Origin of the sequence: Shewanella sp. Iso12, assembly GCF_012030025.1 — a bacterium.
Lineage (GTDB): Bacteria > Pseudomonadota > Gammaproteobacteria > Enterobacterales > Shewanellaceae > Shewanella > Shewanella algae.
Map to the genome: position 1 here is coordinate 57,672 of NZ_JAAUHW010000013.1, position 57,671 is coordinate 115,342.

Sequence of the window (57,671 nt, forward strand, 5' to 3'; positions counted from 1 at the left end):
TGGCATTGGCAACACCGGGAGTCAACCCTGACAGTGAGGAAAGCACGGCTGTGGCGCTGGCCCCCTGTAGAAATGTGCGTCTGTTGATTTTCATAGTCATCACTCACCATAATTTGGACCCTGGGTCCGTTATGATTGTTGGCCCATGGGCCTTTATAGTGCCGGTTTCCCGGCGTTACCCCGGGGGTTACCCCCCCGGAGCTAAGGTGCGTTACATTACAAAGGTTTGCAGTTGGTTACGGCCATTCACCAGGCTGACAGTCAGCAGTTGACCATCGCGAACCAGCAAGCCCTGTGGGTTGTTTGTGCCAGGTAGTTTCACACCTGAGTGAACTTCACCTGTGAGCAGGTTGAGTTGCACGGCTTCACTCGCGTCATTGTTGAGCAGCCAGGCTTGCTCGCCATCGACGCTGATACCCGTCAGTTGTGGCAGTGCCTTGCCTTCAAGCCCCTTGAGATTGGCTTCGGCAGACAGTGTCATGTCACCCTTGTCGAAACGGGATACCACCAAGGCATCGCTGAGTTCGTTGCGGGTGGTGACAGTGACGTATTGATCCAGCGCTTTGCTGTAACCCAGTGCCAGGCTATAACTGGTCTTGGCTCTGACAGTGCTGAACTGACCACGGGCCGTTTCGCCTATACCGTCGCTGCTCTGATTGAAGCGGCGATAGTTCATTTCCCAATTTTGCTCAGGATCCACTACCAGTTCGGCCCAGGCCTTGTTGAACCCCATCACCAACAGGCTGTTGGCCGAGGTAAAGCTGACGCCGCTCAAGGTTTCAATGTGCAGCATATACATGCCGTCGATTTGCGCCTGAGTGAGCAGCTTGAACTGACGGTCGAGTATGTAGACCCAGTTGTCTGAAGTGGTCAGGGCGTAGAGCTGGCTTTCAGGCTGGTAGTCGATGGCAGTTACCCGGCCGGAAATCGCTTCCGGCAATGCCGTTTGACTCAGTAGTCTGGCTTCCGGAGCCGAGGTAAACAGTGCAGCTGTCTTGTTCCAACTTTCTATATCCGGGTTGCTGATGGCATAGGCGCCGCGGGCATCCGGGGCATAGGTTGGCCAGTGGTCCAGTTCCCAGCTCATGAACTTGGGATTGAAGGATACGCGGCCTGGACTGTCCTGGCCGACGAAGGGAATCGGGCCGGTTTGGGTAAAGGCCTGTACTATGTTGCCGGCTATTACCACCAGGAATACGCCGCAGGCCAATTTTGGTAGGGTGTCCAGCGGCTGTTTGCCATAGGCGTTGCCGGGAAATTTATTGCCCAGGGTCAGCATCAGCAGAGCAACAACCACAAGGACCACGATAAAGACCAGCAGTGCCCAGGTGTAGGTATGGGCGCCCATGATCTTCAATGAGAAGCCCTGGCCTATGTCGCTGCCGAGGTTGATGGAAGTATGCACGGATGCCATAAAGGCACCATAAATACCCAGCCAAACCAGCGCGGCAATATATTTCGGCTTGAGGCCAAAGCGCACAATATACAGAGCGGTCAGCGCCACCAGAATCATTGCCGTACGTTCTTGCCAGCAAAATGCACAAGGGTTATCCAGGAGAATAAATCCGAAAAAGAAACAGGCAATACCTACGGGTAAGGCCATGATGACAATAGCGGCGAAGGATGCCAACTTGTTGAATATATGCTCTTTCATAACGACTCTTTAGTAATTTCCGACTGGAAGTAAAATGCCCCAGGACATCATGATCCAAATAAAGAAACTCATTCCGATACAACCGAAAAGAAGTTTATCTGCCAGTTTTTCTTTTTCTGGTTTCTTATAAACCAGATAAGCGGCATAGGCCGTAATGCAAAATAGTGTGAACTCCATTGGATACCTCTTGTTTCACTTGTGATTTATCTCTATGTGGCCGCAGCCAAACGCCATTCCCGTTCCAATCCATAAACGAGTTTTGATTTCACCCAGTTGAATGCCGGGGAATTATTAATATTTCCATAAAGAATGTAATTGCCGACAGTACGATGTTCGCTACGGATTTCTTTTATATTTTCAATCATGTTGTCAGATAATCTTCGATAACTGACCGCCGGCAACATGTCGACAAACTTGCGGGTAAATTGATTGCAGCTGAGGGTTATATTGTCCGACTCGGCAAGGATCTGCATCGCGGTGGCAACACTGTCTGTATAACCGGCGACATCCATCTGCAGGCCGTTGTCACGACACAGATTGACCAGCAAAGGGCAGGTCAGGTCGTTGTAGTTGTCGATTTCCAGCAAGGGATAGTGGGATAGCTGCTCCAATGACATGGATTCGGACAGAATTGGATGATCTTTTCTGGCCAGAATGTAGATATCACCTGTCTCAGAGAAGATTTCATAGTTGAGCCGGGTGTCATCAAAACCTTCGTAGACCACCACGAAATCGACGCCGCCACCAATGAGTTCATTGCTGCAGTCATGGCTTAGTGTACGAATGTCGAAACGCAAGTTGGGGGCTTCGGGAAGAATATAGTTATCTATGACTTTATGAACCGCATAGACAAATTCATCATAGGCTCTGATAACAAAATGACCGCCGGATTGGCTGGGGGAAAAGACAGAATGTTGCCGCTCAAGCAGTTGATATTGTTCTACCAATAATTTGGCGTGTGGGATTAACTCTTCGGTCTTTTGTGTAGGAATTAATCCATTTGATTTACGGACAAATAAAGAGTCCATAAAAACATCACGTAGTGCATTTAGTGTACGGGTGACGGCACAACTGGATATACCTAATTCGGCTGCGGCCAAGCTTCCTTGACCATGTTTATATACAGCGAGTAAAACTTTTAATTGGTTGTAATTAAGGCTGTCAATTTTCATGTAATCGCTCCCCACACTGCTGAGACATTACTATGAATTCATTGTTGGCCTATTGCCAAGATTAAGATCACATTGAGAAATAGTTAATTATTTGAAACATGAATTGCTTCCTATTTTTAACTAAGCGAAAAAACCTTATTTCCGCAGACGAAATTAACATAGGGTTATTTTTATTCTCAGGGTGTGAATTTACTCAAGTAATACAGTGAAAGTATTTTCGAGATACTCACTTGTGACTTTGCTACTTGCGCATGGCAAAAACTTGTTATAGGGATTCAGTTTGGTTTCAAACTGCGCCGTTATAGTCGTTCATTTAATGGAGAAGGAACAAGAATAATGAAACGATTGGGACTGATGGCATCCTTGCTGTTGGCAACGACGGTACAGGGGCAGGAGTTGACTGCTGCCGAGCAGTTTTTTAACCACTTATCCGGTTTGTGTGGCAAGGCCTACAGTGGTGAGTTGATCAAGGGGGGCAGCAGCGGCGATGGTTTTACGGGCCAGCCGTTGGTAATGCATGTGCGCCAATGCTCAAAAACCGAGATCCGTATTCCGCTGCATGTGGGAGAGGACAGATCCCGCACCTGGGTGATCAGCAAGACGGCCGATGGCCTCAGGCTCAAGCATGATCATCGTCATCAGGATGGCAGCGAAGATGCCGTAACCCAGTATGGCGGTGACAGTCGCAATCCGGGAACCGAGTCCTGGCAGTCATTCCCGGTGGATGAATTTTCAATTGCCAATTTCAAACAGCATGGTCTGGCCCAGTCGGTAACCAATGTTTGGCATCTGGGGCTGGATCAGCAGAATTTCAGTTATCGCCTGACCCGGGAGAAGCGCGATTTTCTGTTGCAGTTCAAATTAAGCAATGAAGTAACGCCACCTCCGGCGCCATGGGGACATTGATAAAACGGGCAAATGGGTGAGGCGACTCAGGATCACCTCACCCATGAGCTTATTGCGCTTCGAAGGTAAATGATTGTCCGGCAAGTGCGGCTTCAACCATGAGGCCACCCTTGGCAGCGGTAAACACCGCCATGCCGTTGATATAGGAGGCCTTGGCAGCCTGACTGCCGCCGGATTGGCCGGCTCCGGCCGAATTGCCTGTAGTACCGGCCTGAGCGTTGGCACCGGCGTTGATGGCTACGGCGGAAGCCTGGGCGCCGAATTCAAAGCTGCCGCTGGTAAAGTCGCGGTAGGCCTGTTCATCCTTAAAGAAAATAATCTCACTGTAGGCCTGACCACCGATTTGAAAACCGATGGAAACCTGAGTCATGCTCGACTCACCGGTATAAACGCCGCCGCGATAGACACGTCCTTTACCATAGGCCGCCCCTATGCCCAGACCTCCCTTGCCGACAGTGGGGAATATGGCGTAACCATAGGCAGAGTCGAAGAATTTATGGGTTTCACTGGCTTGTTTGAAGGTAGCTATGGCACTGCTGTAGCTGTCATTGGCACTGGCCGTCGGGATCAGCAGCAGGCTGCTCGCCAGGGCTAATAAGGCAAACAAGGTACTTGAAATGGCTTTCATGATGAACCTCCAAATTGAGAGTCTTAAGCTCCCCGTCAATGAGAGACTGGGTACCTGTAGGTACTCTTGAGCTTACTTGTCCGGCAGCAAAAATACAGAGGGGGAGACTAAAAAAGCGCCGATAACGGCGCTTTTTGGAGTGAATGTCAGCCAAAGTTCAGTTAACTAGAGTTCAGTTAACCCGGCTGCTAAGACTGCGCCGCCAGGGCTATGGCAAAGGTTTGCCGAGAACATAATGTTCAAACCAGGCCTGATCCCAGTCCATCTTGGCTTGTTTGTGCTTGTAGCGGCTCAAACCATGACCTTCACCCGGGTAAGTAATCAGTTCCACCGGTACATTCAGGTAATGCTTGAGGGCGCGATATAGCCCCTGGGCGTGGCCCAAAGGTACCCTGGCGTCTTTCTCTCCGATATGGATAAGTGTCGGGGTCTTTATTCTGTCTGCATGCGTCAGCGACGAACCATGGGTATAAGCCTCGGGTTTTTCCCATGGCAAGCCCTGCATAAAATTGACCACATGTCCGGGCGTATCTTCCAGCATCCATTGTAGACGCTGATCGAATACCCCGGCCCCTGAACTGGCGGCCTTGAATCTGTCGCTGCTGGCGATAAGCGCATTGGTCAGATAGCCGCCGTTGCTCCAGCCCATGACGGCCAGCTTGTCGGCATCGACCAGGCCCTCGGCAATCAGCTTGTCCACACCGGCCATGATGTCGTTTACCTCAATCTCGTGTTCATGGCCCACCAGATCAGTGAGGAACTTGTCGCCATAACCGGTAGATCCGCGGTAGTTGGGCGACAACAAGGCCCAGCCGTTGGCGGCGAAAGTGGCACGGCCATAGGATCTGTGTTGCAGTGCAAACGGGGTAGCAGCAGTGGGGCCTCCGTGAATTTGCACAACAAGTGGCAGGGGGCCATCGGCTTTGCGGTAGCCGGATGGTAATTCCAGTATGCCTTCAACCTGAGTGCCATCGGCGGCTTGCCACTTGACTATGCTCAGTTGTGGCAGCAACCAGGAATCGGTTTGCGGATTGATATTGGTCAGGTGTTTGGCCGGTGCTTTGCGCTTCTCGGCGTTGGCGATGAACAGATCGTAGAAGTGATCCAGGCCGTTATGGCTGAACGCCAGTTGCTTGCCGTTGTGACTGAAACTGTAACTGCCGATGACGGTATCATCCTGCAGCAGAGTCCGGGTGTCACCCTGTTCCAGGTCATTGATTTCAGTGCAGTAGAGGCGTACCAGCGCATGATCGGCACCGCGATAGCAGATTTCTTCACTGCCCGGACGCCAATGGATGTCGCCGCCGCTGAGTGTCATATCACCCTGGCGTTTAACACTCAAAGGTGCCTGTTCGGGTTTACTGGTATCACTGATAAACAGCCTGCCGGGATGGCCGTCGAAATCGATTCTGAAGGCGAGACGGCGGTTATCCTCGGCCCAACTCAGCCCCAGCAGCCAGCCGTAAGGAGAGGGCGCCTGTTCACGCCAACGCTTGTCGGCCAGAACCTGGTTGCCGGCGTTTTTGATATCGAAGATTTCTACCTTGGACCAACCTTCCAGATTGACCAACTCGTTGTCTTCTGTGGTGATCCGCGCCAGTTTATTGCCATCATGGCTGACGCTGAACTCCCAAACCACTTTGTCATCATCCAGCAGCAACTGCTTGCGAAAATGGTTCAGATCCAGGCGGTACAGGGGATTGGTATCGCGATTGCCGTGAGCATACTCAGGGCCTTGGTGAGCGGCGCGCATACCGGCCCAGGGATCTTTGTCTGTCAGGGTCTTATGGGTCAGGAAATAGAGCTGGCTGCCATCGTCACTCAACTGGTAACTCTTGACGCCACCGGCCTCTTGGGTAACGGGAACAGCTTCACCACCTTGGATAGAGAGACGATAAATTTGTGGTTTGGCGTTGAAGGGCGCCGGCTGCTCGGCATTGCCGCGGCTGCTGAGAAAGTAGATATATTGGCCATCAGGGCTCCAGCTGATAGCGCTTTCACTCTCGTTGCTGAAGGTCAGTCGTTTGCTCTGGCGGCTCTTGCTGTCGACCAGCCAGATGTCTTTCTGGGCCTTATCCAGATTTTTGTCCCAGCGCGATTCCAACCAGGCGGCCATTTTGGCATCCGGGCTGAGCACTACCTGCCCCATGTTGGCTATCTCGAAAAAGTCCTGGTTGGTTATTTTATGCTGCCGCTCTGCGGCCAATACCTGGGTTCCCATACCGATAAGGCACAGGGCCAGCAGGCTGTAGCTGTTAGGCAATCCCATCTCTGTTCCTTTGTTTTTGTTATTAAAAGCCGCATTAGATTAACGTAAAGGTCACAGCCTGGGCGATGTTACTTATCTTTTTTTTCGTGCAGTATCTCATTGAGAAAATCCAGCTCTTCCTTATCGAGAGGCTGTTTGGGTACAGAGGCGGCTTGAGCACGGGATTCGCGTCCACGCAGATAGGCGGCGCGGGTGAGCTGATTGAGGCCGTAGATGGCCAGCAGATAGAGGGTCAGCAGCAGTGCCAGTCTCGGGATTGCCTGCGCCACAGCCGAAAACTGATCGCCGAGAAACAGAGTCAAGAGCACGGCAATGTTACGAACCAACCAGTTCAGTATCAGTGCCAGGGTCAATACCAGCAGCCAGTTACTGCGCAGCTGTTGCAACCTGTTGTCCTGCTGAGCCGATGCATGAAAGTGGCGCTTCATCAGCTGCAGCACCAATACCAGGTACAGGGTGGTTTGCAGTAACAGCAACAGTGGCAACAGCAGGGAACCCCAACTCAGGCTGGGCTGGTAGCCCAGTAGAGCCACACCTGTGACCAGGCTGGGATTGAATTGCCACAGCAACACCACCAGAAACATGGCAAGTATGGACGGCAACAGATGCTTGAGTGGCAACCTTGCATCTACAGTCGGCCTGAGTTGTTGCTTCAGGTATTGATACAGTGCCGGCATCAACAGGAAGTACAGCGGCAGTAATAACAGAAACAGCAAATGGATAGGCGCCGGGGTATTGTCACTATTGAACAGGCCGGTAAAGAAATAGAGTGCCATCAAGGCAAAGATGCCGGCGAGCAGTCGACGTTGGCTATGGCTGTCCTGATAGACAAAGCGGGCGTAGATGGACAACGCCAGGCAATGCAGGCCTCCAAGCAGCGACAGCCACCAGTAAGCTTGGGTAAAAATGTCGCTGAATGCAGTCATCTGGCCCCCTTAACGACATTCTTATCTCAGCCGCTTGAGGGGTGCAACAAAAAATAGTCAGTTTTTGGCGCACTGCATGCGCTTATGGCGGTTGGAGGCGTCCTTCGGAGGCTTGCCCGGTGCGGCTTTGCGCTCGCACCAGAGGTGACGCAGTGCCAGTATCGGGTGGCTCAACAGCATTCTGGGACCGGCATAACGCATCACCTGACGCATCTGTTCTTTGGGTTCAGGTTTGTAGCAGTGTACCGGGCATTTGTTGCAGGTGGGCTTGCTTTCACCGTAGGGGCAGCGGTCGAGGCGGGTGTGAGCGTACTCCATCAAGGCCTGACAGTCGGGGCAGAGGCTGCCATCTTCAGTTCTGGGGTGATGGTCACGGCAGTAGATCCACACCATGGCAGAAACAGTGCGGAATTCGGTCAGTAGTTTTCCTTGCAGCAGTTCCATAGCCTTACCTTAGTAAATAACTCAACTATGGTCATCTTAGTCCTGAGGTGGGGCAGGGTTCAAAGTCAGTGGCAGGAATTATGAAGGTGCGCACAAAATGAAGCTTTATGCGCACCCAAGGTCAAATGACAAGTTAACCCTAGATATGGATAACCTTGTCGGCTTCCAGGGTCCAGCGGCTCAAATCGCCGAGTGTGCCAATGGCGGCACCGTCCAGCAGCATGTCGGCCACTACGCCGCGGGCTTCAACACAGGTCTTGCACAGCAGCAAGGGCACACCCTGAGCAGTAAGGATTTCAAACATCTGCTGCAGGTTGTAGCTGAGATCAGGGGTATTCTGACCTTTTACTGCGCCAAAGACAGCATCTGACATCAGGAATAACTTGAGCTCCACTTCGGTCTGCTCCTGGTCTTTCAGCGCCAGGGCGATACGCAGAGTGTTGAATAATTTTTCTGTGCCATAAGGGCTGGCGTGAGCCACTATCAGTAATTTTTGCATCTGAATCCTTGTTTGCCATTCTTGGGATCAAAACCTTAGGAGTGTACCAGCTTGTATCTGTCGATGGCGCAACAGGCTTCACAGACTGAGTTTCAATTGCAAAAAGCGCCTAAAAGCGAGCAGAAAAAGCATAAATACTTGATTTATACTAAGACGATACTCTATTAATATCGGTTAAACTCTGTGCAGAGCGGGGTGGCTTTGGCGGATTGCCAATACCACAAAACAGGGCCGCCAGTTGGCCCGGCACTCAAGAAATGGTGGACGAAGATGTTTAAAATCCTGGTCGTAGTACTGTTGGTCGCAGCGGGTATTTTCCTCTATAACCGGGCGCAGCGGCTGGCAAAAGAGGAGCGTGATGAGGCGCTTAAGCTCAAAGACAGAGCTTCGGCCATGCCTCAGTCGCCACAGGCCGAGACGGAAAACGAGACTCAGGAGGAGCATCAGAGTGTCGATCTGGACTTTGCCGAATCGAAAGAGCAAGCCGAACCCAAGCCTCAGCCATCGGCTGAGCAAGCGGTCGCAGAGTCGCCTGAGCTTGAACCTCAAACCGAAAATATCGCCCCAGAGGTGGAAGTTGGCCGTGCCGAGGTCGAGACTGTTCTGCCAGAGCCAGAGCCAGAGCCAGAGCCAGAGCCAGAGCCAGAGCCAGAGCCAGAGCCAGAGCCAGAGCCAGAGCCAGAGCCAGAGCCAGAGCCAGAGCCAGAGCCAGAGCCAGAGCCAGAGCCAGAGCCAGTCAAGGCGGCTGCGCCGGATATCAGTTGGGGCAATATTACCCTCAAGCGGGCGATGGAACAGTATCAGGCCTCTGAAGGCGCTATCGAAGCGCATGATGCTTTACTGGCCGTGATAAGTGAATGCTACAAGCAGCGGAAAAACAGCAAGTATCTGCAGTTGGGGCAAGAGTACGATACCGCATATAGCGCCCTGTTTGCCGCCAGTCGGGAGAAAGTACTCAGCAAATCACCCAAGGCCGAGTTCAAGGGCACAGGATTTATGCAGCTTTCTACCCTGTGCAGCGATGCAGGCCGTTTCGATGCCGCCATAGCTCTGTGCAACAAGGCGATTGAATATGGGCTGGAAGATGGCACAGTTACGGGCTTTGAAGGTCGTATCAAGCGGATAGAAAAGGCCAGGGATAAAGCCTCAGCCTGAGTACAAAAGCCGATTCAATGTGTAGAATCAAGCAAGGAGTGAAGGGCAAAGTGCTTTTTCACTCCTTCCCAAGCGAGCCTGCGGGTTCGCTTTTTTATTGATGGAGAGCCGCAATGAAACCAGCGACTTTATGGGTTGCCCTCACTTCGCTGTTGCTGCTGGCAGCCTGCAGCAAGCAGCCGCAATGGACCCTGTTTTACTATCCGGATACGGATATACAGCAGCCGAATAGAGATAAGTCGGACGTCGAGCCGCAAACGGCCGAGACGTTGGATCGTTACCACGCCATTGCCGGTTATTATCAAACCCTGCAGCAGTGCCAGGACAAGGGCAGAGGCATGCAGCGCCTCAATGAGGGCAAGGGCAGCTTCGAGTGTGGTCACAACTGCCGTCTCGACGACAGGGATATGATAATCTGTGACCAATGGCACAATAACGGCCCCTAAGGGACATGAAATTTAAACAGGATTACTTCACCCGCCTGGCGGGATTTTACCAGCAGGTGCTGCCCGCCGGGCTACCTTCGCCCCATTGGTTAGCCTGGAGTGATGATGCGGCGGTGCTTTTGGGCTTGGCTGGCCCCAATGAAACCCTGCTGCAGCAACTCGCCGGCAACCAGAGAATTCCGGGCGCCGAATATTACGCCCAAGTCTACAGTGGACATCAGTTTGGCGGTTACAGCCCCAGGTTGGGCGATGGCCGTTCGATCATTCTCGGAGAGGCGCAGGGGCCTGACGGTGCCTGGGATTTGGCCTTGAAGGGCGCGGGACCCACGCCTTACTCGCGTCACGGTGATGGCCGTGCAGTGATGCGTTCTGCGGTGCGCGAGTTTCTGGTTTCCGAGGCGCTGTATCATTTGGGCGTGCCCACCACCAGGGCGCTGGCGGTGATCGGCTCTGAGCTGCCGGTGTGGCGCGAGTCGCTGGAAAAAGGCGCCATTACCGTGCGCCTGGCCCGTAGCCATATACGTTTTGGTCACTTCGAGTATTTCTGTTACAGCGAGAAGGGTCAGGCCGACAAGCTCAAGCAGCTGCTCGATTTCACCCTGAGCCAACATTATCCCCAGCTCAGCCTGGACTATGAGGGCTACAAGGCCTGGTTTGCTCTGGTGGTACGTGATACCGCGCGTATGATAGCCCACTGGCAAGCGGTGGGCTTTGCCCACGGGGTGATGAATACCGACAATATGTCGATTCTCGGTGACAGCTTCGACTTTGGCCCCTTCGCCTTCCTCAATACCTTCAAGGAAGACTTTATCTGTAACCATTCTGATCCCGAGGGACGCTACGCCTTCGGTCAGCAACCCGGCGTCGGCTTGTGGAACCTGCAACGTTTGGCGCAGGCGTTGACGCCAGTGCTGGCTTCCGATGATTTGATAGCCGCGCTCAATAGCTATCAGCATGAGTTAGTGCAGCAATATCTTGGTTTGATGCGCGCCAAGTTGGGGCTGGCACCTTTGGCCGAAGATTTAAGCCTTGATGCCCGGCTGGAGCAGGACAACAAGGACCTGGCGCTTATCGGCGCCTTTACCGGCTTGTTGGAACAAAACGCCTTGGACTACACCCAGAGCCTGCGCCGCTTTGGCGAGCTGGATCCCAAGGCAGAAAACAGCAGTCTGAGGGATGATTTTATCAATCGTCAGGGCTGGGATGATTGGCTGCCCGAGTACCGGTGCCGTATCGATACTCGCCAGGGACTTGAGCAGTGGCAGGCCGAGCGCCGGGCCCACAACCCCAAATATATCTTGCGCAACTATTTGGCTCAGGAAGCGATCATTGCCATCGAAGAGGAGGGCAATACCCAGCCGCTTGAGCAGTTGCACCAGCTCCTCAGACGCCCGTTCGATGAACAGCCTGAGATGCAGGAGTATGCCAAGCGACCACCGGATTGGGGTAAGGGGTTGATCATGTCCTGCAGTAGTTAAGAAATAGGATTAAAAAATGCAGTATCAAAATCTTAGCTTGGATCCCGAGCATAAAACCCTGTCGATGACGGCCGGGGTCGAGTTCGAAGCCTTCGACAGCTTTGCCGAGCCCCTGTGCCGGGCGCTCGATGCCAAGGTGCTGGAGCGGCAATGGGGGGCTGATCGTCACCAATGGTTGCTGGATTTTGAAGGCAGTCTCTTGTGGCTCAACTATGAGTTCTACGGTGATGTATGCTGGTTGAGCTGCCAGAGTGAACAAGACTGGGATGTGTTGGTATACCTGAAGCATTTACTGGAGTCACAGGCATGACAGAAAAGCAGGCCACGGCGGCGTTTCATTATCGGGATCTTTCCCCTGAACTGATTTTGGATGCCATCGAAAGTCTGGCGATTTACCCCGAGACGGGGCTAACGCCACTCAACAGCTATGAGAACCGGGTCTATCAGTTTCGTTGCGATCGCGGCCAGAGGTACGTGGTTAAGTTCTATCGCCCCGAGCGTTGGACCGATGCCCAGATTTTGGAAGAGCATGAATTTACGTTCGAGCTGGCCGAAGCCGAGATCCCCATTGCCGCCCCAGTGGTGCTCGACGGCTGCAGTCTGCATCACTTCAAAGAGTGGCGTTTTGCGCTGTTTCCTTCCATAGGAGGTCGCAGCTTTGAGGTGGACAACCTGGATCAGATAGAGGGCGCCGGCCAGTTTATCGGCCGTTTGCACCAGTATTCCCGTGGCAGCCTGTTCAAGCAGCGTTTGAACCTGACGCCGACAACTCTGGGGACTCCGGCGCTGGAACAATTGCAGCGCACAGAGCTGATCCCGAACGCTTTGCGGGAACATCTGCTCGAGGCGGCGTTAAGCCTCTTCTCTGAGCTGCAGCGGCGTTGGCAAGGTATCGAATACCAGAGTATGCGTCTGCATGGCGATCTGCATCCCGGCAATATTCTCTGGACCCCCAATGGCCCCGGTTTTGTCGATCTCGACGATGCCTGCAACGGCCCTGCGGTGCAGGATCTGTGGATGATGCTGTCCGGCGACAGGCAGCAACAGACGTTGCAGTTGGAAGTCTTGCTGGAGGCCTACGAGGCCTTCTCCAACTTCGATACCAAAGAGCTGCAGTTGATAGAGCCACTCAGAGCTCTGCGAATGCTGCATTACAACGCCTGGCTGGCCAAGCGCTGGGACGACCCCGCGTTTCCGCGCCACTTCCCCTGGTTTGCGACCGAAGAATACTGGCTACAGCAGTTGCAAGCCTTTAAAGAACAGCAACAGCGCCTGGATGAAGCGCCACTGAGTCTTATTCTTTATTGAGGCTGCATCGAACGAGTGCCGGGTGTTGAGGATATGGCCGCCCGGCATTTGGATTTAACAAAAAGGGAACTCAGAGCTTGAGTTCGACTCAAAAAGAAGATTATGTTATTCAGCAACTCCAGCAGTGTTGGCTGAAATTTTAATAAACAAGGAACTCCAATGAAGAAAATCCTGATGTTGGCGGCGGCATTTTTGCTGCTTCCCCTGGCGGCCACAGCGGCCCAGTACAAAGAAGGCGTGCATTATACTGTGGTTAGTGAAGGCCCCGCCTCCGCCAAGCCTGAAATCACAGAGTTTTTCTCTTTCTACTGTCCTCATTGCTATAACTTTGAAAAGAACGTGATCCCCAAGCTGAAGGCCCGTCTGCCCGAAGGTGTGGCTTTTGAGCAAAACCATGTCGACTTTATCGGCCGCGAGATGGGTGTTGAGATGTCCCGTGCTTTCGCCACTGCCGAAGTACTGAAGGTGTCTGATAAGGTCAATCATGCCATGTTCAGCGCGATTCAGGACAAGAAGCAGCACTTCACCAATCGTGACGACATCAAGGCTATCTTTGTTGCCAATGGTGTGGATCCCAAGCAGTTTGATTCTGCGGCCAACTCTTTTATGGTCAACAGCATGGTGGCCAACATGAAGCGCAACACAGAAAACGCCAAGATCTCAGGTGTTCCTGCGCTGGTGGTGAATGGTAAGTATCGGGTTGAAACCGGTGCCATCAAGTCTTATGACGAGATGTTGGATATTGCTATCTATCTGACTCAGCTGAAATAATTTAGCATCTAAATACAAAAAAGGGCCTTAACGGCCCTTTTTTGTTACCCGGAAAACAGCTGGGCATAAAGCAAAAAAAAACCGTACTCCCTGGTCGCAAGAAGCACGGATTAGAGCCATAGGGCTCAGTTTTTACCCTGAGTAACGGCTTTACTCTAGCAGTGCGTCAAAAAATTGGCAAGTGTTGCTTTGTTGACTAATTCACCTGGGCGAGAGGTATAACAGCAAGATTTTTAGAACAAAGGCGCATATTTGCGAATTTTGACTCATTTTCCCGGATTGAAATGAAACCTTCCACCGGGTTGGGGGGTCAAAACTTCGGGATCGGAAATCAACTAAAGGAGGTTTCTCGTGCGTGTATTTCCTGTCTATGCTCCCAAGCTGATTGTCAAACACGTAAGGATATTCTTGACCGGCGCCGTCTGGGTGAAAGATCTGGGAAGATTAGAGTTTGATAAAGGGCGCTTTTTGCTGCCGAGAAAAAGCCTGCCAAAGGTAAAGCAGGCTATCATGGAATTGAACGAACTCATTGAAACTCAGAATAGCCAAGCTAAAACCGTTTAGATTCAGTTGACTTCGTCGTTGAGCAGACCAACAAGGCCGGTGACTTTCTCGTTCCACGAGTTGAGATCTTGCTGAAGTTGTTGGTTTTGCTCTATCAGATGGGCATTCTTCTGCTTTTCTTCTTCCAGCTCCATTTTCAGAAGCTCAATATTTTCGAGCGCGGCCTGGATCTTGGTCTCCAGTTTGGACAGTAATTCTAGGCTCATACAGGAGTCCTTAAATAGTTGGGCGAATGAGATATTGATTCTATCAGTGCCGCTGGCTTAAGGAATAGCTCTTATCTCCAAGTGTCCAAAAAATATGCGATAAAATTGGCTGTTTGGCAGTTTTTTTCACTTATCTGAACCACAACTGTCCCAAGCCGACTTTTGCCGGATAAAATAACGGTTTTCACCTGGAACCAAGCCGATGACAATTCAACGTATCGATACCAATCCGCGCATGAGCAGCATAGTGATCCACAACAACACGGTTTATCTCTGTGGTCAGGTTGCCAAGGATAAGTTTGCCGATATTCAGCAGCAGACCCGTACCATGCTCGAAGAGGTGGATGAACTGCTCGAGCGGGCTGGCAGTAGTCGTGAGCGGATCCTCTCTGCGACTATCTACCTGAAACAGATGAGCGATTATGATGCCATGAATGCTATTTGGGATGCTTGGCTACCGGCGGGGCATGCACCGGCCAGAGCCTGTGTGGAGGCGGCTATTGCCGAACCCGAGTATCTGGTGGAAGTCTCGGTTATTGCGGCGATTTAAATCTCACAGCCTGCCGAGGCAATCAGCACTCGGCCAAACTCGGCGCCTTCCTGCTCAGGTGTGATAGCCAACAGTTGATCCATTCGAATGGCGCGGTTGCTGGTGGCCGTTTGCACCAGCAGCCACTCGCTCTTGTCGGGACGGGTCTCGGTGATCAGCGCCTTGCCATGCAGTATCTCTCCTTGCAACAGCTCTATTTTCAGCGGATAACCGCGAATACAGGCCAACTCCAGGTAATCATAGCGGCCGCAATCTATGGCTTGGTAAGGTTTCATATCTTGGTCTTTTAGTTTGAAGTTAAATAATGCGCTTCCAGATGGAAGCTTGAGCTATCCAAAGTTGCACCTGCTTCCATGCAGAATGGTATAAAAGTAGTTCGAATTTTCACTTATACCAAAATAACTTGCAGTAAATTGTGAGACATGAACCTGGTGGGGGAGTGGCTTGCTAAAGTCGCTGTATCGTCGTGGCTGTTAACCATGCCACTCGATTCAAGAAGAGATATTAAACAAAAAGCCCCATAAATGGGGCTTTTTAGAGGCTGGAGTTTGGCTAGAATCGATAGTCGACACTCAGGTACAGTTGCTGGGTGTTATCCAGTGCATATTTGCCTGAGTCTATCTTGTTGTCATAGTCCTGCTTCAGATAGCGATAACCTATCTCGGTATTGAGATTGTCGCTCAGCTTATACACCAGACCTGTCTGACCACCCCAGACAAAATTATTGTCTGATTCCAGGGCACCGCTGTCCGGTGCCGTGTGGTTGATACCGGCGCTGGCACCGACAAACCAGTTCAGTTTGTTGGCCTGATCCAAACCTATCAGGTAGTCATAGGAAACCAGTCCCATCTGCTGCTTGGCAAAGTCATCGCTGTTGTAGCTGTACGTCGCGTAGAGACGCTGGTTGGGGGTCAGGAAGGCACCACCACGCAGCATGTAGACGGCATTGCGATCATCATCGCTGAACTTGCCGCCATCAGTGGGTTTATGAGAGTAGTCATTTTGCTGCGCACCAACACCGCCGCCAACAAACCAGTCAGCTGCAAAAGAAGGGGCTGAGAAAGCGAGAGCCGCAGCGGAAGCCAGTACTAGAGATTGAATTTTCATAATTTACTCCTGGATCCGGGAAAGTCCGGATGGCTGTTTTTAAGCCGGGTCAACTTGTGTTCATCGGCAGGTTAGGACCGCTTTACTGAACTCCACCTGAATGAGAGCTGGATCGGGTTTTTAATCGTATGTATTGGCTTTTTGTGTTAAAAAACCTGATGTTAGAAATTCCAATTGTTGTGGGTCAGTGATGGGTTTGTGGTCGAAAAATAGACTGTTAACCTGAGGGAAAAGGGATGAGACTGGTATTTGTACACGGCTGGAGTGTGACGTCCACAGAGACCTATGGTTATTTGCCGCAGGCATTGGCCAAGCTGGCAGACACTGAGCTTGAGGTGAGTCATCTGCACCTGGGACGCTATATCAGTTTTCAGGACCAGGTGAAGTTGGAGGACGTTGCGCTGGCCTTCGAGGCTGCCAGACGTGAAGTGCTGGGGGATGAACCTTTCGCGGTGATCACCCACAGCACTGGAGCAGCCGTGATACGTTGCTGGTTGGAGACCTTCTTCGGAGCCCAAAAATTGGCGGCTTGTCCCGTGACTCATATGATCATGCTGGCACCGGCCAACCACGGCTCCGCCCTGGCACAGCTTGGCAAGTCGCGCCTCGCCAGGATTAAGGCTTGGTTCGATGGATTGGAGCCGGGGCAGAAGATCCTCGACTGGTTGGAGCTGGGCAGCCTGGGGCAGGCTGCTTTAAGTAAAGCCTGGTTGAACTATGATTTTGAGGCCGCTCGGCTTTGGCCCTTGGTGCTGACCGGCGAAAGTATAGATGCGTCCCTCTATGATTATCTCAACTCCTATACCGCCGAGCCGGGCTCGGATGGTGTCGTGCGGGTCGCCGCGGCAAATATGAATTATGCTCGGTTGCAATTGGTGGAGCAGGCACAGGAATGTGACAGCTTTGATGGTGCCTGCGTGGCCAAGCTGGCGCCGGAAAGTTTCATTCAGGCCCCTGTCAGTGGCTTCGGCATTATTCCCAAGGCCAGCCACAGCAAAGAGAAAATGGGGATCATGCGTTCCGTCAGCCGTAGAAACGCTGCCAACAAGCCGGTAGTGCTGGCGATTCTGAATTGGTTGAAGGTCGACTCGGTAGAGGCTTACCGCCGTGCCTGTCAGGAGCTTACGCGGCAAACCCAAAGCCGGACCACCAAGAAGCGTTACACCATGCTGGTGATTCGGGTGTGGGATGATACCGGCGCCGCCATAGAGGATTTCGATTTTTATCTGCTCAGTGGCGAGCAGTATCTGCCGGGTATTCTGCCAAGAGGCTTTATGCAGGATAAGCAGCGCAACCAGCAGAGCCTCAACTGCCTGACCCTGTATCTGGATGCCGCCAAGATGCAGACCCTGCCTCAAGGGAAAATCGGCTTTAAGTTGGTACCGCGCCCCGATGATGGCGCCTGTTATTATCGTGCGGTTGAGTTCCAGTCTGATGCCGGCGCGGTATCCAGGCTGTTAAAGGAGGACGCCACTTTAGAAGTGGATCTCTTGCTTAAGCGGCACAGGGATGCAGGGCTGTTTACTCTGGTCAGCCCTGAAGAGGGCGGCGACTTTTCCCGCTTAGCTCCCCAGGGGGAACTTACCGATATTTGATGACTAAATTTTTTACAGTACTCCTGCTGGACACAGGCCTTGGTCCTCTTGACATTATTCCGGGCGCTCCCTAGTCTGCTTGAACAATAGTCAAGGTGGTAAGCAATGGAAATCAAGTATCAGTTAAAGCCCGCCGCAGAGCGTCGCTCAGAGCAGTTTTGCCCTGAAGGTAATGTTGGCTTTGGTCGTCTGCGCACCGACCATATGTTCATGATGGATTATTATGATGGCGAGTGGCGGGATCCCCGCATCGTCCCCTACGGTCCGTTTGAGATGGCTCCCGGCGCGATGGCGCTGCATTATGGTCAGAGTATTTTTGAGGGCGCCAAGGCCTTTATGCATGAAGACGGTGAGATTTATACCTTCCGTCTCAACAAGAATGCCGAACGCATGAACCGCTCTGCCGATATCGTCTGTATTCCCAATATTGATGAAGCCATGCAGCTTAAGGCGATCAACGCCCTTATCGATGTCGACCGTCTCTGGTTCCCCATGCAGGACGGGGCTTGCCTCTATATTCGACCCTTTATTTTTGCCACCGAAGACAGACTGTCAGTCAGCCCGGCCAACCGCTACACCTTTTGTGTGGTGATGAGCCCCAGCGGCGCCTACTATGGTGAGAGCCTCAACGCCATTCGCCTGCTGATCAGTAAAGAATTCCACCGTGCAGTATCCGGTGGTACCGGTGCCTCCAAGGCCGCCGGCAACTATGCCGCTTCACTGCGTGCCGGTAAGGCTGCCGCGGCTCACGGTGCTTCCCAGGTGCTGTATCTGGACTCGACCAATGAATATATCGAAGAAGCCGGGGCGATGAACCACTTCCATATTCTCAAGGATGGCACAGTGATCATCCCTGAGTTTACCGATACCATTCTCAAGTCGATCACCTCACAGTCTATTATTGAGCTGGCGCCACTGCTTGGCTGTGATGTCCGCCAGGAGCAGGTCAAACTTGATGATTTTATTGCAGGTGTCGAGTCGGGCGAGATCATCGAAGCCGGCGGTTTCGGCACAGCAGCCGTGGTTTCTCCGGTCGGCTCCTACATTTTTGAAGATGGCCGGGTGGTCACTGTCGGTGACGGCAAGGTGGGTGAACATGTCAGTCGCATCTATCGAATTTTCACCGAAATCCAGAAAGGGCACAGACAAGGCCCTCAAGGTTGGGTTTGCAAAGTGCCCAGGCTGGAGAAGGCATAAGCCAATAACTAATTATTGATAAAACGCGGCCATTTGAGCCGCGTTTTTTATGGGGTGATTCTATTTTAGGCCGAGTAAGGCTTGTGCTTGCGCTTCTGTCATTGGGCGCCCCAGCAGGAAGCCTTGGGCCTGATCGCAGCCCTGGGCGGCGAGGAAGTTAAGCTGGGCCTGGGTTTCTACCCCTTCGGCCACCACCTGTAACTCCAGGCTGTGAGCCAGGACTATGATGGCGCTGGTAATGGCGGCATCATCAGGATCTTTGGTGATATCACGGACAAACTCGCGGTCAATTTTTAAGGTGTTCAGCGGGAAACGCTTGAGATAGGCCAGACTGGAGTAGCCGGTTCCGAAATCATCGACCGCCAGGCTTAACCCCAACCCCTTCAGTTGATTGAGTATTTCCACTGATTCCAGCGGTTGCTGCATCACAGCCGACTCTGTCAGCTCTATCTCAAGTAGATCGGCAGCCAGACCATGCATGGCAAGAGCAACCTCTATGCTGGAAATAATGTCAGTCTGCAGCTGTTTGGCAGAGATATTGATCGCTATCGGAACCGCTTCCAGCCCCTGATTCTGCCAGCGCTCCAGTTGACTGCAGACACTCAGCAGTACCCACTGACCTATGGCGTTGACCAGGCCGGTTTCCTCGGCCAGCGGAATAAACTCCGCCGGAGAAATAGGACCCAGATCTTGGCTTTCCCAGCGCAGCAGGGCCTCCATGCCGGTGAGTTTGCCGGTATGGACGCAGAATTTGGGTTGGTACAGCAGATAGAATTCGTCGCGATCCAGCGCTTGTTTCAGCCCGGCTTCCAGCTGTACATGGCGTACCGCATAGGCGTTGAGTTTAGCTGTGTAGAACTGGAAGTTATTGCGCCCCAGCGACTTGGCATGGTACATGGCGGTATCGGCAAACTTCAGCAATTCCAGCGCCTCTTCGGCATCATCCGGATAGAGGCTGATACCTATGGATGGTGAAACATTGAGGCTGAGGTTTTCCAGTGCGAAGGGGCGTTCGAACGCCGCCAGCAGTTTTTCGGCGATGACGGTCGCCGCCTTGGTTTTTTGCAAACCTTCGAGGATGATGATGAACTCGTCACCGCCCAGACGGGCAACAGTATCTCCATCTCTTATCGCTTGGGTCAGTCTGGAGGAAACCGCTTTCAGCAGTTGATCACCCACATGATGGCCCAGAGAATCGTTAATGTGTTTGAACCTGTCCAGATCCAGAAACAGCAGGGCGACCATGTTACGGTTACGGTGCGCCTGGCGCAGGGCATGATCCAGTCTGTCCTGGAACAGAGTGCGATTGGGCAGGCCGGTGAGCTGATCATAGTTGGCCAACAGGCGCAGGTCTTCCTCGGCCTGTTTGCGGTCTGTGATATCGGTAAATACCACCACGAAATGACTGGCTTCGCCCTGGCTGTTGAGCACCTGATTGACTTCCATCCATACCAGCAGCGGCTGCTTGCTGTGGGTGCGGATCTGCACTTCACCGGACCAGTGTTTTTGGTTCAGCAATTGATGCTCTATCTGCTGATAGAAGCTTCTGGCGTAGAGTCCTCGGGTCAGGAACAGGAAAGACTTGCCGGAGATCTTCTGTTCGTTAAAGCCTGTCGTGCTGCAAAACGCTGGATTGACCGAGATGATGCGGTAGTTGAGATCGCAGACCACCACAGACTCATTCATGCTTTCCAGTACCTGGGACGATAGCCGCAGCGCCTCTTCCTGGCCACGGCGCATGCTGATATCCGTGTAGGTGCCCGCCAGGCGCAGTGGTTTGCCACTACGGTCGCGTTCGACTATTTTACCGCGATCCAACACCCAGCCCCAGTGCGTGTTGCCAAGCTTGATACGATACTCGGCCTCGAAGAATTCGGCATCCCCCTGGAGGTAGCTCTCCAGTGCCGCTTGAACATGGGGCCTGTCGTCGGGATGTACCAGCGCCATCTGCCGACTGGCGTTGGTTTCCAGTGGTGTTTCTGAGCCTTGTTTGGGGCCGGTAACGAAGAAGCGATCGTCTTCCAACTGCCAGTCCCACATCCGGTCACCCGAGCCCCAGAGCGCCAGTTTCAGCCTCTCTTCAGAAAGCTGGATATTGGACTGTGTTTGCTGCTCGAGACGACGTTGCGACAGGAAACGCCTTAGCCAGAGGCCAAGCAACAACAGCGCCAGTGCCAGATAAAACAGATTAGCCAGGGTGGTGCGGTAAAAAGGGGCCGGCACTGTGAGTTTTAACAACAGTTGCTCATGTCCTTCGGGATTGTGCTGCAACTGATGGCGGGCAAACAGCCGATAGTCGCCGGGCGCCAAATTGGTATAGCTGATCTCGTGCAGCGACTGGGCCGGATGCCAACTCTTGTCCCAGCCCTCAAGGAAAAAGCTGAATCTGTGGCGTTGGGGATAGGCAAAATCCAGTGCAGTGATCTCAAAGCTTATTAACTGCTCACTATAGGGAATCGTCAGCTCGGGTATATGGCCAAGATCCAGCCTGGGAAAATAGCTGTTGCCCAGGCGGTAACCGGCCAGGGCCAGTTTGGGTTGTTTGCGTACCTTGGGCACCTGCTGAGGGTAGAAATGGTTCAACCCATTGATGCCTCCAAACCAGATACTGCCATCCTTGTCCTGCCAACTGACATTGCCGTTGAATTCCAGCGCCTGCAAACCTTCATATTCGTTGAAGGTCAGCACCTTTTCCTTGTCGATGGCAAAGCGGCTGATCCCTGAATTACTGCTGAGCCAGAGGTCGCCGCTCTTGTCCTGCTCCATGGCATAGACGGTATTGCCCGGTAATCCCTGATTACGGCCGAAGTGTTGCAGCTCATCCTGGCGCAGGCGACTGAGGCCACCGTGAGTGGCAAACCAGATATTGCCGTCCCTGTCTCTGAGAATATCCCGCACCATGGGATTGGCCAGGCGATCACCGCGGATGATCTGTTGTTGGCCCGTGTCAGGTTGCAGCCAATAAGCGCCATTGGTGGTGCCGACCCAGATGCCATTGTTGGCCGTGGTCAGGCTGAGGATCATCTGCGACTGTGGCCCTTCTTCAAGATACTCGTTGACAAAGTGGGCCTGGAAAACACCGGTATCCGGGTCGAAATGGTATAAAGTGTTGCCGGCACCGAGCCAGATCTGTTCATCTGGGCTGATGATCAAATCGCGAATACCGGGTTCGTTGCCCGGGGGCCGATAGAGCTGCATTTGGCCGCTTTTGTTCAGTCTTATCAAGCCTTCACTGCTGGCCAGCCATAGCCTCCGGCTGCTGTCCTCGGTAATCGCCCTGATAGTGAGGTCCAAAAAGGATTCATCCTGCCCAAGTAGTTTGGCGAGCTGGCTGTTGTGGGAGAAAAATCGGCCATCTTGATCCATATGAAATAAGCCGGCCCTGTCGGTGCCCAAATACAGCAAGCCGTCGCCGGAGCGGAAAATGGCGCGGATATTGTTGTCCCGCTGGCGTTCCAGGGGTTGTTGATTGTTGTAGATATGCTCGAAATACTGCCGGGCCAGGTTCACCTTGTCTATGCCTGAAAACAGGCTGCCAATCCACAGAATACCGTTGTTGTCCTGCAGCAGGCTGTAGACATCATTATCGCTGAGGCTATTGGGATCGGATGGGTCATAGCGATAGTGCCTGGCTTGCCACTGGCCTTCTTTAAGTTGTAGCTGGATAAGCCCCGTCTGTTGGCCCCCTAGCCAGATGCCGCCCCTGCTGTCAAAGATAAACTCCAGAATGCCCCGATTGGGCGTTGGCAGCCGGTAGATGAACTCTGGGTTTTTCAGCCCGGGCGGATAACGCCAGAGTGCATCATCGATAACCAGCCACAGGGCGCCATCTTCGCTCTGGCGAGCCTGTACCGGATGACCATGTTCGACATCGGGTAAGGGCAGGGGCTTGAGTCCTTCATTACGCAAAACCAGCAAACCATCACTTTGGGTGCCAATCAGCAGGGCATCTTTTCCTATGGGAGTCAGTACCCGGATATCGGCGCTGATATTTTGCCCCAGTGACAACTCATGCAGCTCGCCGCTGACCGTATCCAGGGCGTAGAGTCCATTGCCGCTTCCGACCCAGAGTGTCTCACCCACCAGAGTCAGGCGGTTGATTCTTTTGCTGTTGATCCCCTTGTCACGGCCAACGGGAGTGAATACTCCCGTCTGTAGATCCAGGCGGTTCAGTCCGCCGTTGAAGGTGCCTATCCACAACTGCCCCCGGCTATCCTGCAGTATGTCGGTGACATGATTATCCGACAATGTCTGGCTGTGGTAGGGGTCATGTTGAAACAGAGTAAATTCGATGCCGTTGTAACTGTGCAGCCCATCCTGGGTGCCAATCCACAAAATGCCCGCCTTGTCCTGGTAGAGGCTGGTGATGCTGTTCTGATTCAGGCCATTCATGCTGCTGACATGCTGGAATCTGAGCTGGGGCGCAGGTTCTGCCCTGAGCTCAAACAGGCAAACAGATAACAGTAGAGCGGCGAGTAGGCAGCAGATCCGAGACAAGAGGCCCTCTTTTTTCAGTAGGTTTTTGATTGGTGAGAATTTATTTTATAACAGATTTCTTTTCTCAGTTTGGCAAACTTTATCGCACTTTATCCTACTTTGTTGCCCAGTTGATAACAGAAAGGAAAAAAGGCCCCGCCGGAAGGGAGGAAGCGGAGCCTTTTGGAAAGGGGAGAGGCAATCGACAGCAGTGTTATCAACGACTGCCATCGAAAACCACGTTATTGTTAGAAACTGTCGTCCGGAATCCGTACTGCGCCTTCCATCAGGATACGCGCCGAGCGACTCATGATGGCCTTGGTCACCTGCCACTGGCCGTCCTTGAATTCGGCCTCGGCGCCGACTTTCAAGGTGCCAGATGGATGGCCGAAGCGTACCGAACTGCGCTCACCGCCACCGGCCGCCAGGTTAACCAGGGTGCCCGGGATAGCCGCGGCCGTGCCTATGGCCACTGCCGCCGTGCCCATCATGGCGTGGTGCAATTTACCCATTGACAGAGCGCGAACCAAGAGGTCGACATCGGTTTCGGCCAGCTGTTTGCCACTGGAAACCTGATGCGCCTGCGGTTTGGCTACAAACGCTACCTTGGGAGTGTGTTGGCGGGTTTCGGCTTCGGATAGCTCCTTAATCAACCCCATGGCCAGCGCGCCGTGTGCCCTAAGCAGCTCAAAGCGAGCCAGCGCCTCGGGATCGCCGTTGATCTCCGGCTGCAGCTCGGTGCCTTGATAGCCGAGATCGGCGGCATTGACGAAAATGGTCGGGATCCCGGCGTTGATCAGCGTTGCCTGAATTTTACCGCTGGGGTGTACTTGGGTGGGAACCGTCAGCTCATCCACCAGCTTGCCGGTAGGGAACATGGCGCCGCCGTCTTCTCCGTTATCGGCAGGGTCGATAAATTCCAGCACAATTTCGGCGGCGGGGAAGGTGACACCGTCGAGCTCAAAGTCACCGGTTTCCTGCACTTCTCCGGCGCTGACCGGCACTTTGGCGATAATGGTCTTGCCGATATTGGCCTGCCAAATCCGCACTTCGCAGATGCCGTTTTCCGGTACCCGTTCCGGAGCAACCAGACCGGCATGCAGGGCAAAGGCGCCGGCCGCGGTGGAAAGGTTGCCGCAGTTGCCGCTCCAGTCGACAAAGGGCTTATCTATGGAGACCTGACCATAGAGGTAGTCTACGTCGTGACCGGGAACCTGGCTGGCATTCATGATCACGCATTTGCTGGTACTTGAGGTCGCGCCGCCCATGCCGTCTGTGTGTTTGCCGTAGGGGTCAGGGCTGCCGATGACCCGCATCAACAAGGCGTCGCGGGCCGGGCCGGGCACTCTGGCCGCCTCGGGCAGATCGTCCAAGCGGAAGAACACTCCCTTACTGGTGCCGCCGCGCATATAGGTGGCGGGAATTTTTATCTGTGGTTTAAATGCCATGGCATTGGATCCTTTGAGATAAATATTTTTATCAGTCGGCCATAACCTTGGCTATGGCCGACTTGGTCACGCATCAAGGGCCGGCTTAAACATTGCCCTGTAAGAAGTCCTGCGCGAAACGCTGCAGTACACCACCGGCTTCATAGATGGTTACTTCCTCAGCGGTATCCAGGCGGCAGCGCACAGGTACTTCCACCGTTTCGCCATTGCTGCGATGCAGCAACAGGGTCAGAGTGGCGCCGGGTGTGCGCTCGCCGAGAACGTCGAAGGTTTCTGTGCCATCTATGCCCAGGGTCAGTCTGTCGGTCCCCGGGAAGAACTCCAGCGGCAACACGCCCATGCCTATCAGGTTGGTTCGGTGAATGCGCTCGAAGCCTTCGGCCACAATCGCCTCGACTCCGGCCAGACGCACGCCCTTGGCGGCCCAGTCTCGGCTGGAGCCCTGGCCATAGTCTTTACCGGCTATGATGCACAGCGGTTGCTTGCGCTCCATGTAGGTTTCTATCGCTTCCCACATGCGTACCTGTTGCCCTTCGGGCTCGATACGGGCCAGCGAGCCCTGGATCACCTTGCCGCTGTCGTCCTTGACCATTTCGTTGAACAGTTTGGGGTTGGCAAAAGTGGCCCGTTGAGCCGTCAGATGGTCACCCCTGTGGGTGGCGTAGGAGTTGAAGTCTTCCTCCGGCAAGCCCATCTTGGCCAGGTATTCACCGGCGGCGCTGGATGGCAGAATGGCGTTGGACGGCGACAGGTGATCTGTGGTGATGTTGTCACCCAATACCGCCAGTGGCCGCATCCCCTTGAGCGCACGTTCACCGGCCAGGGCGCCTTCCCAGTAGGGCGGACGACGGATATAGGTGCTCATTGGGCGCCAGTCATATAGAGGGTCGACCCCATCACCGTATTCCACGGCGATATTGAACATGGGCTCATACACCTTGCGGAACTGCTCCGGCTTGACCGACGACTTGACGATGGCATCTATCTCTTCGTCGCTGGGCCAGATGTCCTTGAGGGTTACGGCGTTGCCGTTCTGATCTGTGCCGAGTGCGTCTTTCTCTATGTCGAAACGCACAGTCCCTGCAATGGCGTAGGCCACTACCAAAGGCGGCGAGGCCAGGAATGCCTGCTTGGCATAGGGGTGGATCCGGCCATCGAAGTTACGGTTACCGGACAATACCGCGGTGGCGTACAGATCTCTGTCGATCACTTCCTGCTGGATTTTGGGATCGAGCGCGCCGCTCATGCCGTTACATGTGGTACAGGCGAAGGCGACTATGCCAAAGCCCAGCTGTTCCAGGTAAGGCAATAGCCCAGCCTCGCGCAGATAGAGATCCACCGCCTTGGAACCGGGTGCCAGAGAGGTCTTGACCCAAGGCTTGCGTACCAAGCCTTTTTCCACTGCGTTGCGGGCGATAAGGCCGGCGGCAATCACGTTGCGTGGGTTACTGGTGTTGGTACAGCTGGTGATGGCGGCGATAATTACGGCGCCATCCGGCATCAGGCCTTCTTGCTGCTCTACCTTGCCGGCAATGCCTTTAGCGGCCAAGTCGCTGGTGGCCAAACGGGCGTGCGGGTTGGAAGGACCGGCCATGTTGCGCACCACGGAGGAGAGATCGAACTCGAGCACCCGCTCATATTCGGCGCCTTCGAGGCTGTCGGCCCACAGACCCGTGGTCTTGGCATAGTTTTCCACCAGCGCCACCTGCTGGTCATCTCGGCCGGTGAGGCGCAGATAATCTATGGTTTGCTGATCGATATAGAACATGGCGGCAGTGGCGCCATATTCGGGAGTCATGTTGGAGATGGTCGCCCTGTCACCCAGGGTCAGGCTGGCGGCGCCTTCACCGAAGAATTCCAGATAGGCACCCACCACCCGATCTTTACGCAGGAATTCGGTCAGCGCCAGCACTATATCCGTGGCGGTAATGCCGGGAGCGGCCTTGCCGGTCAGCTTGACGCCGACTATGTCCGGCAGGCGCATCCAGGAGGCGCGGCCGAGCATCACGCTTTCGGCTTCCAGGCCACCCACGCCTATGGCGATCACCCCGAGGGCATCCACATGTGGCGTGTGGCTGTCGGTGCCGACACAGGTGTCCGGGAAGGCTACGCCGTCGCGGCTCTGCACTACGGGGGACATCTTCTCCAGGTTGATCTGGTGCATGATGCCGTTACCGGGCGGGATCACATCGACGTTTTTAAAGGCCGTCTTGGTCCAGTTGATAAAGTGGAATCTGTCTTCGTTGCGTCTGTCTTCAACGGCGCGGTTTTTCTCGAAGGCATCCGCTTCAAAGCCGGGGTGTTCCACTGCCAGAGAGTGATCCACAATCAGCTGGGTTGGCACCACAGGGTTAACCTTGGCCGGATCGCCACCCTTGTCGGCGATGGCATCACGCAGACCGGCCAAATCAACCAGTGCTGTTTGGCCGAGAATGTCGTGACACACCACCCGCGCCGGGAACCAGGGGAAGTCCAGATCCCGTTTGCGTTCGATTATCTGTTCGAGGAAGTCGTTAAGCCTGCCTGGCTCGGCGCGGCGGACCAGGTTTTCGGCCAACACCCGCGAGGTGTAGGGCAGTTTGGCATAGGCTCCGGGGCTGATGGCCTCGACCGCGGCGCGGGTATCGAAATACTCAAGGCTGGTGCCGGGCAGGGGAATTCGGTAATTGGTATTCATGAGTTCTGTCCACTGAGAAGCAACTGCAAAAAGAGCCGGGCCCCTGCTCACTTGGGTGCCCGCTCTTGCTCATTCATCGGGCGACCGTTTGGCCGCCGCCGGGATCAACGCTCGCTGAGAGGCGTCACCTTGCGTGGCTCAACTCCAACATAATCGGCACTCGGGCGGATAATGCGGTTGTTGGCGCGCTGCTCCATCACATGCGCGGCCCAGCCGGTGAGGCGGGAGCAAACGAAGATGGGGGTAAACAGCTTGGTGGGGATCCCCATGAAGTGATAGGCACTGGCGTGGAAGAAGTCGGCGTTACAGAAGAGTTTCTTCTCTTCCCACATAAGGGCTTCACAGGCGACAGAAACGCGATAGAGGCGATCATCACCATATTCCTGCGCCAGCTTTTCCGACCACTCTTTGATGATCTCGTTGCGGGGGTCAGACTCGCGGTAGATGGCGTGACCAAAGCCCATGATCTTCTCTTTGCGCTCCAGCTTGCCCTTGAGCACTTCGCGGGCATGGTCTTCATCGCGCATATCCTGAATCAGCTCCATCGCCGCCTCGTTGGCGCCACCGTGCAGAGGGCCGCGCAGTGAGCCAATGGCGCCTGTGATGCAGGAATGCATGTCAGACAGGGTAGAGGCACAAACCCGGGCGGTGAAGGTAGAGGCGTTGAATTCGTGCTCGGCGTAGAGGATCAGTGACACATCCATAACCCTGGCATGTAGGGCCGATGGAGCTTCGCCGTGCAGCAGGTGCAGGAAGTGGGCGCCTATCTGGTCGTCATGGGTTTCTGTGTCTATACGCACGCCGTCATGGCTGTAGCGATACCAGTAACAGATGATGGAAGGAAATGCCGCCAGCAGACGGTCGGCCACTTCACTCTGCTCGGAGAAATCTTTTTCGGTTTCCAGGTTACCCAGCATGGAGCAACCGGTACGCATAACGTCCATAGGGTGGGCATCGGCCGGGATCCGCTCCAGCACCTCTTTCAGTGCCTGTGGCAGGCCGCGCATGCCTTTGAGTTTCTGACGATAGGCCGCCAGTTGAGTTTCGGTGGGCAGTTCGCCGTAAAGGATCAGGTAGGCCACTTCCTCGAAGCTGACGTTTTCGGCCAGATCTTTGACGTCATAGCCGCGGTAGGTCAGGCCTGAGCCGGACTTACCGACTGTGCTCAGTGAAGTTTCGCCTGCGCTTTGGCCGCGTAATCCGGCGCCGCTCAGTTTCTTGTCAGTCATAATGCATTCCCTCTTCCGTTACACTCTTGTCAATTTGTTGGCCAGCCATAGCTGGTTTGGTATGCGGTTGCCTTTTTCAGCGCTCTGGGGTGCTGTGTAGGGCGGCAACCCCGGGTGTTTCTTGGGGCAAACCCTGCAACCGGCGCGTCTGCGCCGGTCAATCATCCCTGGATTCAGCCGTTACTTTTGGCTGAACAGCTCATCGAGCTTGGTTTCGTAGTGGTGGTAGCCGAGGAACTTATACAGCTCTTCACGGGTTTGCATGGCATCGACCACATTGCGTTGATGACCGTCGGCCATCAGTGCCTGCATCACTTTCAGGGCGGCTAGGTTGGCGGCGCGGAAGGTGCTCAGTGGGTAGAGCACCATGTCGGCACCGGCTTCGGCCAGTTGTTCCTTGTTGAACAGTTCTGTCTTGCCGAATTCGGTCATGTTGGCCAGGATCGGGGCGTTGACGGCCGCCTTGAATCGACGGTACTGATCCAGCTCGGTCAGCGCCTCGGCAAAGATCATGTCGGCACCCGCCTCTATGTAGGCCTGGGCACGTTCAATACCGGCATCCAGCCCTTCCACGGCAACTGCGTCTGTGCGGGCCATGATGACGAAGTTCTCATCTGTGCGGGCATCCACGGCAGCCTTGATACGGTCAACCATCTCTTCGGTGCTGACCACGGCCTTGTTGGGTCTGTGACCACAGCGTTTCTGTGACACCTGATCTTCCATATGCACGGCGGCAACACCGGCCTTTTCAAACTCCTTGATGGTGCGGGCAATGTTGAAGGCGCCGCCCCAGCCTGTGTCTATGTCGACCAGCAGCGGCAGTTCGGTGGCCGATGTGATACGGCCGGCATCGATCAGCACATCGTTCATTGAGGTCATGCCCAGATCCGGCAGGCCGTAAGAGGCGTTGGCGACACCGGCACCGGAAAGGTACAGGGCCTGAACACCGGATTGCTCGGCCATCAGGGCGAAATAGGCATTGGTGGTTCCCACGATTTGAAGCGGCTTGGCCTTGGCCAGAGCCTGGCGGAATCTGAGTCCTGCGCTGCGAGTCATCTGTTTGCTTCCTTATATTGAGTCCAGGGCGGCATGCTCCGCCTGAAGCTGTTTGAGTCTGAGTTCGGTATTGCGCCGTCCCTGTTCGATATGACGGCGCATCAGCAAGCCGGCCAGTTCGGCATCGCGCTGTGCTATAGCTTCGACTATGCGTCTGTGCTCGGCAATGGCTTTGACCGGGCGGTTCTTATTGGTGCATTGATAGCGATACATTCTCAGCAGGTGATATAAGCCGCCGATCAGGGTTTCCTGCAGGTGCTTGTTACCGCTGGCGCGGATGATCTGGTAGTGAAAGTCCACATCACCCTCTTCCTGAAAATAGGTATCGCCTTCTGCCAGCGCCGCTTCCTGACGGGCCAGCAGTTGCCATAACTGGCTGAGCTGCTCATCGGTTATCCGTTTGGCGGCCAGTTCACAGGCCATGGCTTCCAGCGTGCTGCGCAGTTCGTAGAGGTCGTTGAGCTCAGCCACTGTCATGGCGGCGACTCTGGCACCCACATGGGGGATACGTACTACCAAGCGCTGACGCTCGAGGATCTGCAAGGCCTCACGGGTTGGACCGCGGCTGATACCGTACTTGAGTGCCAGCGCCTGCTCGTTGATCTTGCTGCCGGGAGCCAACTCACCCTTGATGATGCTGGTCTGAATTTGCACCAGGATCTGATCCACCAGGGTACTGCTCTTCTCCGGAGTGGCTTTATCAACGCCGTTTTTGTCCAATACAGGTGCCTGAGTCACTGCTTAAGTTTCGCTCGATTGTTAACAATGGTTCGACATTAGATGTGATCTGGGTCATTGTCAACAATGCCTTTACCTAGACGTAAGTCTAATAATTTGGTGTTTTTGGTGGTTAAACCCTTACTTAACATTGTCTTGGGTTTATTTTTTAAACTTGCTGTTAGCATGGGTTTACACTTGCTATTGCAACTATTGTCGACAATCCCGTTTTAAACAGTTTTCTTGAGGGGCGACTGATAGAATGCTCCTTGTCAGCGGCAGACAAGGAAAAGAGCGAAGCTTGTTATCCGTAGCAGTGTCCCAGACCCTGGGCCGTTAAACCGAGAGCATGAGCCACTGCCAATTAGGCGAGGGCGGTTGCCCGGAGTGAATCGTTCGAGTGAGGAGAGAGGCAAGAGTGACAAGAGTGGACAAAGCATGAGCGCAGAAATCATCAACACAGCAAAACCGAATCGGATATTGATAAGCGCCTGTTTATTGGGGCAAGAAGTACGCTATGACGGTGGCCATAACTTGCTCAATGATGCCAGAATGCAGCTATGGCAGGCCCAAGGGCGGTTTGTGCCTTTCTGCCCCGAGTGCGCCGGCGGCTTGCCGACACCCAGAGCTCCGGCCGAACAGATACAGGGACGAGTGCTGACCTGTGACGGTGAGGACGTGACAGAGGCCTTTGAGCGAGGCGCCGAGCTGGCACTGGCCAAGGCGCAGCAACAGCAAGTGGTTGCGGCCATTCTCAAGGCCCGCAGCCCTTCCTGTGGCAAAGGCAAGATTTACGATGGCAGTTTCTCCCGCCAACTCATAGAGGGCGACGGCGTGACCGCCGCCTTGCTGATGCGTCATGGCATTCAAGTGTTCAGCGAATTTGAGCTGGATGCTGCCGAGAAGTATCTGACTGAATGTGATAAAAGCGCTTGAGTCGAAATACTCAGTTTTAAAACAACAATGCCGGGCTTAGGCCCGGCATTGTTTTGTCTTGGACAATCACTGTCAGTGGCTTTTTTGTGCCAGCTTGTTGTAGTCGTCGGCGGGATGGCATTCGGCCAGCAACAGGTCTATTTGGGCATCTTTTTGTTGCCAGATGTCGTTGAGCCAGCGTTGAAACTCTACCCTGTACTCTGGCTCGCTGAAGTAGCGAACAGAATCCACCTGAGGCACGGGCAGAGCCTCGATTCGCACCACAATTTTGTGCACTTTACCCTGCATCACGGCGCCGAGAATATCCTTGGGGGCATCGGGATAAAGCACTGTCACGTTCAGCAAGGCATCAAACTGCTCGCCCATGGCTGACAAGGTGAAGGCAATGCCACCGGCTTTTGGCCGCAGCAGGTGCTTGTAGGGGGATTTTTGCCGCTGCCGTTTGTCTTCGGTAAAGCGACTGCCTTCCACATAGTTGATGATGGAGGTGGGCAAGTCTTTGAATTTTTCGCAGGAGCGCCGGGTCGTTTGCAGATCCTTGCCCCTGAGCTTGGGGTTTTTCTTCAGCTTTTCCGGGCTGGTGCGGTTCATAAAGGGCATGTCCAGCGCCCAGCAACCCAGGCCCATAATGGGAACATACAGCAACTCTTTCTTGAGAAAGAACTTCAGCATGGGGATGTTGTTGCGCAGGATATAGGTCTGCGCAGCAATATCAAAGCCACTGAGGTGGTTGCTGATCAGCAGATACCAACCATCTGGCTTGAGGCTTTCAAGTCCCTGCACATCCCATTCGACCTTGGCTATCAGGTGCAGTATGCCGCCATTACAGCTGGCCCAGGCCCACATGAACCGGTTCATTAACCGGGTCATGGCGATGCGGCCACCCTTCCAGGGCAGCAACAATTTGAACAGGCCGCCGATACACACCAGCGACCCCCAAACGGCGGTATTGATGATCAGCAAGCTCAGGCTGAGAATAAACAGCACAGGCCCGGGCAGGAAGTGCAACATCAGGAGTCCCCTTGAGAATGGTTTGCCTTGGCGGCCAATTGTTCCAGCACTTCATCCTTGTGCTGCCAGAGGGCGTTCAGCCGCTCCTGAAAGGCTTGTTTGAACTGACGATCATTGGCGTAGTCACCCCGCATCCCCGAGTCTATCTCCTTGACCTCCAAATGGAGGTAAACCTCAGGCAAACGGCCGCTGATATAGTCCCAAAAACTGGGGATCTTGCCGGGATAATAGATGGTGACATCCACCAGTTTGTGGATCTGCTCGCCCATGGCCGACAACGCAAAGGCCATGCCGCCGGCCTTGGGTCTGAGCAGGTGTTTGAACGGTGAGTTTTGCTTCTGGTGCTTGCTGGGCTGAAAGCGGGTACCTTCGACAAAGTTCATCACGCTCACCGGCTTGTGCTTGAATTTGGCGCAGGCCTTACGGGTAATTTCAATGTCTTTGCCTCTGAGTTTCGGGTTCTTTTTCAACTCAGCCGTGCTGTAACGGCGCATAAAGGGAAAGTCCAGCGCCCACCAGGCCAGCCCAAGTACGGGCACATAAATCAGCTCTTTTTTCAGGAAAAACTTGAGAAAAGGGATCCGCCGATTAAGCAGTCGCTGCAGGATCAAAATATCGACCCAGCTCTGGTGGTTGGCTACCACCATATACCACTCCTGCTCTGACAGCTCCGGAAGCTCGTCTATATGCATCTTCAGCGGATGAAGCAGCTTTTCTATGCCGCCGTTAACACTGATCCAGGCACTGGCGCAGAAATCCAAAGCGTGGCTGCATAGGCGCTGTAATGGCTTTATTGGAAGCAGTTTTATCAGGCTGCCCAGCAGAATTGGCAGGCTCCAAAACAGGGTGTTGATAACATAGCCGCTAAAGGCAAGACAACCTCGAATCAAGGACAACTTGGGCTCCCTCAGGATCATAAAAAGAAAAATCGACCGACTATGTTAACCGCAGTCGCCACCAGGCTTCAATCTTAAGCTGGCGTTGACAGGGAGTTAGGGCCTGCTCACATAAGCATTGGTACAAGAGGTTTAGCCTGCTTCAGCCGTATAAGTTGCGCCATCTATATCTCTGCGCTGTACAGAAGATGGCTTGCAATGCAGCGTCTTTCAGTATCTTCCTGAGCCTTTACCCGTATGTTGCTTTGTGGCGAAACTGTGCCTGGCTCTTTAAGTCCCCGGCGCATTTTTGGTGGAAGCCGATTGACTGTCAAGCGTAACACTGGCGCCGGTAAATGGGACAATCGGCGCCGTTGTCGGCTAGGGCGGCATAGCGGCTATGGCTGGTTAATTGATAGGGCTTGGTTTTCGGGCCGGGCAAATACTTTGGCACAGAAGCTTGACTCTGGAGCTTACTCCAAGCTTTACACTCCTTGGCAATAACAAACGGCCCGGATAGTCACATTTGAGTTCCGAGGCATCATTTGAGCCATAGCATGAGGCACAGTTATGAGTCATTCCTGTTGTGATCCCAAACCCACGCCCGAGCCTGTAAAGGCGGGGGCTAAGGACCCGGCAAATTGCACAGCAAGTTGTACAGATGGTCACATAGTCAGTAACGCTGTCAGTCATTCCAACGAGCATTCTGGCTGTCATTCGGCTTGTTGCCATGATCATCATGAGTCCCATCAAGCCGACTCCGCTGCCGAAGTCAACACTGCCAGGCTTGCTCAAGGTGAGCAGCATCAGTGGCAAATACTGGGTATGGACTGTGCCAGCTGTGCCCGTAAAGTCGAAACTGCGGTTTCCAGGGTGAGCGGCGTTTGCAGCACCAGGGTGGTATTTGCCACCGAAAAGCTGCTGGTGGAACTGACGCCCGGCGTTTCGCCCCAAGGCATAGTCGATGCTGTGCATGCGGCCGGTTTTAAGCTTAAGCAGCAGACTCAGGCAGGTAAGGAAGGTTCCAAGCCCGGCCCGGGGAGCCGGCTTGGCAAATACTGGCAACCCCTGTCACTGGCACTGTTAATGCTGCTGGCGGCTCTGGCGCCTGCGAGTATCAGCACCAGCCTGTTCACTCTGGCTACAGTTTGGGGGCTGCTGCCTATTGCCCGCAAGGCTTGGGCCCTTATTCGCAGCGGCACCCCTTTTGCCATTGAAACCCTGATGACAGTTGCCGCCATAGGTGCCATGTTGCTGGGCGAAACAGCCGAGGCGGCCATGGTGTTGCTCCTGTTTATGCTCGGTGAGCAGCTCGAATCGTTTGCGGCCGGCCGCGCTCGCGCCGGAGTCAGCGCCTTGATGGCATTGGTGCCGGATAAGGCATTGAGGTTGCAAGATGGCCAGAGGCAAGAGGTGGCCGCCTCAGAGCTGCGTCCGGGCGACATCATAGAAGTTGCGCCTGGAGCTCGCCTGCCGGCCGATGCCGAACTGCTTGATGCCTCGGCGGCATTTGATGAAAGCGCCCTTACGGGAGAATCTATCCCGGTAGAAAGGATTAAGGGCGAACGGGTCGCCGCAGGCTGCCTGGCAGCCGACAGGCTGGTGAAGATGAAGGTTGTCTCCGAGCCTGGCAGCAACGCCATAGACCGCATCCTGCATTTGATTGAAGAGGCCGAAGGGCAAAGAGCACCGATAGAGAGATTCATCGACAAGTTCAGTCGCTGGTACACTCCAGCCATTATGTTGCTGGCTTTGTTGACTGTGTTGTTGCCACCTCTGCTGTACGCCGAGCCTTGGGAGCAATGGATCTACCGTGGTTTGACACTGTTGTTGATAGGTTGCCCCTGCGCCTTGGTGATTTCGACGCCGGCGGCGGTAACATCAGCGCTGGCCGCCGCAACCCGTCAGGGAGCCTTGATTAAGGGCGGCGCGGCATTGGAAGCACTGGCACATGTCGATACCGTCGCCTTCGATAAGACCGGCACCCTCACAGAAGGTAAACCTGAAGTTACCCTGGTGGAGAGCCTCACAGAGCAGGATGCGACCAAGTGGCTCAGGGTGGCCGCCGCCATTGAATTGGGCTCACATCACCCCCTGGCACAGGCAATAGTCAATCATGCCAAAGCGCAGCGGCTGGGACTGCCAGGCGCAGAAGCTATTCGGGCCTTACCCGGGATGGGCGTTGAAGGACGGGTCGATTCGCAAAACTGGCGACTGCTCGCCCCTTCAAGGTTGCCAAGTTTAGCACCTGAGCTGCTGCAACGCGTCACAGAACTGGAGCAGCAGGGGCAAACCCTGGTGGTACTGTGTGATGCCGAGCGGGAGCTACTTCTTCCTGTGGCCATTATTGCCCTCAGGGATCAGCTGCGCGTCGAGGCCGCCGAAGCCATAGCCAAGCTACGCCATCTCGGTATCGACAGCATAATGCTGACCGGTGACAACCCAAGAACCGCCAAGGCGATTGCCGAGGAACTGGCCATCGATTGGCGCGCCGGGCTGCTGCCGGAAGATAAAGTTTCTGAGGTGGCGGCATTGGCCGAGCACCGCAATGTTGCCATGACGGGAGATGGTATCAATGATGCCCCGGCAATGAAGCGAGCCCGTATCGGTATTGCCATGGGCGGCGGAACCGATGCCGCGCTGGAAACCGCCGATGCGGCCCTGACCCATAATCAGTTGGGAGGGGTGGCGGCAATGATCCACTTGGCCAGGGCAACTCTGAGCAATATCCGCCAGAACATAGCCTTGGCGCTGGGGCTGAAGGCGATTTTTCTGGTGACCAGCTTACTGGGGATCACCGGCCTCTGGCTGGCGGTGATGGCCGATACAGGCGCAACTGTGTTGGTAACTGCCAACGCCTTGAGACTGCTTAGAAAGCGCTACTGAAATGTATTGGTGTTGATAACAATAAAAAAGAGGAAGGTACCTTAGACCTTAACACCTTCCTCTTTCAAACGGACTCAGGTTATGCCTTGGAGCATGCCATTAGTGTATAGAGCTTGCCCTCAAAGGTATTGCTGCTGGGCCACACTACAGTGTCTATCCGCTGAATCTTGTTGAAGCCGCACTCGTTTAACAGCTGCAGATATTCCTCATCTTGCCAAGCCTGCATCCGGCTGCCGAATCGCGTCACCTGGCCGTTTTCTTCAATCACCCAAAACAGTGTGGAACTGGTTTGGAGTGCCTCGTCCCAAGCATGCTCCGTCAGTAGCAGGTGGGGAGCATCGAGAAATAGGCCCTGTGAATGCCTTTGCCAGCTTGGCTCTGCCTGTCCCTGTCGTTTGACTTCATCAAAGCTGTGAACTTCCACAAGTAGTTTGCCATTCGGCATCAGCCAGTTTGCACAATCCTTGAGTAAACTCTTGGCATCCGCTGCGCTGAAAACATTCAGCTCACCGAAGGTCATCATGATGAAGTCAAACTTCTTGGTCGGCCGGTAGCTTCTGACATCCAGCAGTTGATAGTCGATATCCAGTCCAGCCGTCTGCGCTTGTTGTTGGGCGTAGGTTATAGAGGCTGGTGAGAAGTCGACGCCGGTGCAGCAAAAGCCGCGTTTTGCCAGCAATTGAGTGTAAAAGCCGGGGCCACAACCCAGATCCAGCACTTTTGCGCCAGGAGCCAGTTGGCTGCAGAGCCAATCTACCTGGCGCTCAATCACCGCCAGTTTTCTACTGGCCCAATCGTGCTCCTGGGAGAGGTGGTTTTCCAGCATTCGCTGGCTGAAATCGGCATCATTCCAGGGAATTTTGCTTTCGTTCGGCAACAGCCTTATTGGCAAATGCTGGCTGATTAGCTTATTGATATTCATACATTTCCTTGCTTTTCTAAAGCTTACTTGTGTATGCAGCCTGTCATTTTGGTAAAGTTGAACCACTGGCCGTTTTCGGCGGCCATCATCTCGCGATCCCGTACGGCATAAGGGTTGTCGCATGCCAACCACTCCTGCCATGCCTGGGTGCACTGCCCGCTCTCTTCGCACAGCTCCAACTGTAAAAATGCGCTCTGTTGCCAGAGTTGCATCCACCAGTCGACGGTGAAAAAGTTCATCCCGGGCTGCCACCAGGGGGCCAGCTCAGGGGCAACACTTTGCTGCAGTGGAAAAGGCTTTTTCAGCCCGGGTACCACTATGGCGACCTGGCCGCCCGGCTTGATGAAAGGGGCGAGGTGGGTGTCAAAAAATGCTGAACTGGCACCAAAGTAGTGGTAGGCATCGATGGACAAGACGGCATCGAAACTGTTTTCTGCAAATGGGGCATGTCCCGGCCGCATCTGGGTTACGTCAAAGTTCACTGCCGTGATCCTGTCTTCCAGGCCTGCAGCCTTGAATCTTGCCTGGTTGTCTTCGGCCGCTATCCAAAGATCCATGGCGGTGACTTCGAGGTTGAAGGCCTTCGCCAGATAGATGGAAGTCATGCCTGTGCCACAGGCCAAGTCGAGCACCCGCATCCCTGGTTGCAGTTGCAGTGACCGGCAGACTTCTTCGGCCAGCAGCAGGGCGTTGGGGCCCATCATGTTGCTGTTGATATAGTCACGGGAAAATAGTGTATTCATCTTTCTTTCCTCAACGGTTGTCCAGTTGGGCGCGCACATTGTGCAAGCCGGCCGTGGTTATGCGATAGGGCTGACCTTTGACAGATTTGATCAGTTTTTTGGCTTTGAGTTTTTTGAAAATGGCGAGGGTACAGTCGCAAAGAACAAGCCCTTCGCGGCTATAACATTCAACGGCTGTGACGCGACCTGAAGTGTCGCGGAAATAACAAATGCGTCCGCCTTTGGCGAGGACGTGCAGGGTACGTTGTTCCTGACGGGATATATTCATACTGGAAAAACTCGATAATCATCATGAGCAAAACATGCGGGCACTTGTCAGTGTCCACCTTTGATTTACGCGCATTGATAATCAGACCGGCCTTGGAAGGTCAGTTAACTGATTATCTGATGATTACAATCTCCAGCATCAATGCCTCAATGAGAGTTGAAAGTAGCTTTACCGCTCAATTTTTACCACTAAGGATGTTAGATGTAAATCAGCCGGTTGGGGAACTGTGATTTTAGGCTGTTGTTTGTGCATTTGACTCTTGTTTTCAGTTGATTGGATTGTGAATAAAGCTCAAAGGCGTTTGGCCCGTCTGCTTTTTAAAAAACGCAATGAAGGCGCTGTCGGAAGAAAACGCCAGATTGTGGGCCACTTCACTGACAGATCTGGCGCCGGATAGGAGTTCAATGGCCTTCAAAAGGCGCCACTGTTGGCGCCATTGCTGATAAGTCATACCGGTTTCAGCCTTGAATAACCGGGTGACTGTCTTGGTGCTTGCGCCGACACTGCCGGCAAGTCGGCCTATATCAGGCGCGAGAAACTCTTCCTTGATAAGCTGCTGGCGGAATCGGCGAAACCTGCGATCCCGTGGCAGTGGCAGCTGAAATGAATGTTTCTTGGCGGCATAAAACTCTTCCCAAAATAACGCACTGCTATTGGCCATATTCTGCTCCGGTGTGTCCCAAGGCCACAGTGCCATCTTGTCTATCAAGGCTTTCAAGAGGGCGTTGACCTCTATCATGCGAAGCTCAGCCGGAGTGTTGAACCTGGCGCAATCAAAATACAAAGAACGATAGGCCACCACATTGGTCATTACCGCGCGGTGCGAAATACCGGGCGGGATCCACACGGCTTTGGTGGGCGGCAAGATGCAGATGGCGTTCTCCAATGCAAAGCTCATGCAGCCGTGGGGGGCATAAAGTAGTTGCCCTTTATGGTGTTGGTGCATGCCCGAATCGTGCTGGCCAACATCGGCCGCAATGCCGATAACACTGGCTGGAAAGGTATCCGCATCGAACTCAGTTTCCTGCTCAATAATCGCCATGATGTCCCTATTTTGATGTTTCTTGTCTTTATGTCGTTAACGTGCCGTTTCATCACGAGTATACACTGCGTGCCGACTTGGAAAAGCGCGGATCAAGCCTGCATAGAGGAACAGGGCTTGTTCGCAGCTTGCTTGATTGTGATAAGGATAAGAGATGAAAACCAAACCTTCGCTATGGTTGATGCTGGCGCTACTGATGTTCCCGCAAATAGTGGAAACCATTTACAGCCCGGCCCTGGGGGCGATTTCGCAGACATTTGCCGTGTCCTACCCTCAGGCGGCGCAAACTCTATCGGTTTATTTTCTGGCTTTCGCTTTGGGCGTGGCAGTGTGGGGCATAGTGGCCGACAGTTGCGGCCGTCGCCCGACCATGTTGCTGGGACTCTTTATCTATGGCGTCGCAGCCTGGGTGGCCATGTCAACAACCAGCTTCGCCGTGCTGATGGCCGCCAGAGCCTGCAGCGCTTTTGGGATTGCTGTCGGCTCAATCGTCACCCAAACCATGCTGCGTGACGCCTTCAGCGGTGAAGAGTTGGCGAAAGTGTTTAGTGTGATGGGACTTGGGATTGCCATCAGCCCGGTTATCGGCATGTTTTCCGGTGGCCAATTGGTCAAGGTGGGTGGTCATCATGCGGTGTTTTTGGCTTTGTTTATTATGGCCTTGGGTTTATTCGCCTATTGTTTTATCAGGCTGCCGGAAACCCAAACCAGCAGGCAGAATTTGCAACTGGTCGCCTTGAGTAAACGTATGCTCGGTGACAGGCAAATCTGGCAATCTGCGCTCTTGGTCACTGCCTATAACGTCGCCCTGTTTTCTTATTACCAACTCGGTGGATTCAACTTTGCCAGGCTTGGGTTCACGCCGGAACAGTTTGGTTACAGCGGCTTAATCCTTGGCCTGGGCTCACTGGTCGGCAGCTACAGCAATAAATGCCTGATCTCCAAGGGAGTCTCTCAAGGCAAACTCCTGCAAGGCGCTGCTCTATTGCTGCTTATGGGAGCCATAGGGGTACAACTCTCGCTGAACTCCATCGGGTTTCTGGCGCCTATGCTACTCGTGGTTATGGCATTCGGAATAGCTATCCCCAATGTGCTCAGCATGGCTTTGGCTCAGTACCGACAGCAGGCCGGCAGCGCCGGTGCCCTGTTCGGCTTGATGTACTACTTACTCATCGGCAGTGGCCTTGCTCTGGCAGGCGCGGTGCAGCACTTGGGATGGGTACTGTTAGCCTGCGGCAGTATGGCACTGTTGATAAGCCGGGTTCGCTGATGGGTTTGCTGCAGTTGGCCACCACAAGTCGCCTTTGCCAAGTTCTACACCACCAAAACCCCAATCACCGCTGCCGACCTGTCGAACGACAGAGTATTGCCGTTTTTTGAAGCTCAGGCGCTGCCGATGCTGCGTATTCTCACTGACCGAGGCACCGAATACTGCGGCAAAGTTGAACAGCACGACTACCAGCTGTATCTGGCCATCAATGACATAGACCACATAAAAACCAAAGCCAGACATCCGCAAACAAACGGTATCTGCGAGCGTTTCCACAAGACCATTCTGAATGAGTTCTATCAGGTCGCGTTCCGCAAAAAGCTGTACGGCACACTGGAGGAACTGCAAAAAGACTTGGACGAATGGTTGGCGCTGTATAACAATGAACGCACCCATCAAGGCAAAATGCGCTGCGGTTGCACACCGATGGCAACATTAATTGATGGAAAACGGATTTGGGCGGAAAAAAATTTAGCCCAAATCTAATCTGACAACGGCACCCCAAAATCGGGTAACTGTCAGCTCAGGTCTGAGCTAGTACAATTTAGCCTGTGAACACCAAGCGATTTTGTCGTACTTTAATTACCAAGCGATTCTGTCGTAGTCGCTAATTACCAAGGGAAATTGACGGTTATCTTTAACCGTGTTCTTTGAATGTTTTGTTTGTACATTTGAGGAACGCTAAGGATGATTGTGTTGAATTCCAAAGCTCAATTGACAGTTGATGTCATCGCGAAAGTGGCTGAGCGTAAAATTACGATAGCCAATGCCACTAAGCTCCTCAATAAATCCAGACGTACTGTTGAACGGTATTTGCAGCGTTACCGAAGTCAAGGGTTACAGTTTGTTGTTCACGGAAATACAGGTAGCGAGCCAGTTAATAAAACGCCTGACAGGCTTAAGCAGCAAGTTCAGTCGCTAATCCGCGAGAAATACTATGACCTGAACCTGTTGCACCTTGCCGAGATGCTTGAGACTCACGAACACATTGTTGTTAAGCGCGAGACACTACGTAAGTGGGCACATGATATCCATCATGTAAAACGGGCGAAGCGCAGACGTGGCCGTGTTCACAAACGCAGAGAACGAATGGAAGCGCCAGGGTTAATGCTATAAATGGATGGCAGCACACATCGTTGGTTCGGTGATAAGAAATCGTGTTTAATCGCCATGATTGATGATGCCAACAGCGATATTCATGCCGAGTTCTTTCCGTCAGAAACGACTGAAGGCTGTATGAAAGTAATGCGCTCAGTCGTTGAGAAATACGGTGTATTTAAAACCCTGTATGTTGATAAAGCAGGCATCTTTGGTGGCCCTAAGCGCTGTAACTTCTCCCAGATGCAACGGGCCTGTGAGGAGTTAGGGATTGAAATCATCTTCGCCAGTTCTCCTCAGGGTAAATGCCGAATTGAACGCGCCTTCGATACCCTGCAAGACAGGTTGATACCAGAGTTACGACTCAACAATATTACTGACATGACGGGCGCGAATAGCTATCTCCAACACGTCTTCATTCCCCAGTTCTGGCGTAAAAATCTGGTTGTAAAATCAAGAATATCAGACACCGAATATACGCCTGTACCACGCTACGCCAATCTTGATGATATCTGCATCACCAAGGTCTACCGGAAAATACGCAACGACCATACGTTTAGCTACGGCGGAAAACTCTACTTCATCGACTCCCCGCTTAAACACTCAATCGCAAACCAGAAAATTGAAATTCGTACGGGTAAATATAAGCGGTTTGAAGCTTACTTCGCCGGACGAAAGCTACAGGTAACAGAAGTCACTGAGCCTGAAAAATTGTCCTCGGAAGACAATGAGATCCAGAAGAAGCTTGAGGTATTAGCTTTGGCTGACAGGCTTGGAAATGTGGCAGAAGCATCCCGGCTTAGTGGTGTCTCCCGCGATACGATTTACCGCCATCGTAAACTGATAAAACAAGGTGGAATCGAATCGTTAAAACGACAGGAAACGCCAGATCTTCATCACAAAAATCGTACCGACAGAGCCATTGAGGAAGTCGTCATCGAATTTTCCCTGGCTAACCCACACATGGGACAATCCAAGGTATCACGGCTGCTCAAATCCGAAAGAAACATCGACATACACGCTAGCGGCGTTCGCAACATCTGGCTGAGGGAAAACATGAATACTACTGAGTTACGGCTGGCAAAGCTTGCCGAAGCGCGGCAACATTGATAGTGTGATTACGTCAAAATCGCTTGGTACTTATACCGTCAGTATCCCTTGGTAATCACACTAGTACAGTTAAGTTATCCTCTGGGCTTTATGGTGCAAAAATGCCTTATGTGCTATCAAGGATGAGGTGCAGAGAAGTGAAAAATGAGTGTATTGAATAAAGGCTCAAAAGGGAATTTTAGTCGTTTACTTAAACTCGCAGTAATGACTGGTGTTGAAAGTGCTGTGGAAGCACAGCTGCATAACATCAGTGCTTTGAATGCACAGGATCATAATGGGGCTACGCTTCTTATTCTCGCTGTACAAAAAAGACACGAAAATATCTGCCGCCTACTTCTCAAAGCAGGGGCAGATCCGGAAATACAGGACAAGGCAGGGAAAACGGCTGAAAATTATGCAGAAGAAAATGGTGATAACAGAATCGTCAACCTGCTGAATGATTGCTGCTTTGTCGTACCGGTTAGGGAGTCTCAAAATGAATATCACTCAAAGGAAGAAAGCATAGATGAATCATCAAATTCATCTGAAGAACGTGCTCCTTTATCCGCAATACTTCCTATAACAGTTAATTCTGACAAGGTCCCCGCCTTCAATGTTGAGCAAAGGAAAGCCTCTGAGTCAGTTGAGGATATAAATACTGATAGCGAAGATGAAAGCTCGACATGGGAAGTGGCTGAAAATTGTCTGGAGTTACCTGCTTTGGATGATTCTCATTGTTTAATTATCGGTCAGCAGCAACTGAACAATGATAAAGAAGAGCTGTATGGCTGGGAACTTGCTGGAGAAGATATTCCTCCCGAGGAAAACCTTGAAAGTAAAATTCAAGCTTCTGCAATACAGTTACAAATCACCAGTCACATCCCGATCGATTCTGGAGAAGGTTGGTCGGACATTGCTATAGATCTACCTGAGTTTTTGGATCATCCAGATCTAGAACTTTTCAGGAAAAAGTGGGTTTTTGAGGGGTTCAGTAAACTTTTCGAGTCATGCGCCCACGCAGGTACTTTGTCGGAAACCTTTTTGACCGACTATGTGGCTCAACTGTACACAGACCAAATATTAAAGAGTTCCCATGCATATCAAGTATCTAGGCCGAGTGACTTTTCTAAAATCCTGCAGATTGATGCTTTTTATGAGCAGTTATGCACCCAGCTGGAAGAGAAGTTTTTTTATATCCGCCAAGTGCTGGAAGTGTATGGCTGCGTGATCGACGATCATACGTTTGAAGGGGAGTTTCTTGCTGATAGCGTCTATGAAGACCACGATGCTGCCTCCATTGATGATGCAATGCTGCTACTTGATGATCTTCTTTATGCCAGAGATGAGCCCATGGGCTACTACTTCGCTAGCCTTTCTGGTAAAGAACTGTTGACCAGGGAGCAGGAAGTGGATAACGGCATGCGCAGAGAAGCAGCCAGATTAGCCATTATGGAGGCATTATCTGAAGTGCCTTTTATTTGCGAGCTTTTAGCACATCTCTGCCAAGAAGCTCTCAGAGAGCATAATCCTGAACAGTCACTTCAAAAAGTTGTTGTTGAGCTGAACACCATCCCAGATGAGGACTTCATCGAGATAAAGAGGACTGTCTCCTTGTTTATGGATGAACAAGAAGAAGATGGCGATGAACTCGATGATTTTGTTGATACATATCCCTATGAGGCAATTGTTGGAGCTCTTAAAACTTTCCTCAATGTATCTGGTGAATCCGAACACCCGGGAGTACAAGATACGTTCAGGAGCATTGTCCTCACCGAGGATGCCCTGAATATATTGATTAAAGCGCTGTACGAGTCAATTGATAAGGTTAGCGACATAAAAACAGCTCATGTCAATCTTTATACGGCAAAAATCAATTCCTTACAGACTCAGATGCAGGATGTTAGTCAAAAGACAGGAATTGATTTTCATCGTCTTCAGGATATCGGCTGCAAGGTAAAAAAATTGCAGCAAGATATCAGTGCTGCACGGGATGAGATGATTACCTTCAACCTAAGGTTGGTGCTTTCGATTGCCAATAAATACTTAGGTAGGGGGCTTGAACTTGCAGATCTGGTGCAGGAAGGAAACATTGGTTTGATGAAGGCCATTGAAAAATTTGACTACAGGAAGGGATTCAAATTCTCAACCTATGCCACTTGGTGGATACGGCAGGCTATTACAAGAGCTATTGCTGATCGGGCTAGAAATATACGTATACCTGTTCATATGAATGAGAGCCTCAACAAGCTGAAATCTGAAACCATAGTCCTGACTCAAAAGTTTGGAAGGATGCCAAAGGTCTCTGAATTGGCAGCAATACTAAATATGCCAGAGAGCAAGGTAGAAAAATTGAAGCAGATTTTAGGCATGGAGCCTATCGCTGAAGCTGACCAAATTATGAACGGTTATGTAGATTGGGCTGTTGTATCTCCTGAAGAACTGATTATCGGTGAAGATCGAGATACCAAGGTTAAAGACCTACTGAAAGGGCTGACAGATAAAGAGAAAAAGGTACTGGAGCTTCGTTTTGGAATTGATGCTGAAACTGCTCTCACTTTGGAAGAAGTTGGCCAGCAGTTCGATGTTACCCGCGAACGCATCAGGCAAATTGAGGCGAAAAGCTTGAAGAAGCTCGCTCATACAGCTCGTTCAAGCCACCTTGCAATATTTGTCGGAAAAGAACCTGTGGCAGATTAAATTGCCCTGATAGGAGAGTAACTGAGTTGAATAGAAGACACGCGCCACCCAAGGCTAGTGCAATGATCGAGGCATTGCGTGGTCTTGGCTATACGACAGCATCTGCATTAGCGGACATTATTGACAACAGTATTGCAGCTAAAGCCAGTCGCGTTGATCTCAATTTTACTTGGCAGAACGAGAAGAGTCGTATTGAGATACTGGATAATGGTAGCGGAATGGATGCTCAAGGTCTCGATACGGCAATGAGGCTAGGTGAGCTGAACCCTCTTGATGAACGTGATGAGTCAGATCTTGGTCGTTTTGGTATGGGGCTAAAGACTGCTTCCTTTTCTCAATGTCGCAGCCTGACAGTTGCCACAATGCAGAATAATCAGTTTAACTGCTTGCGTTGGGATCTTGATGTATTGGTTGAAAGCTCCGGTGATGGTTGGTTTATGCTGGAAGGGGCGTCAGATACAGGGCTGCCCTTGGTTGAATCCGTCAAAAATATCGGTCATGGAACAATGGTTCTTTGGGAGAAGTTGGATCGCATTCTAACAGATGGTTTTACTTCAAATGATTTTCTGGATTTGATTGATCAGGTTGAACGACATCTAGCGATGGTTTTTCATCGATATCTTGAAGACAAAAGTCAGCGCTTTGAAATTTACATAAATGACAACAAGGTAAAACCTTGGGATCCGTTTATGACTGGCCATCCGGCTAAATCTTGGAACTCACCGCTAGCATCGCAGTTGACTCAGGGGGGAAGAGTCGACGTGGAATGTCATGTTTTACCTCACAAAGACAGGTTAACAAATAAAGAGTTTGAGGCGGCTGCTGGACCCGATGGCTGGACGGCTCAACAAGGATTTTATGTTTATAGAAACAGAAGAATGTTATTGGCGGGCAGTTGGCTCGGTCTAGGCAAATCCCGCTCTTGGACTAAAGAAGAAGCGCACAGACTTGCGCGTATTAGGCTGGATATCCCCAATACAGTAGATTCAGACTGGAAAATAGATATTCGCAAGGCAACTGCGCGTCCTCCGGTAAAAGTGAGAAAGTGGTTAATGCGCTTGGCTGAAGATACCAGAGCTAGAGCTAGGAAAACTTTTGCGTCAAGAGGTCGGCCTGCAAGAACTGGAAACGGTGAGACCGTGGTTCAGGCATGGCGTGCTGACCAAACATCAGCAGGTGTACGTTACAAAGTGGATGATTCGCACCCTGCAGTCAGAGCCGTGTTGGATGACGCTGGTTCTCTGTTGCCGCAGATTAAAGCTATGCTGAGGATACTGGAAGAAACCATTCCAATTCAAAGGATATGGCTGGATACAGCAGAAAATAAAGAAACACCACGTACCAGTTTCGATGACGAAGCACCGTCAGAGGTGATTGAGGTGTTGACCATCATGTATCAAAACCTCACAAGCAAAAAAGGTTTCAGTGCTGAAGAGGCAAAAAGAAAACTTCTTCAGACTGAACCATTTCATGATTACCCGCAGCTGGTTGCATCCCTGACAGAGTCGACATGATTAGGAAACGAAAATGGCATTAAATCCCACGGAACAGAAAGTTTTAATTCTTGTACAGAATATGCTTGAGGCCGGAAGTCAGATGACTCCAGCTATTATTCAGGAACAGATGAATCTTGTTCTGAATATGAAAAAAGAGTGGAGAGCTGATACAGATGAGAGCGCAGTCATTGATGAGCTTATCCGGAGAGCGAGCACATGGGTTGGTGATGATGCATTGCTGACCAACGACGAAGGCCATATTGTTTGGCTGAACCAAGACCGTAAGCAGGGATGGCGCTACTGGCAGCGCTACCGTGAGTACCAAGAGAAAAAGCTATCCTGGAATATTGTTGAAGGACTGGATAAGTCAACAGATCTGATTCTTGGCAATCTTGAAGATCCAAAGCGTCCGGGACCGTGGGATCGAAGAGGGCTGGTTGTTGGACATGTACAGTCTGGGAAAACTGGCAACTATACCGGCCTGATATGCAAGGCGGCTGATGCCGGTTACAAAATAATTATTGTGCTTGCTGGCATGCACAACAACCTTCGCTCTCAGACTCAGATTCGACTGGACGAAGGTTTTCTTGGTTTTACGACGAGTGTCATTCAAGATGAGATGCACGTTGTTGGTGTGGGCGAGATTGACAGAGACCCGGCGATACGACCAAATTTTGCGACCAACCGCTCGGAAAAAGGTGACTTTAATACCAAGGCAGCAAAACATCTTGGCATATCCCCAGAAGAGCGCCCTTGGCTGTTTGTTGTGAAAAAGAACAAATCGGTTTTAGAAAGGTTGCTAAAGTGGATTCAGGACCATGTTGCCAATATTGAGGATCCTGAGACAGGCAGAAAACTGGTCACCCATCTTCCTCTTTTGATCATAGATGATGAGGCAGACAATGCATCGGTTGACACTGGCGACCAAGCTTATGATGAGTTCGGTAAACCTGATCTTGAGCATGAGCCTACCGCCATAAACCGGTTGACTCGAAGAATACTTCATAGCTTTACACGGAAAGCTTACGTTGGTTATACAGCGACACCTTTCGCAAATATTTTCATTCACAACCGAAGTGAGACAGAGAAAGAAGGGCCAGACCTTTTTCCTTCAGCCTTTATTGCAAATCTTTCAGCTTCATCCAGTTACATCGGCCCTGCTAAAGTATTTGGCCGTTCTAGCGAAAATGGCAGAGAAGGAGGTCTTCCTCTTGTTAAAGTGGTAAGTGACCATTGCTCTGAAGATGAAGAATCAGGCTGGATGCCAACCAAGCATAAAAATGGTCATTACCCGTCAAGTGACCAGCAGCATGGTATTCCTGAGTCACTAAGGGAGTCGGTCGATGCATTTGTACTTGCCTGTACAGCGCGAAGGCTGAGAGGGCAGAAAGATGAGCACTGCTCCATGCTGATACATGTCACTCGATTTACATCCGTTCAGGGGCATGTGAAAGAGCAGGTAGCGGCTTATGTTGACTGGCTTAAGAGGCGCTTGGTGCGACGGATTGATCATTATGACGTGATTAATCAACTCAAGCAGCTCTGGGAAAGTGACTTTCTGACTACAACTGAATCCATTCACTCTATGCACCCTGATATGGTGGATGAGAATACGCTGACTTGGTCGCAAGTAGAAGCAGAACTTTCGGATGCTATCTCAGAGATTGAAGTCAGAGCTATCAACGGTTTTGCGAAAGAAGCGCTTGATTATGCGGACAGTGCCGTAGGGCTTAAAGTCATTGCTGTCGGCGGAGATAAACTTGCCCGAGGACTGACACTTGAAGGACTGTGTGTCAGTTATTTCCTCCGTGCATCCAGAATGTACGATACATTGATGCAAATGGGGCGCTGGTTTGGTTATCGCCCGGGATACCTTGACCTGTGTAGGCTGTATACAACCATCGATCTTGTGGAGTGGTTTGAACATATTGCTGATGCAGCAGAAGAGCTGCGTGAAGAGTTCGATCTGATGACTGCCAGCGGTGCAACGCCAAAGGAATATGGTCTGAAGGTAGCTTCGCATCCTGTACTGATGGTTACTTCTAGACTAAAAATGCGGAACGCACAAAGCCTTTACCTTTCCTTCAGTGGTCAGTCTGTTGAAACTGTTTCTCTTTTGAAAGATTTAGACTCTCTTGAGTCAAACCTACAAGCCTTTGATAGCTTCACATTACGCTTGGGTGAACCTAAGCCGATTCCTGACAGAAATCGGAATGGCAGCAAAAAGTCTGGTAATGGTGTTCAGTGGACTAATGTGCCTGCTGAAGAGGTTGTGCAGTTTTTAAGTGAATACAAAACCCATCCGGCAGCGATGAAGGTCAACAGTAGGCTACTTTCTGACTTCATTCAGAATATGAACAAAGAAGATGAGCTTACGTCATGGACGGTGGCAATAATTAGCGGTGGTCAAGAAAGGACTTACTCAATTAATGACTCCAGTAGCGTTAAAGTTAAATTGGTAAAACGTACCCCAAAAACGATTACTGAGGAGCGGTACTCAATTGGAAGGCTTTTATCACCAGCCGATGAAGCTCTTGACCTTGATGATGAGGCTTGGAGTGCTGCGCTGGATGAAACCAGAAACAACTGGAAGAATGATCCTGCTCGGTCAGAAAAATCTAGAGGAGAGCCGCCAAAGGAGCCTAATGGTCCTGCTCTGCGTAAGGTGAGAGGATTTGGGGCAGGGCACATAGCTGGCCACCCTGAGCGTGGGCTTTTGCTTATCTACTTGCTGAGCCCTGAGGGTGTCGATGCCAGTTATGATGAGAATACTACACCAATTGTGTCTTTTGGTATCAGCTTCCCGGGTAGTGACAGCGGCACTAAGGTTAAGTATGAAGTGAACAATGTACTTTGGGAGCAGGAATATGATCCTTCGTCTTATTGAGGATGAGATCCTTGCTTCTTGGAAGGCATTAAGTAATTCGGGTTCCGGTATTGGCTGGCAGACTGTACCGGTAACTTCTCCGGGAGACTGTCGTATTATGGCTGCGCGCCATTTTCCGGAAAATGATGAGGCATTGTTGGTTGGCTTTAACTTGGAAGTTCTGCCAATGAACATTCAGCTTCCTGAAGGAAAGGGCTTTCGGGTAGAAAAAATTCGTGATGTGAGGTTAGGTCAAGACCAAACATGGATTGGTCTTATTAGGCAGGATTCTGGAAGTCTTGAGATCTTTCTTACCATGGTCAGAGATATTTTGACCATGGTAAGTAAAAAGTCAGATGTGTCTCCGATAGCTTTGTTTAGTGCATTTATTGGGCGAATCAGAGCGTGGCAGGACTTTATGAGTAAGCCTAGGGCTGTGCTTGGAGCTGAAGCCGAGGTAGGTCTTTTTGGTGAGCTGACTTTCCTAGGTCTTTTAATCGACTCTGGGCTTAGCATATCTAATGCTGTCGAATCTTGGTATGGACCATTGGGTGGGTTGCAGGATTTTATGCTGGGTCATGGAGCTATTGAAATAAAAACGACTTTGGCGGAGAAGGGGTTTCCCGCTAAAGTTCATTCTTTGGAACAGCTGGATGATTCTATTGTTCGACCTATTTTCTTGGGGGCTGTTCGTTTGCGTCAAAATATCTCTGGGTGCACACTTGCGAAACTAATTGATGATATTCGGGAAAGATTGTCACGGGATAAGCAGGCCTTATCAGAGTTTGATAACCGCCTGTTGAGAGTTGGCTACTTGGACTCGCAAAGTGAGCATTATACAAGAAGCTTTTTAGTTATTGAGACTAGAAACTTTTTGGTAGATGAGAGGTTTCCAAGAATGACTTCCGGGAGCGTTCCTTCAGGAGTTAAATCTGCAAAATATGAGATAGATATTGATCAGGTTGCAGCTATTGAAGTGCCTCTTCTTGAGGTATATAGAGAATTAGGTATTGATTGAAATGGAATTAGTAGATTTTTTAAGACAGACGCAGGCTGAAGTAAAGGAATTGCTTAATGATAGGATGGAGATGCCTGGTGAGCCGTATCCATATCCAGAGTCTGTGTTTACCGAAGTCATGATGCAACATATGGCTGATGTCGGAATGACATTTGAGCCTGAGGTGTGCCATTTTGATGCTAGAGTAGGCAACGCAAAAGTGCGCCTTAGTGGTTACGCCTATACTGATGATATGGATCAGCTTGATATGTTCGCAAGTTTGTATGCGGATGCGACTGATATTCAACGAGTAGCCGTATCTGACGTGACAAAAGTTGCCGAGCACTGTTTACGTTTTCTGAGTTTGTGTGCAGAAAAAAAATTGGTCAGCAAAATGGATCAGGCCAGTGAAGCTCATGCCTTGGCTCAGATTATTCAAGAAAAATACAGAGATTTTAATCAAATCCGTATATATGTTTTAACAGATCAAGTGCTTAATGCAAAGTCTAAACAGTTCCAGTCCAGAGAAATTCAAGGCAAGACTATTAAGCTTGAAGTTATGGATATAGAGCGCTTGTTTCGCCATACGTCGGCAGGTAGGCCCCGTGATGAACTGGTAGTCAATTTTGAAGAGGTTTCGGGAGGCCCTTTGCCTTGTGTATGGGTGCCTGGGCAAGTTAGTGAATACGACTATGCTATGACCGTGATCCCAGGGGAGGCTCTCAGGTTTGTTTATGATAAATACGGCCCCCGTGTACTTGAGGCCAATGTACGCTCTTTTTTGAGTGCTGTAGGTAAAGTAAACAAAGGTATTAGAGATACTTTGAGAACGGATCCAGAGCGGTTCATGGCATATAACAATGGTTTGGTCATAGTTGCCGATGAAATGCACATTGGAAAGTCTGGGGATGGAACTCCAGGCATTACATGGTTGAAGGGTATGCAAATTGTTAACGGGGGGCAGACAACGGCTTCTCTTTATTTTACAAAAAAGAAACACCCCGAAATAGATTTGTCAAAAGTGAGAGTTCCTGCCAAATTGATTGTTCTCCGTAAACAGGATTCCAGTGATGAGGATAAACTCATATCTGATATATCTCGATACGCTAACAGTCAAAATGCTGTTAAACAGTCAGATCTATCTGCTAACCATCCCCTCCATGTTCTATTGGATAACTTTTCTCAGTCGACGTACTGCCCTGATGGCGAAGGGCGTTGGTTCTATGAGCGCGCTGCTGGAAGCTATAAAGTATTGTTAGAGCGTGAAGGAACTACGCCTGCCAAGCTTAAAAGACTGAAAGCATCTATTCCACCAGCAAGAAAGATTACTAAGCCTGATATGGCTAAATATTTGTACATATGGGCTCAGAAACCAGAGGTTGTTTCGTTGGGAGCGCAGAAGAACTTCTTGGCGTTTATGGATAATCTTTCAGATTTTGAATGGGAGTCTGGAGAAGAACAGCCGACTCTTGATGATTATAGAAAGCTGATTGCCAAGGCAATTTTGTTTAAGGTTGCGACCAAATTGATTAGGCCTCAGTTTCAGGCATTCCAGGGTAATATAACTATCTACACGCTGTCATTATTGGCACTAAAGCTTGGCAGCTGTATTGATTTGGAAGTTATTTGGAAAAACCAAGATATTTCTAAGCAACTGAAAGACCAAATTTTAATTTGGGCTTCTGAGGTGCAGAAGCAGTTGCATAGCTCTTCATCAGGGAGAATGATTTCAGAGTGGGCCAAAAAAAACGAATGTTGGCAGCAGTTGCGAGCCAAATCATTCTCAAAGCCTCTTAAATCGATTCCTGAGTGTAAGGGGTAGGAAAAGGTGGGATGTCATTTATTGCTGTCGGGATATAGTTGTAGTGGTCAACTAATTCCGGACAGTAAGTTAAGCCGATTCTCGCCATGAATTGGAGCAACGCCGCCATTGTGTTGATGGGGGCGTTGTAGATTGTAATAGTGCATACGGTACTCGCTGATGTCTTTCTTGGCCTCAACCATCAATGGATAACCTGTCGCAGGAGGACTACCCCCGTAACTTTCTGCCTGGTATGATTGCCTAGCATTTTTATTGGTGGTAGTGGTGAAATGAAAACAGGTGAAGTGCTCGTTGTTGACCTTTTTGCCGGTCCTGGTGGGCTAGGTGAAGGTATATCTTCAGTTTTAAGCGAAGACGGTAACAATCCGTTTGAAATCGCGATATCGGTCGAAAAAGAGCCCTCTGCACATAGAACATTGACGACGCGAGCTTTCTACAGGAAAATCAAGGGGTTGAATGGTGGTTTGGAAAGCTATTTCAGATATGTACGTGGAGAGCTAACTCGTCAAGAGTTGTTTAGTTTATATCCTGAGCATGCTCAAAAAGCGAAAGAAGAAACACTAGATAAACCAAGAGCACTTGGTGAGGATAATGCATTAATCCATGCGCGAATCCGTGAGCTATTGGACGCTCATCAAGGCCCAAAGGTGGTAATTGGCGGACCGCCTTGTCAAGCATACTCGTTAGCAGGTCGTTCGCGTAATGCCGGGATTATAGGCTATAAGGCTGAAGACGATCATAGAAATTTCCTATACAAGGAATATCTTAAAGTCCTTTCTATCGCACAGCCTGATGTGTTTGTTATGGAAAATGTACGAGGTATTCTATCTGCCAAAATTAACGGTAAAGTAATGTTTCCTCAGATATTGAAAGATTTGAGGGAGCCCGGCAAGGTGGCGGGAGTAAGCGGAGTATCCAACTATAGGATTTATTCGCTTGTTGTTGAGGCTAAAGACCCAGAGAGTCCTGAATACGCTGATTCCTCAGACTTTCTGATTCGTTCGGAGCATTATGGTGTACCACAAGCCCGTCACCGAGTCATTCTGTTGGGTGTGCGGCAAGATATAACCTGTATACCGGATACTATCGTTCCAATGGAAAAAATTGTCACTGTTGAAGAAGTACTATCAGACCTGCCTCCGCTCAGAAGTGGCTTTTCAAAGCAAAAAGACATTCAAGAGATTTGGGAGAAACAAATTCGAGTACATGGTGAGAGGCTTAAGCGCATATTGAGAACAAAGTTTGATAGAGAGGCTGTGGATAGTCTAAATCTTGAGCCTCTATTAGGGCTTGAGCGTCAAAGTTGTTTTTCAGAAGAATTGGAGCGGAAAATACCTCCTCACTTAAAGGACTGGTACTTAAATAATCATCCTGGTTGTGTACTTAATCATGCGACTCGTGGTCATATGACGTCAGATTTGCTTCGTTATGCGTACAGTGCCGCCTTTACTAAGCTTAGTGGTGGTACCTCTCCTAAGGCGAGAGACTTCCCTATTGAGTTGGCCCCTGATCATGAGAATTGGGATTCAGGTGATCATGTAGATCGTTTCCGGACTCAAGCTGCAAATAAATGTGCAACGACTGTTACTAGCCATATATCTAAAGATGGACATTACTTCATTCATTATGACCCTCGGCAATGTAGAAGCTTAACCGTGCGTGAGGCAGCTCGTTTACAAACATTTCCAGATAACTATTTGTTTGAAGGGACTAGAACAGAGCAATATGTGCAGGTAGGAAATGCCGTACCACCGTATTTGGCACAACAGATAGGTAAGGTTGTAATGAAGCTCCTTACTCATAGCTAACTTGTATTAGACCAACTCTACTGAAGTGGGTCACATTTCCTCCATTGTTGCTTCGATGGTTAAAAATTCAGGCGAAGACAAGGGGCTTGTGGCCTTCTTTGGTAGGCAGCTACGGAATTGTTTTAAGTGGGGACTACCTCCGAATACTGCTACATTTTCGCGATGCCGTGTCCGTTGCCGGGGAAAGGCGAAACGGTTTCCATAAAACGCCATACCTTGCCAAGGAGCTCCTGCATGCTCCTGCAACTATGATTGTGTTAGCGTTGAAAACAGCGGAAAGGTTTTGAAATCTACTGAAAACAAAAAAGCCTCAAAAAATGAGGCTTTATGCTGTACTTGTGAATGTTAAAACATCACTCCACGTTCTGAATTTGCTCTCTCATCTGCTCAATCAGCACTTTAAGCTCTACTGCGGCGGCGGTGATTTCGCTGCTGATTGACTTGGAGGCCAGGGTGTTGGATTCGCGGTTGAACTCTTGCATCATGAAGTCCAGTCTGCGGCCTTCGCTGCCACCCTTGTTGAGGATCCGGCGGGCTTCGACCACGTGGGCTTCGAGGCGGTCCATCTCTTCGGCCACGTCCTGTTTTTGGGCCAGCAATACCATTTCCTGTTCCAGTCTGGCTGGGTCCAGTTCGCCCTGGATTTCGGCCAGGCGGTTGCTGAGTTTTTCCCTTTGCCATTCCATGACCTTGGGCATGTGCTCGCGGACTATGGCGATCTGGGCTTCAACGGCATCCAGGCGGGTCAGTAGCATCTCTTTGATGGCGCTGCCTTCACGGCCGCGGGCTTCGATAAACTGATCGACGGCGCCGTCGAAGGCTTTGAGCAGTTCGGCGGCAATGGCATCCATGTCTTGCTCGGATGAGGACATGACCCCTGGCCAGCGCAGAATATCCACTGGATTGAGCTCACCCTGGCCGGCTTGCTGTTTTACCCAGTGGGCGGCCTGCAACAGTTGCAGGGCCAAGTCCTGATTCATATTCAGCTGGGTACCTTGTTGATCGCTTAGCTCGTAGCGCAGGTTGACTTCTACCTTACCGCGATTGAGACGCTTGCGCAGTCTGTCTCGCAGCACAGGCTCCAGGCTGCGGAACTGTTCCGGCAGGCGCAGATAGGTTTCCAGATATCTCTGGTTGACTGAGCGGATTTCCCAGGAGGCTGTGCCCCAGTCGGCTTTATGCTCGATACGGGCGTAGGCGGTCATGCTGTGGATCATCAGATATTCCAGTTGCTTGAAGACGGGTGTAGCAGAGGATTATAGACAGCTTGCCCCCGGGGTTAAAGTGAAGTGTATACACTTTGTCGGTTCGATACGGATCCGCCATGGCGTCAAGCGCCGCAAGGCCCTATAATATGCAGCCAATTCAGTCCAGACGACAAAATACAGGAATTCATTATGCGTCCCAGCAACAGAACTCCGGCTCAAACCCGCCCCATTTCAATCACTCGCCAGTTTACCGCCCATGCGGAAGGTTCTGTGCTGGTCGAGTTCGGCGATACCAAAGTACTCTGTACCGCCAGTTTTACCGAAGGGGTGCCGAGATTTCTCAAAGGCCAGGGCCAAGGTTGGGTGACGGCAGAATATGGCATGTTGCCCCGTTCTACCCATAGCCGTATGGATCGCGAAGCGGCCCGAGGCAAGCAGTCTGGTCGTACCCAGGAAATTCAGCGCCTCATCGGCCGTGCTTTGCGCGCTGCTGTGGATATGAAGCTGCTGGGTGAAAACACCATAGTGATCGACTGTGATGTGATTCAGGCCGACGGCGGTACCCGCACTGCGGCCATCACTGGTGCCTGTGTGGCTCTGGTGGATGCGCTTAATTGGGCTCGTGCCAAGGGTATTCTCAAGGCCAATCCGCTCAAATTCCTGATCGCCGCCGTGAGCGTGGGGATTTTTGAAGGTGAGCCTATCTGTGACCTGGAATATATCGAAGACAGCGCCGCCGAAACCGATATGAATGTGGTGATGACAGAAACCGGCAAGATCATCGAGATACAGGGCACCGCCGAAGGCGAGCCGTTCAGCCATGAAGAGTTGCTGAGTCTGCTGGAGCTGGCCAAGCATGGCATTCGTGAGATTATCGATGTGCAGAAGGCTGCATTGAGTTAAGTTTTTTTAAGGACCCCATGAGGGTCCTTTTTTTCGTACTCCAGAGAGTACTTGTTCGTACCCGTGAGCCTTAAGGGCTTACCCATAATCACAAGAGGAGAGATCGTGAAAGCCTATCAGCGCGAGTTTATTGAATTTGCCCTTGAGCGTCAGGTGTTGAGATTCGGTGAGTTTACCCTGAAGTCCGGCCGCAAGAGCCCATACTTCTTCAATGCCGGTCTGTTTAACACTGGCCGGGATCTGGCCCGCCTGGGCCGTTTTTATGCTGCTGCGTTGGTGGATGCCGGTATCGATTACGATCTCCTGTTTGGCCCGGCCTACAAGGGGATCCCCATCGCCACAACCACGGCTGTAGCCTTGGCCGAACACCATGATCTGGATATTCCTTACTGCTTTAACCGCAAAGAGAAGAAAGACCACGGCGAAGGCGGCAATCTGGTTGGCAGCGAGCTCAAGGGTAAGGTGATGTTGGTGGATGATGTGATCACCGCAGGTACCGCTATTCGCGAGTCCATGGAGATCATTCAGGCCAATGGCGCGACTCTGGCCGGGGTATTGATTGCCCTCGACCGTCAGGAGAAGGGCAAGGGCGAACTGTCTGCCATTCAGGAAGTGGAGCGCGACTTTGGTTGCCAGATAGTGGCCATCATCAAGCTGGCCGATTTGATTGCCTACTTGGCCGAGAAACCGGGGATGGAGCAGGAGTTGGCCGCCGTTAGCGCCTATCGTGAACAGTACGGTATTTAATGCCGTCCAGGATAGATATCGGCTCTTACAGAAGCTTGAGTAACTTTCTGTACAGTCCATAAAAAACGCTGCCTTGGCAGCGTTTTTTATGGCGGAGAGGCTATTTGGCCTGATGCAGAAACTCGGCGCGGGTGGCCGGGTTGGACTTGAATACGCCGCCAAGAGCCGTAGTGGTGGTGGAGCTGGTGGAATCCATCACACCGCGGGATTTAACGCAGTAATGCACCGCATCCATTTTTACCGCCACATCTTTGGTTTCCAGCAGGGTCTGCAACGCAACCAGTACTTGCTGGGTCAGGCGCTCCTGCACCTGTGGCCGCTGGGCAAAGAAACGCACTATGCGGTTGATCTTCGACAGGCCGATGATCTTCTTCCGCGGCAGATAGGCCACAGTAGCAGTGCCATCTATGGTCACCAGATGGTGCTCACAGGTGCTGGTGAGGCTGATGTCCTGCACCCGCACCATTTCATCGAAGCCCATCTTGTTGTCGATAACAGTGATCTTGGGG

Annotated in this window: 48 protein-coding genes and 3 pseudogenes (2 of these 51 cut by a window edge); 24 read left to right on the forward strand and 27 right to left on the reverse strand. The window is 51.7% G+C overall.

The genetic code is table 11. The features are described 5' to 3' along the window. From HCX89_RS18475 to HCX89_RS18490, 4 genes are all read right to left on the reverse strand, one after another. A protein-coding gene (locus HCX89_RS18475; RefSeq protein ID WP_025011929.1) for a molybdopterin-dependent oxidoreductase crosses the window boundary here: on the reverse strand, positions 1 to 94 show its start. It extends 2,108 nt beyond the left edge of the window; the window shows 94 of its 2,202 coding nt (coding positions 1-94); the start codon lies at positions 92 to 94; its stop codon lies off the left edge, out of view. Between the two features lie 117 nt (positions 95 to 211). Then, positions 212 to 1,654 (reverse strand): disulfide bond formation protein B, encoded by a 1,443-nt coding sequence (locus HCX89_RS18480; RefSeq protein WP_167716981.1) that lies wholly within the window; start codon positions 1,652 to 1,654, stop codon positions 212 to 214. A gap of 9 nt (positions 1,655 to 1,663) precedes the next feature. Beyond that, positions 1,664 to 1,831 carry a hypothetical protein gene (locus tag HCX89_RS18485; protein ID WP_164489371.1) on the reverse strand — a complete coding sequence of 56 codons (168 nt, stop codon included), beginning with the start codon at positions 1,829 to 1,831 and terminating at the stop codon, positions 1,664 to 1,666. A gap of 32 nt (positions 1,832 to 1,863) precedes the next feature. Next, positions 1,864 to 2,826, reverse strand: coding sequence for a LysR family transcriptional regulator (locus HCX89_RS18490; protein ID WP_025011927.1), 963 nt, complete (start codon positions 2,824 to 2,826; stop codon positions 1,864 to 1,866). A 336-nt stretch (positions 2,827 to 3,162) separates the two neighbouring features. Here HCX89_RS18490 and HCX89_RS18495 point away from each other — a divergent pair, with 336 nt between their 5' ends. Next, a complete protein-coding gene (locus tag HCX89_RS18495; protein ID WP_167716982.1) occupies positions 3,163 to 3,732 on the forward strand; it encodes a hypothetical protein in 570 nt (189 codons plus the stop codon). 49 nt (positions 3,733 to 3,781) lie between these two features. Here the strand turns inward: HCX89_RS18495 and HCX89_RS18500 are convergent, their stop codons facing one another. The 5 genes from HCX89_RS18500 to HCX89_RS18520 all read right to left on the reverse strand — a co-directional run bounded on the left by HCX89_RS18500 (position 3,782) and on the right by HCX89_RS18520 (position 8,498). Continuing rightward, positions 3,782 to 4,360 (reverse strand): YSC84-related protein, encoded by a 579-nt coding sequence (locus HCX89_RS18500; RefSeq protein ID WP_028780964.1) that lies wholly within the window; start codon positions 4,358 to 4,360, stop codon positions 3,782 to 3,784. A gap of 208 nt (positions 4,361 to 4,568) precedes the next feature. After that, complete coding sequence (locus tag HCX89_RS18505) at positions 4,569 to 6,629, reverse strand: S9 family peptidase (RefSeq protein ID WP_167716984.1); 2,061 nt, start codon at positions 6,627 to 6,629, stop codon at positions 4,569 to 4,571. 68 nt (positions 6,630 to 6,697) lie between these two features. Further along, positions 6,698 to 7,555, reverse strand: coding sequence for a hypothetical protein (locus tag HCX89_RS18510; RefSeq protein ID WP_144133125.1), 858 nt, complete (start codon positions 7,553 to 7,555; stop codon positions 6,698 to 6,700). Positions 7,556 to 7,612: 57 nt separating this feature from the next. Further along, positions 7,613 to 7,999: a nitrous oxide-stimulated promoter family protein gene (locus HCX89_RS18515; RefSeq protein ID WP_025011925.1), complete on the reverse strand. Its 387-nt coding sequence runs from the start codon at positions 7,997 to 7,999 to the stop codon at positions 7,613 to 7,615. Between the two features lie 139 nt (positions 8,000 to 8,138). Beyond that, positions 8,139 to 8,498 (reverse strand): DsrE/DsrF/TusD sulfur relay family protein, encoded by a 360-nt coding sequence (locus HCX89_RS18520; RefSeq protein ID WP_025011924.1) that lies wholly within the window; start codon positions 8,496 to 8,498, stop codon positions 8,139 to 8,141. Between the two features lie 270 nt (positions 8,499 to 8,768). Here HCX89_RS18520 and HCX89_RS18525 point away from each other — a divergent pair, with 270 nt between their 5' ends. The 7 genes from HCX89_RS18525 (at position 8,769) to HCX89_RS18555 (ending at position 14,220) form a co-directional block, all read left to right on the forward strand. Further along, the gene (locus HCX89_RS18525; protein WP_167716986.1) at positions 8,769 to 9,653 is read left to right on the forward strand and encodes a hypothetical protein; all 885 of its coding nucleotides are present in this window, start codon (positions 8,769 to 8,771) and stop codon (positions 9,651 to 9,653) included. 113 nt (positions 9,654 to 9,766) lie between these two features. After that, the gene (locus HCX89_RS18530; RefSeq protein ID WP_025010847.1) at positions 9,767 to 10,099 is read left to right on the forward strand and encodes a hypothetical protein; all 333 of its coding nucleotides are present in this window, start codon (positions 9,767 to 9,769) and stop codon (positions 10,097 to 10,099) included. Positions 10,100 to 10,104: 5 nt separating this feature from the next. Next, positions 10,105 to 11,577: a YdiU family protein gene (locus HCX89_RS18535; RefSeq protein WP_167716988.1), complete on the forward strand. Its 1,473-nt coding sequence runs from the start codon at positions 10,105 to 10,107 to the stop codon at positions 11,575 to 11,577. Between the two features lie 16 nt (positions 11,578 to 11,593). After that, the gene (locus tag HCX89_RS18540) at positions 11,594 to 11,887 is read left to right on the forward strand and encodes a DUF3630 family protein (RefSeq protein WP_025010848.1); all 294 of its coding nucleotides are present in this window, start codon (positions 11,594 to 11,596) and stop codon (positions 11,885 to 11,887) included. Next, positions 11,884 to 12,885, forward strand: coding sequence for a serine/threonine protein kinase (locus HCX89_RS18545; protein ID WP_144218420.1), 1,002 nt, complete (start codon positions 11,884 to 11,886; stop codon positions 12,883 to 12,885). Before HCX89_RS18540 ends, HCX89_RS18545 begins: the two co-directional genes overlap by 4 nt. 159 nt (positions 12,886 to 13,044) lie before the next feature. Further along, entirely contained in the window at positions 13,045 to 13,656 is a 612-nt protein-coding gene (locus HCX89_RS18550) for a thiol:disulfide interchange protein DsbA/DsbL (RefSeq protein WP_025889862.1), read from the forward strand. Between the two features lie 351 nt (positions 13,657 to 14,007). Then, on the forward strand, positions 14,008 to 14,220 hold the full coding sequence (locus HCX89_RS18555) for a DUF1107 domain-containing protein (protein WP_025010850.1): 213 nt from the start codon (positions 14,008 to 14,010) through the stop codon (positions 14,218 to 14,220). A 2-nt stretch (positions 14,221 to 14,222) separates the two neighbouring features. Here the strand turns inward: HCX89_RS18555 and zapB are convergent, their stop codons facing one another. Continuing rightward, positions 14,223 to 14,426: a cell division protein ZapB gene (zapB, locus tag HCX89_RS18560; RefSeq protein WP_025010851.1), complete on the reverse strand. Its 204-nt coding sequence runs from the start codon at positions 14,424 to 14,426 to the stop codon at positions 14,223 to 14,225. Between the two features lie 202 nt (positions 14,427 to 14,628). Here zapB and HCX89_RS18565 point away from each other — a divergent pair, with 202 nt between their 5' ends. Continuing rightward, positions 14,629 to 14,976, forward strand: a complete 348-nt coding sequence (locus HCX89_RS18565; RefSeq protein WP_037468030.1) for a RidA family protein — start codon at positions 14,629 to 14,631, stop codon at positions 14,974 to 14,976. Here HCX89_RS18565 and HCX89_RS18570 read toward each other — a convergent pair. Beyond that, complete coding sequence (locus tag HCX89_RS18570; RefSeq protein ID WP_028781134.1) at positions 14,973 to 15,251, reverse strand: Rho-binding antiterminator; 279 nt, start codon at positions 15,249 to 15,251, stop codon at positions 14,973 to 14,975. The genes HCX89_RS18565 and HCX89_RS18570 overlap by 4 nt on opposite strands. 277 nt (positions 15,252 to 15,528) lie before the next feature. After that, complete coding sequence (locus tag HCX89_RS18575) at positions 15,529 to 16,083, reverse strand: outer membrane beta-barrel protein (RefSeq protein ID WP_025010852.1); 555 nt, start codon at positions 16,081 to 16,083, stop codon at positions 15,529 to 15,531. Positions 16,084 to 16,319: 236 nt separating this feature from the next. On the opposite strand from HCX89_RS18575, the gene HCX89_RS18580 reads away from it, so the two are divergent. Then, positions 16,320 to 17,678, forward strand: coding sequence for a triacylglycerol lipase (locus tag HCX89_RS18580; RefSeq protein ID WP_167716990.1), 1,359 nt, complete (start codon positions 16,320 to 16,322; stop codon positions 17,676 to 17,678). 105 nt (positions 17,679 to 17,783) lie between these two features. After that, positions 17,784 to 18,875: a branched-chain amino acid aminotransferase gene (locus HCX89_RS18585; protein WP_025889864.1), complete on the forward strand. Its 1,092-nt coding sequence runs from the start codon at positions 17,784 to 17,786 to the stop codon at positions 18,873 to 18,875. A 60-nt stretch (positions 18,876 to 18,935) separates the two neighbouring features. Here the strand turns inward: HCX89_RS18585 and HCX89_RS18590 are convergent, their stop codons facing one another. From HCX89_RS18590 to HCX89_RS18615, 6 genes are all read right to left on the reverse strand, one after another. Then, entirely contained in the window at positions 18,936 to 23,372 is a 4,437-nt protein-coding gene (locus tag HCX89_RS18590; protein WP_243885256.1) for an EAL domain-containing protein, read from the reverse strand. Positions 23,373 to 23,599: 227 nt separating this feature from the next. Continuing rightward, positions 23,600 to 24,799, reverse strand: coding sequence for a 2-methylaconitate cis-trans isomerase PrpF (gene prpF / locus HCX89_RS18595; protein ID WP_167716992.1), 1,200 nt, complete (start codon positions 24,797 to 24,799; stop codon positions 23,600 to 23,602). An 85-nt stretch (positions 24,800 to 24,884) separates the two neighbouring features. Further along, positions 24,885 to 27,476, reverse strand: coding sequence for a Fe/S-dependent 2-methylisocitrate dehydratase AcnD (acnD, locus tag HCX89_RS18600; RefSeq protein ID WP_167716994.1), 2,592 nt, complete (start codon positions 27,474 to 27,476; stop codon positions 24,885 to 24,887). A 104-nt stretch (positions 27,477 to 27,580) separates the two neighbouring features. Beyond that, positions 27,581 to 28,705, reverse strand: a complete 1,125-nt coding sequence (gene prpC / locus HCX89_RS18605) for a 2-methylcitrate synthase (RefSeq protein ID WP_174840171.1) — start codon at positions 28,703 to 28,705, stop codon at positions 27,581 to 27,583. Between the two features lie 180 nt (positions 28,706 to 28,885). Further along, positions 28,886 to 29,761, reverse strand: coding sequence for a methylisocitrate lyase (gene prpB / locus HCX89_RS18610; protein WP_025889867.1), 876 nt, complete (start codon positions 29,759 to 29,761; stop codon positions 28,886 to 28,888). A 12-nt stretch (positions 29,762 to 29,773) separates the two neighbouring features. Continuing rightward, entirely contained in the window at positions 29,774 to 30,499 is a 726-nt protein-coding gene (locus HCX89_RS18615) for a GntR family transcriptional regulator (protein WP_025889868.1), read from the reverse strand. A 417-nt stretch (positions 30,500 to 30,916) separates the two neighbouring features. Between HCX89_RS18615 and HCX89_RS18620 the strand changes: the two genes are divergently transcribed. Continuing rightward, positions 30,917 to 31,414 carry a DUF523 domain-containing protein gene (locus HCX89_RS18620; RefSeq protein WP_025889869.1) on the forward strand — a complete coding sequence of 166 codons (498 nt, stop codon included), beginning with the start codon at positions 30,917 to 30,919 and terminating at the stop codon, positions 31,412 to 31,414. A gap of 72 nt (positions 31,415 to 31,486) precedes the next feature. Here HCX89_RS18620 and HCX89_RS18625 read toward each other — a convergent pair whose 3' ends face one another. Together HCX89_RS18625 and HCX89_RS18630 are read right to left on the reverse strand one after the other, a co-directional pair. After that, positions 31,487 to 32,425: an acyltransferase gene (locus tag HCX89_RS18625; protein WP_071237709.1), complete on the reverse strand. Its 939-nt coding sequence runs from the start codon at positions 32,423 to 32,425 to the stop codon at positions 31,487 to 31,489. After that, entirely contained in the window at positions 32,425 to 33,321 is an 897-nt protein-coding gene (locus HCX89_RS18630; protein WP_223828889.1) for an acyltransferase, read from the reverse strand. Before HCX89_RS18630 ends, HCX89_RS18625 begins: the two co-directional genes overlap by 1 nt. Positions 33,322 to 33,870: 549 nt before the next feature. Between HCX89_RS18630 and HCX89_RS18635 the strand changes: the two genes are divergently transcribed. After that, the gene (locus HCX89_RS18635; RefSeq protein WP_167716996.1) at positions 33,871 to 36,186 is read left to right on the forward strand and encodes a zinc/cadmium/mercury/lead-transporting ATPase; all 2,316 of its coding nucleotides are present in this window, start codon (positions 33,871 to 33,873) and stop codon (positions 36,184 to 36,186) included. A gap of 79 nt (positions 36,187 to 36,265) precedes the next feature. Here HCX89_RS18635 and HCX89_RS18640 read toward each other — a convergent pair whose 3' ends face one another. The 4 genes from HCX89_RS18640 to HCX89_RS18655 form a co-directional block, all read right to left on the reverse strand. Further along, a complete protein-coding gene (locus HCX89_RS18640) occupies positions 36,266 to 37,108 on the reverse strand; it encodes a bifunctional 2-polyprenyl-6-hydroxyphenol methylase/3-demethylubiquinol 3-O-methyltransferase UbiG (protein WP_167716998.1) in 843 nt (280 codons plus the stop codon). A 23-nt stretch (positions 37,109 to 37,131) separates the two neighbouring features. Beyond that, positions 37,132 to 37,851 (reverse strand): cyclopropane-fatty-acyl-phospholipid synthase family protein, encoded by a 720-nt coding sequence (locus tag HCX89_RS18645; protein ID WP_117200217.1) that lies wholly within the window; start codon positions 37,849 to 37,851, stop codon positions 37,132 to 37,134. A gap of 10 nt (positions 37,852 to 37,861) precedes the next feature. After that, positions 37,862 to 38,119: a YjhX family toxin gene (locus HCX89_RS18650; RefSeq protein ID WP_025010861.1), complete on the reverse strand. Its 258-nt coding sequence runs from the start codon at positions 38,117 to 38,119 to the stop codon at positions 37,862 to 37,864. Between the two features lie 265 nt (positions 38,120 to 38,384). Next, positions 38,385 to 39,161: a helix-turn-helix domain-containing protein gene (locus tag HCX89_RS18655; protein WP_045283610.1), complete on the reverse strand. Its 777-nt coding sequence runs from the start codon at positions 39,159 to 39,161 to the stop codon at positions 38,385 to 38,387. Between the two features lie 154 nt (positions 39,162 to 39,315). On the opposite strand from HCX89_RS18655, the gene HCX89_RS18660 reads away from it, so the two are divergent. The 8 genes and pseudogenes from HCX89_RS18660 (at position 39,316) to HCX89_RS18695 (ending at position 52,496) form a co-directional block, all read left to right on the forward strand. After that, complete coding sequence (locus HCX89_RS18660) at positions 39,316 to 40,431, forward strand: multidrug effflux MFS transporter (RefSeq protein WP_167716999.1); 1,116 nt, start codon at positions 39,316 to 39,318, stop codon at positions 40,429 to 40,431. Positions 40,432 to 40,455: 24 nt separating this feature from the next. Next, positions 40,456 to 40,917, forward strand: a pseudogene (locus tag HCX89_RS18665) (integrase core domain-containing protein); the annotation flags it as partial. A gap of 201 nt (positions 40,918 to 41,118) precedes the next feature. Further along, positions 41,119 to 42,639: pseudogene (locus HCX89_RS18670) on the forward strand (ISNCY family transposase). A gap of 144 nt (positions 42,640 to 42,783) precedes the next feature. Continuing rightward, positions 42,784 to 45,315, forward strand: coding sequence for a sigma-70 family RNA polymerase sigma factor (locus HCX89_RS18675; protein ID WP_167717001.1), 2,532 nt, complete (start codon positions 42,784 to 42,786; stop codon positions 45,313 to 45,315). Between the two features lie 62 nt (positions 45,316 to 45,377). Continuing rightward, on the forward strand, positions 45,378 to 46,829 hold the full coding sequence (locus HCX89_RS18680; RefSeq protein WP_167717003.1) for an ATP-binding protein: 1,452 nt from the start codon (positions 45,378 to 45,380) through the stop codon (positions 46,827 to 46,829). A gap of 13 nt (positions 46,830 to 46,842) precedes the next feature. Further along, positions 46,843 to 49,698 (forward strand): Z1 domain-containing protein, encoded by a 2,856-nt coding sequence (locus HCX89_RS18685; RefSeq protein ID WP_167717004.1) that lies wholly within the window; start codon positions 46,843 to 46,845, stop codon positions 49,696 to 49,698. Then, positions 49,679 to 50,695, forward strand: a complete 1,017-nt coding sequence (locus HCX89_RS18690) for a PD-(D/E)XK motif protein (RefSeq protein WP_167717007.1) — start codon at positions 49,679 to 49,681, stop codon at positions 50,693 to 50,695. Before HCX89_RS18685 ends, HCX89_RS18690 begins: the two co-directional genes overlap by 20 nt. 1 nt (position 50,696) lies before the next feature. Continuing rightward, positions 50,697 to 52,496 (forward strand): AIPR family protein, encoded by a 1,800-nt coding sequence (locus tag HCX89_RS18695; RefSeq protein WP_167717009.1) that lies wholly within the window; start codon positions 50,697 to 50,699, stop codon positions 52,494 to 52,496. A 47-nt stretch (positions 52,497 to 52,543) separates the two neighbouring features. On the opposite strand, the pseudogene HCX89_RS22940 reads toward HCX89_RS18695, so the two are convergent. Beyond that, positions 52,544 to 52,672 (reverse strand): annotated as a pseudogene (locus HCX89_RS22940) (IS3 family transposase); the annotation flags it as partial. 93 nt (positions 52,673 to 52,765) lie between these two features. On the opposite strand from HCX89_RS22940, the gene HCX89_RS18700 reads away from it, so the two are divergent. After that, a complete protein-coding gene (locus HCX89_RS18700; RefSeq protein WP_167717011.1) occupies positions 52,766 to 54,304 on the forward strand; it encodes a DNA cytosine methyltransferase in 1,539 nt (512 codons plus the stop codon). Between the two features lie 353 nt (positions 54,305 to 54,657). Here the strand turns inward: HCX89_RS18700 and HCX89_RS18710 are convergent, their stop codons facing one another. Then, the gene (locus tag HCX89_RS18710) at positions 54,658 to 55,521 is read right to left on the reverse strand and encodes a YicC/YloC family endoribonuclease (protein WP_167717013.1); all 864 of its coding nucleotides are present in this window, start codon (positions 55,519 to 55,521) and stop codon (positions 54,658 to 54,660) included. A gap of 180 nt (positions 55,522 to 55,701) precedes the next feature. Between HCX89_RS18710 and rph the strand changes: the two genes are divergently transcribed. Both rph and pyrE read left to right on the forward strand, forming a co-directional pair. Further along, positions 55,702 to 56,415, forward strand: coding sequence for a ribonuclease PH (gene rph, locus HCX89_RS18715; RefSeq protein WP_025010865.1), 714 nt, complete (start codon positions 55,702 to 55,704; stop codon positions 56,413 to 56,415). Positions 56,416 to 56,520: 105 nt separating this feature from the next. After that, positions 56,521 to 57,162: an orotate phosphoribosyltransferase gene (gene pyrE / locus HCX89_RS18720; RefSeq protein ID WP_025010866.1), complete on the forward strand. Its 642-nt coding sequence runs from the start codon at positions 56,521 to 56,523 to the stop codon at positions 57,160 to 57,162. Between the two features lie 100 nt (positions 57,163 to 57,262). Here pyrE and folE read toward each other — a convergent pair whose 3' ends face one another. Beyond that, positions 57,263 to 57,671 carry the 3' portion of a GTP cyclohydrolase I FolE gene (folE, locus tag HCX89_RS18725; protein ID WP_025010867.1) on the reverse strand. It continues 242 nt past the right edge of the window, so 409 of the gene's 651 nt are visible here — the last part of the coding sequence; the start codon falls outside the window, past its right edge — the gene reads right to left on this strand; its stop codon occupies positions 57,263 to 57,265.

Bases quoted from the DNA above. Each gene is read 5' to 3' on its own strand.
- HCX89_RS18620 (WP_025889869.1), top strand. From the start codon at position 30,917: ATGAGCGCAGAAATCATCAACACAGCAAAACCGAATCGGATATTGATA.
- HCX89_RS18495 (WP_167716982.1), top strand. From the start codon at position 3,163: ATGAAACGATTGGGACTGATGGCATCCTTGCTGTTGGCAACGACGGTA.
- prpB (WP_025889867.1), bottom strand. From the start codon at position 29,761: ATGACTCGCAGCGCAGGACTCAGATTCCGCCAGGCTCTGGCCAAGGCC.
- HCX89_RS18520 (WP_025011924.1), bottom strand. From the start codon at position 8,498: ATGCAAAAATTACTGATAGTGGCTCACGCCAGCCCTTATGGCACAGAA.
- HCX89_RS18580 (WP_167716990.1), top strand. From the start codon at position 16,320: ATGAGACTGGTATTTGTACACGGCTGGAGTGTGACGTCCACAGAGACC.
- HCX89_RS18690 (WP_167717007.1), top strand. From the start codon at position 49,679: ATGATCCTTCGTCTTATTGAGGATGAGATCCTTGCTTCTTGGAAGGCA.
- HCX89_RS18635 (WP_167716996.1), top strand. From the start codon at position 33,871: ATGAGTCATTCCTGTTGTGATCCCAAACCCACGCCCGAGCCTGTAAAG.
- rph (WP_025010865.1), top strand. From the start codon at position 55,702: ATGCGTCCCAGCAACAGAACTCCGGCTCAAACCCGCCCCATTTCAATC.
- HCX89_RS18550 (WP_025889862.1), top strand. From the start codon at position 13,045: ATGAAGAAAATCCTGATGTTGGCGGCGGCATTTTTGCTGCTTCCCCTG.
- acnD (WP_167716994.1), bottom strand. From the start codon at position 27,476: ATGAATACCAATTACCGAATTCCCCTGCCCGGCACCAGCCTTGAGTAT.
- HCX89_RS18545 (WP_144218420.1), top strand. From the start codon at position 11,884: ATGACAGAAAAGCAGGCCACGGCGGCGTTTCATTATCGGGATCTTTCC.
- zapB (WP_025010851.1), bottom strand. From the start codon at position 14,426: ATGAGCCTAGAATTACTGTCCAAACTGGAGACCAAGATCCAGGCCGCG.
- HCX89_RS18695 (WP_167717009.1), top strand. From the start codon at position 50,697: ATGGAATTAGTAGATTTTTTAAGACAGACGCAGGCTGAAGTAAAGGAA.
- HCX89_RS18645 (WP_117200217.1), bottom strand. From the start codon at position 37,851: ATGAATACACTATTTTCCCGTGACTATATCAACAGCAACATGATGGGC.
- HCX89_RS18655 (WP_045283610.1), bottom strand. From the start codon at position 39,161: ATGGCGATTATTGAGCAGGAAACTGAGTTCGATGCGGATACCTTTCCA.
- HCX89_RS18650 (WP_025010861.1), bottom strand. From the start codon at position 38,119: ATGAATATATCCCGTCAGGAACAACGTACCCTGCACGTCCTCGCCAAA.
- HCX89_RS18510 (WP_144133125.1), bottom strand. From the start codon at position 7,555: ATGACTGCATTCAGCGACATTTTTACCCAAGCTTACTGGTGGCTGTCG.
- HCX89_RS18570 (WP_028781134.1), bottom strand. From the start codon at position 15,251: ATGAAACCTTACCAAGCCATAGATTGCGGCCGCTATGATTACCTGGAG.
- HCX89_RS18575 (WP_025010852.1), bottom strand. From the start codon at position 16,083: ATGAAAATTCAATCTCTAGTACTGGCTTCCGCTGCGGCTCTCGCTTTC.
- HCX89_RS18515 (WP_025011925.1), bottom strand. From the start codon at position 7,999: ATGGAACTGCTGCAAGGAAAACTACTGACCGAATTCCGCACTGTTTCT.
- HCX89_RS18680 (WP_167717003.1), top strand. From the start codon at position 45,378: ATGATCGAGGCATTGCGTGGTCTTGGCTATACGACAGCATCTGCATTA.
- HCX89_RS18480 (WP_167716981.1), bottom strand. From the start codon at position 1,654: ATGAAAGAGCATATATTCAACAAGTTGGCATCCTTCGCCGCTATTGTC.
- HCX89_RS18490 (WP_025011927.1), bottom strand. From the start codon at position 2,826: ATGAAAATTGACAGCCTTAATTACAACCAATTAAAAGTTTTACTCGCT.
- prpC (WP_174840171.1), bottom strand. From the start codon at position 28,705: ATGACTGACAAGAAACTGAGCGGCGCCGGATTACGCGGCCAAAGCGCA.
- HCX89_RS18485 (WP_164489371.1), bottom strand. From the start codon at position 1,831: ATGGAGTTCACACTATTTTGCATTACGGCCTATGCCGCTTATCTGGTT.
- HCX89_RS18685 (WP_167717004.1), top strand. From the start codon at position 46,843: ATGGCATTAAATCCCACGGAACAGAAAGTTTTAATTCTTGTACAGAAT.
- prpF (WP_167716992.1), bottom strand. From the start codon at position 24,799: ATGGCATTTAAACCACAGATAAAAATTCCCGCCACCTATATGCGCGGC.
- HCX89_RS18625 (WP_071237709.1), bottom strand. From the start codon at position 32,425: ATGTTGCACTTCCTGCCCGGGCCTGTGCTGTTTATTCTCAGCCTGAGC.
- HCX89_RS18565 (WP_037468030.1), top strand. From the start codon at position 14,629: ATGACAATTCAACGTATCGATACCAATCCGCGCATGAGCAGCATAGTG.
- HCX89_RS18660 (WP_167716999.1), top strand. From the start codon at position 39,316: ATGAAAACCAAACCTTCGCTATGGTTGATGCTGGCGCTACTGATGTTC.
- HCX89_RS18525 (WP_167716986.1), top strand. From the start codon at position 8,769: ATGTTTAAAATCCTGGTCGTAGTACTGTTGGTCGCAGCGGGTATTTTC.
- HCX89_RS18530 (WP_025010847.1), top strand. From the start codon at position 9,767: ATGAAACCAGCGACTTTATGGGTTGCCCTCACTTCGCTGTTGCTGCTG.
- HCX89_RS18505 (WP_167716984.1), bottom strand. From the start codon at position 6,629: ATGGGATTGCCTAACAGCTACAGCCTGCTGGCCCTGTGCCTTATCGGT.
- HCX89_RS18540 (WP_025010848.1), top strand. From the start codon at position 11,594: ATGCAGTATCAAAATCTTAGCTTGGATCCCGAGCATAAAACCCTGTCG.
- HCX89_RS18585 (WP_025889864.1), top strand. From the start codon at position 17,784: ATGGAAATCAAGTATCAGTTAAAGCCCGCCGCAGAGCGTCGCTCAGAG.
- HCX89_RS18500 (WP_028780964.1), bottom strand. From the start codon at position 4,360: ATGAAAGCCATTTCAAGTACCTTGTTTGCCTTATTAGCCCTGGCGAGC.
- HCX89_RS18675 (WP_167717001.1), top strand. From the start codon at position 42,784: ATGAGTGTATTGAATAAAGGCTCAAAAGGGAATTTTAGTCGTTTACTT.
- HCX89_RS18710 (WP_167717013.1), bottom strand. From the start codon at position 55,521: ATGATCCACAGCATGACCGCCTACGCCCGTATCGAGCATAAAGCCGAC.
- HCX89_RS18640 (WP_167716998.1), bottom strand. From the start codon at position 37,108: ATGAATATCAATAAGCTAATCAGCCAGCATTTGCCAATAAGGCTGTTG.
- HCX89_RS18535 (WP_167716988.1), top strand. From the start codon at position 10,105: ATGAAATTTAAACAGGATTACTTCACCCGCCTGGCGGGATTTTACCAG.
- HCX89_RS18700 (WP_167717011.1), top strand. From the start codon at position 52,766: ATGAAAACAGGTGAAGTGCTCGTTGTTGACCTTTTTGCCGGTCCTGGT.